Raw genomic sequence first — 54,960 nt, 5'->3', positions numbered from 1 at the left:
CCACCTGGTAGTGCTCGACCCGGCCGTCCTTGATCTCGCCGCGTACCTGGGTGATCTCGAACCAGTCGAGATTGTGCAACGTTTCAGAGGCTCTTGCGACGCCCCTGCGGATGGCGTCGTCGACGCCCTCATGTGAGGTTCCCACGATTTCGGTGACCCGATAGACGTTGTTCGACATCTTATGTCCCCTTTCGTTCCTACCACGGTGCCCCACCGGGGCCGGAGGCGCGAGAGGTCGGGGAGCGTAATGTTCCGTGAACGGACCTTGACCAAAGTATTGGTCCATACCAAAATCCAGCCACACCCGTGCGAGCACAGCCCGCAGTCCCCCACACCGGGTCCTGAATTTTGTCGCGCCGTTTCGCAGAAGGTGAACCTGGTGAAGAACCGCATACTCGTCGGAGCCGTCGCGCTCGTTTCCACCTTTGCGCTGGGCGGATGCGGAATCCTCTCGGGGACGGAGGCATCCGGCAGCAAGAAGGTCACGATCTGGCTGATGAAGGACAGCGTTTCCGACGATTTCCTGAAGCGCTTCACGGAGGAGTACCAGAAGGATCACCCTTCCGTGGAACTGGAGTTCAAGTTCCAGAGCTGGAGCGGAATCGGGCCGAAGGTCACCGCGGCCCTCAGGGGCAAGGACGCCCCGGACGTCATCGAGGTCGGGAACACCCAGGTCGCCCAGTACGCGGAGAGCGGCGGTCTGCGCGACCTCACCCTGGAGTCCGTACGGGACCTCGGCAGCGAGGACTGGCTCCCCGGCCTCGCCGAGCCGGGCAGCATCGACGGAATCCAGTACGGAATCCCCTGGTACGCGGCCAATCGAGTGGTGATCTACAACAAGGAACTCTTCGAGCGGGCCGGAATAAAGAACCCGCCGAAGACCCGGGACGAGTGGATCGAGGGCAGCGAACGGCTCAACCGCGGCGGAAATCAGGGAATCTACCTCGCAGGCCAGAACTGGTACGTCCTCGCCGGATTCATCTGGGACGAGGGGGGTGAACTCGCCGACGAACGGGGCGGGAACTGGGCCGGCGCCCTGGACAGCCCCGAAGCGCTGCGGGGGATGGCCTTCTACAAGGAACTCCAGGCGCTCGGCGACGGACCCAGGAACGCGGACGAGGAAAAGCCCCCGCAGGCCGACGTGTTCGCCGAGGGAAATGTCGCACAGATCATTTCGGTACCCGGAACCGTCGCCCAGATCGAGAAGAAGAACCCCGAACTCAAGGGAAAACTGGGCTACTTCCCGATCCCGGGCAAGACCGCGAAGGAGCCCGGCTCCGTCTTCATCGGCGGGTCCGACCTGATCGTGCCGGACAACGCCGACCAGCGGTCCGCGGGCATCGAGGTGGTCAAGGCGCTGGCGGGCCGCAAGTGGCAGGAAGAGCTTGCCAGGACCATGAGCTACGTCCCCAACAAGCCCGAACTCGCCCGTGTCATCCTGGGCCAGGAGGGCACCGCAGCCATGGCCGAGGGCGCCACGCGGGGACGTGCCACCCCCAACTCCCCGCAGTGGGCGGACGTCGAGGCCGACAACCCGATCAAGCCGTACATGACGGCCGTGCTGGAGGGCGGCGACCCGGCGCGGGAGGCCAGGACCGCATCGGAGAAGATCACCTCCAGGCTCGCGGGCGGCTGACCGCACGGGGCGCCGCGCGGCAGCCGGCCGCAGGGCGGCCCGGACCGCTTCCGGACACCCCCGGGATTCAGACTTCGCACATCCCGGCGCTCCATGGCGGTCATGTCGAATCCAGCCGGTCACGGAAGAAGTAGGGGTGCCGGGCCTTCGCCGCAGTGCGACGGCCCGGCGGCCGCCCTTGCCGATCCGTCCCCGGAGACCGTCATGAACGCGCTGCCCCTCACCCCGCTCCCCACCGCCCCCACCGTTCCCGCGCAGCCCGTCGCCCCCACTCCCACCACCGCCCCCGCCCCCGCTCCGGCCCCGCCCCGGTACCGGGTGTCCCTCGCGACCGGCCAGGAGGAGGTCCGGGCCGCCCAACGGCTGCGCCACCTGGTCTTCGCCGGTGAGTTCGGCGCCAGGCTGGAAGGGCCCGAACCCGGCCTGGACAGCGACGAGTTCGACGCCCACTGCGACCACCTGCTGGTACGGGAGGAAGCCACCGGCGAGGTCGTCGCCACCTACCGCCTGCTGCCGCCCGACCGGGCCCGGACCGCCGGACGCCTCTACGCGGAGGGCGAGTTCGACCTCGGCCGGCTCGCCCCGATCCGCGACGACCTGGTCGAGGTCGGCCGGTCCTGCGTCCACCCGGCCCACCGCGACGGCGCCGTCATCGCGCTGATCTGGGCCGGCCTCGCCCGCTACATGGAACGCACCGGCCACAACTGGCTGGCGGGCTGCTGCTCCATACCCCTCTCCGACGGGGGAGCGACGGCGGCCGGGGCCTGGGAGACCGTACGGACCAAGTACCTGGCCCCCGAGGACCACTGGGTCACCCCCCACCGCCTCTGGCGGCCCACCGGCACGGAGGGCCCCGTGCGCACCGGGCTCGCCACGCTCCCCCCGCTGCTCCGCGGCTACCTGCGCCTGGGCGCCCAGGTGTGCGGGGCACCCGCCCACGACCCCGACTTCGACGTCGCCGACCTGTACGTGCTGCTGTCGCTGCGCCGCACCGACCCGCGCTACCTGCGTCACTTCCTCGCCCTCGCCCCGCTGCGATGAACCCCTGGCTGCCCGCCGCGCCCTGCACCCCGGGCGACTGCGCCACCCACCACGGCCGCACCCGCGGTCGCCCGGCCGCCGCGGGCCTGCTGCTCGCCGGGGGCGCCGTCGTCCTGGCCGGGGCACTCGCCGCCCCCTTCGTCCTGATGCTCGGCCCGGCCCGGCGGCAGTGGCTGATCCGGCACTGGGCGTACGGCGTCGTGCGCGCCTTCGGGGTACGTGTACGGGTCACCGGCCCGCCGGACCCCACCGGCACGGCCCCCGACGCCCCGGCACACCCCACCGACACGTCCCCGGGCCCGTCACCTCTCACCGCGACGTCCCCGGGTCCGTCACGACCCACCGACACGGCCCCGGGCCCGTCACGCCCGGCCGCCGGGCGGCCCCGCCCACCGGGGCCGCCCGGCGCGGCAGCCGCCCCTCCGGGCACGCTCGTCGTCGCCAACCACATCTCCTGGCTGGACGTCCCGCTCGTCGCGGCGGTGCTGCCCGGCCGGATGCTGGCCAAGCGCGAGATACGGGACTGGCCGCTGCTCGGTCCGCTCGCCGCCCTCGGCGGCACGCTCTTCGTGGAACGCGACCGGCTGCGCGCCCTGCCCACGACCGTGCGCGACATCGCGGAGGCCCTGCGCGGCGGGTCGCGGGTGGTCGTCTTCCCGGAGGGCACCACGTGGTGCGGGCACGGACCGGGCGGCCGGTTCTCGCCCGCCGCCTTCCAGGCGGCGATCGACGCCGGGGCCGCGGTCCGCCCGGTGCGCATCGCCTACCGCACCGCACCGGCCGGGAGCACCGGCCGGCCCCCGGCGGGCGGCCACCCGGCCGGCCACCGGGGCGCGGCCCCGCCGGAACACACCGGCGCGGCCGCCTTCGTCGGCGACGACCCGCTCGCCGCCTCGCTGTGGCGGGTGGTGACGGCGGCCGGCCTGACCGCCGAGATCAGCGTCCTGCCGCCGATCCCGACGGACGGCCCGGCCGACCGCCGCGCCCTGGCCCGACTCGCCCGGAGCCTGTCGGGCGGGCCCTGACCGGGCGGAGGCGAGGTCACCCGGCGGGCTCCCGGACCACCGTCGACGACGAGAGCGCGAACCGGCCCCCCGAATCCGTCCACCACCGGTCCAGGCGCAGACCGGCCGCGGCGAGTTCCGTCCGGACCCCCTCCCGGCGGAACTTGGCCGACACCTCCGTGCGCAGTTCCTCACCCGCCTCGAAGGACACCACCAGATCCAGCTCCGGGATCTTCACGCTGTGCGCCTCCCGGGCCCGCAGCCGCATCTCGATCCACTCCCGCTCCGGATCCCAGCGCGCCACATGGTCGAAACCGGCCGGATCGAAGTCCGCGCCCAGCTCGCGGTTCACGACCCGCAGCACGTTCCGGTTGAACTCCGCCGTCACCCCCGCCGCGTCGTCGTACGCGGCGACCAGCACCTCCTCGTCCTTCACCAGGTCCGTGCCGAGCAGCAGCGTGTCACCGGGGGAGAGCAGCGACCGCACCGACCGCAGGAACACCGCGCGCTCCTCGGGAAGCAGGTTGCCGATCGTGCCGCCCAGGAACGCGACCAGCCGCGGTCCCGGAGTGCCCGGCAGCGCGAGACCTCCCGTGAAGTCCGCGACCAGGGCGTGCACGGACAGGTCGGGCCGCTCGGTGAGCAGCGCCCCGGCGGCGCCGCGCAGCGCGCTCTCGCTCACGTCGACCGGTACGTAACTGTGCAGTGCGGGCAGTGCGTCCAGCAGGTGCCGGGTCTTCTCCGACGAGCCGGACCCCAGCTCGATCAGGGTCCGCGCCCCGGACGCCCCGGCGATCTCCCCGGAGCGGTCGACCAGGATCTCGCGTTCGGCACGGGTCGGGTAGTACTCCGGGAGCCGGGTGATCTCCTCGAACAGTTCACTGCCGCGCGCGTCGTAGAACCACTTGGGCGGCAGGGTCTTCGGACACCGGGTCAGACCGTGCAGGACATCGGCGCGCAGCGCCGCGTCCGTCGCGTCCACCGGCAGGGTACGGGTCAGCAGGAAGGGACTCACGCAAGGGGCTCCTTGAGCGGGGTCAGCAGGACATCGGTACGGGTCGCCGTCAGCAGGGTCCGGTCGGCCACGGTGTGCCAGCGCGGATCGTCGTCGTACGGCTCCGAGGCCACGACCGTGCGCGGGCCGGGCCCGGAGAGGTACGACAGGGTGTCGCCCCAGGCCGTCGCCACGATCGTGGTGCCGTCGGTGACCAGCAGGTTCAGCCGGGACTCCGGTGCCGCGGCGGCCACGTCGAGCACCGTGTCGGCGACGGCCTGCGGCAGGTCGTCGCCATCGGCCAGGCGGTGCTGCACCAGGGCCCAGACCAGGGCCGAGTCGCAACGGGCGGCGAGGGCGAGCAGTTCGGCCGGCGGCAGCGCGGCGGCGAGCGGGGCCACCGAGAGCGGCCAGCCCCGCACCGCGCCGTTGTGACTGAACAGCAGCCGCCCGGCGGCGAACGGCGCGGCCGCGGCCTCACCGTCGTCGCCCGCCTCGGTGGCGTCCCGGACGGCGGCGAGCAGCGCCGTGCTGCGCACCACCCTGGCCAGGTCGGCGAACGTACGGTCGCCCCAGACCGGCCCCGTCCGCCGGTAGCGGCCCGGCACCGGATCGCCCTCCGCGTACCAGCCGACGCCGAAACCGTCCGCGTTGACGGTCCCGTACCGCTGACGGCGCGGCGCCCAGGACTGGCGCACGAGCGAGTGAGGCGGCTCGGCCAGCAGTTCCCCCAGGGCCGCCGAAGGCCCCAGGTAAGCGATGTGACGGCACATCAGGCATCCCTCGCGGTACGGAAGCCGGAGAAGATCTGGCGCCGCACCGGCAGGTCCCAGTTGCGGAACGTCCCCCGGCACGCCACCGGGTCCACGGCGAACGAACCGCCGCGCAGCACCTTGTGGGCCGGGCCGAAGAACACCTCGGAGTACTCGCGGTACGGGAACGCCGCGAAACCGGGGTGGGGCAGGAAGTCGCTCGACGTCCACTCCCACACGTCACCGATCAGCTGCCCCACACCGAGCGGCGACCGGCCCGCGGCGTACGCCCCCGCGGGGGCGGGCCGCAGATGGCGCTGCCCCAGGTTCGCCCGCTCGGGGGTCGGGTCCTCGTCCCCCCAGGGATAGCGCCGCGAACGCCCCGACACCGGATCGTGGCGCGCCGCCTTCTCCCACTCCGCCTCCGAGGGCAGCCGGCGCCCCGCCCAGCGGGCGAACGCGTCCGCCTCGTACCAGCTGACATGGAGCACCGGCTCGTCCCGGGGCACCACCTCGGTGACGCCGAAACGGCGGCGCAGCCACTGCCCGGCGTCCCGGTGCCAGAACAGCGGGGCCGCCAGTTCGTGCTCACGGACCATCGCCCACCCCTCCGGCGCCCACCAGCGACGCTCGGTGTAGCCGCCGTCCTCGACGAACTCCCGGTACGCGCCGCAGGTGACCGGTGCCGTGTCGATGAAGAAGCCCGGCACCTCCCGCACGTGCGCCGGCCGTTCGTTGTCCAGCGCCCACGGCTCGGTGGATGTGCCCATGGTGAACGGACCGCCCGGGACCAGGACCTCCGCCGCGAGATCCGCGGCGTCGGTGGGCGCGGGCGGGACCGGGGCGGTCAGCACGGCGGGCCCGGACCGCAGCTGATGGGTGATCAGCATCGTCTCGTCGTGCTGCTGTTCGTGCTGGGCGATCATGCCGAAGGCGAAGCCGGACCGCACCAGCGGCCGGGCGTCGTCCAGTTCGGCCCCGTCGAGCACGTCCAGCGCCCGGCCGCGCACCTCGGCGGCGTACGAGCGGGCCTCGACGGGGGCCAGCAACGGCAGCGACGGACGCGTCGCCCGGGGATGCTCGAAGGCGTCGTACAGTCCGTCGATCTCCGGGCGCATCGCGCTCTGCCCGGCCACCCCGCGCAGCAGCCACAACTCCTCCTGGTTGCCGATGTGCGCGAGGTCCCAGACCAACGGGGACATCAACGGCGAGTGCTGGGCGGTCAGTTCGCGGTCGTCCACGCTGTCGGTGAGCAACGCGGTGCGTTTCCGCGCGGTGAGCAGCGCGGCGAGGGCGCGTTCCCGGAGCGGTTCGGGGTCCGTCCCGTGCGGAGCGGACCCGGTGGGTGCGGTGGATTCGGTCATGAACGCAGTCCCTCGGAACAGTGGCCCGGCCAACCGGGCGAGCCCGGCGCGAGCAGTTCGGGAAGGTCGTCGGCCGGACATCGGCCCCGTGCGGTGAACCGGTCGTGGAACCCGGTCACCGTCTTCAGCACGTCCTTCGTGACCCCCAGCCGGGGCAGCGCCTCCAGCGCGATCCCGAAGCAGGCGGTGGCCGCCGCCCGCAGCGCGGGATCGGCCAGACCGCTGCGGGCGGCGGCCGTCCAGAGCGGATTGCACGGCGCGGGTCGCGTCCCGGCCGTCCCGGCCAGCGGCTCCACGACGCGGTACACCGCCTCGGCGGCCTCCGGGTCGTCGAACAGGGCGGTGGTGACGGCGAGCGGCACCAGCCACCCGTCCGCACCGTGCTGCGCGTCGATCATGCGGAGCTCCAGGTGCCCGCGCGGGCGCACCGGCGGGAAGAGCGTGCTGATGTGGTAGTCGAGATCGGCGCGCACCGGTGGTCTCGGCGCGCCGGTGCGGATCCAGTCGCGGAACGTCAGCCCGTCCGGCACGGCCCAGGGGCCCGTGTCGTCCCGGATGCACATCACCGGCGTGTCCAGGACGTGTGCGGCCCAGGCGTCGCGCGGCGGCAGCAGGCCGGGCGGCGCCAGGGGGCGCCAGGGATCGAGAGCGGCCCAGAGCGACTGCCGGGCGGACCGCCACGGCGTCGGGCGGCCGAGCCGGTAGGGCGAGTTCGCGAACACCGCCACCAGGACCGCGCCCAGCAGGTGGGAGAGCCGCCAGCGCCGTTCGAGGCCGAGCGGCCCCGGTTCCTCCGTCCCGGCGTCCAGACAGACCTGGACGGACGCGCTGGTGCACATCATGGCGCGGCCGGCCGGCCCCGACCGGTCGAAAGCGGCCTCCATGGCGTCGTAACGGGGCTCGCGCAGCAGCCGGCGCGGGGAGTGCCACGGGTCGACGCCCAGACCCACCGTGGCGAGGCCCGCCCGGTCCAGGGCGTCACGCACCGCGGCGAGATCGGCGGTGGTGGCGTCGATGCACGCCATCAGGGAATCGGCGGGGAGCGAACTGAGTTCCAGCTGGCCGCCGGGTTCGAAGGTGAGCGCCGCGTTCAGGGGCAGGGCCCGCAGTGCGGCGGCCGCCGCGTCGAGACGGTCGGGGGAGACGGGGACGCGGGGTCGATCACGGTCGTGAATGAGCCATTCGAGTTCGACACCGACCCTGCGGGGCGGGCCCGTCTTGAAGCAGATGCAACGCAGTAAATCCTCCGCCTCGCCCTCACCGAGGGGCGGGGACTGGCCGGGTGGGCCGTGTTCTCCGGGCGTGTCGGACGACATGCCGGGGCCTCCTTTCCGAGTGCCTCCGTACCACCCAAACCCCTGCGGATGGATCGCACAAGGGCGCCCCCGCGCGCCGGAAAACCGGTTGCGCCCGCATCGCGGCGGCGACGAGCATGCCCCGTATGCACCACATGGGGGAGTACCGATGAGCGCCCGCCTGCGCGGCATCGCGCGTGAGACCGAGGCCATCGTCCGGGCCGGCCGCTACCGCACCGGGGACGGGCGGGAGGTGAGCATCGAACGGGCGCTGACCGCCGCGCTCTCGGGAACCAGGCTGTACGGACCGGAGCCGGTGCCGGTCGCGGCACTCGACTCCGACCGCACACCCGTCGTCGAGGTCACCGACGAGAGCAGCCTGCGGGCGGCCCACCGGATGACCACCGGGGGCCCCGGCAAGGTGGCCGTCCTGAACTACGCCTCCGCCCGCAACCCCGGCGGCGGTTACCTCAACGGCGCACAGGCCCAGGAGGAGGCCCTGTGCCGCGGTTCCGCCCTGTACGCCACCCTGCTGCGCGCCCCCGACTACTACGCCCACCACCGCGCCGAACGCAGCGCCTTCTACACCGACCGGGTGATCCACTCACCCGGCGTACCAGTGTTCCGCGACGACCGGGGCGCACTGCTCGACACCCCGTACACGGTCGGTTTCCTCACCTCACCGGCGCCCAACGCCGGAGTCATCCGCAGCAGCGCCCCCGGGGAGGCCCACCGCATCCCCGCCGCGCTCGCCTCCCGGGCCGAGCGGGTGCTGGAGGTGGCGGCGGTGCGGGGGTACCGCAGGCTGGTGCTGGGGGCCTGGGGCTGCGGAGTGTTCCGCAACGACCCGGCGGAGGTGGCCGGTGCGTTCCGGGCACTGCTCCTGGACGGCGGCAGGTTCGCCGGGCACTTCGAACAGATCGTCTTCGGCATCCTCGACCGGAACCCCGGATCCGCCACCCGGGCCGCCTTCGACCGGACGTTCGGCGACCGGCTCCGACAGTAGACCGGCCCCGGCCATGGACCGGTCGGGCGACGGACCGGTCCCGATGGCGGATCAGCTCCAGCCGTAGCGCTCCCGCAGCCGCCCGGCGACCAGATCGAACCTGTTCCGGTCCAGCGCGCACGCCTCCCGCCGCATCCCGTCCTCGTGCACCCGCAGGACCCGGTCCAGATCGGCCCACGACGGGCGGCCCGAGCCGTCCCACGGCCCGGCCCCCAGCGCCACCCACTCGTGGTCCCGGTCGTGCTGCTTGCTGGACAGCTGCACGGCGAGCAGGGTGCCCGCCTCCTCCCGGGCCACCACCAGGACCGGACGGTCCTTGCCGCGCCCGTCACCCTCCTCGAACGGAACCCAGGTCCAGACGATCTCGCCGGGGTCGGGGTCGCCGTCCCGGTCGGGGGCGTACGAGGTGCGGACCGGGCCCACGTCGAGCGGATCGGCCTCACGGGTGGCGGCCGGGCCGGTGCGGCCGGGGAAGTCGTCCGGATGGGTGACGCGGTCGTCACGGTGCTGGATGGTCATCCCCACACCGTAGGACCTGCGCGGCCCGTCGCGGGGAAAGCGGCCGGTGGGCCGGGTCGCGCGCCGGACGGCGGCCACCGGGCGCGCGGCACCCCGGCCCGGCGCCGACGGGCCGACCGTACGCCCGCCGCGCGGGTCTGGAAGACTGCCCGACGCCATGAGCCAGTTACCGAACCAACCCGCCCCACGCCCCGTTCCCACCAGCGCCGACGTCGCACGGCTCGCCGGTGTCTCCCGGGCCACCGTGTCGTACGTGCTGAACAACAACGCGACCGTACGGATCAGCGAATCCACCCGCCGCCGGGTCAGGGAGGCGGCCACCGACCTGGGCTACGTGCCGCACGCCGCCGCCCGCAGCCTGCGCGCGGGACACACCCGCATGGTGCTGCTGCCCACCGCGAACTTCCCGGCCGGCCGACTCCAGCACCGGTTCTTCCACGAACTGGAATCCGGGCTGCGCCGCCTCGACTACACCGTGGTCCAGTACAGCAGCACCGGACTCGCCCCCGAGGACGTGCCCCGGGCCTGGGCCGAACTCCGCCCCGTCGCCGTCATCGCCCCCAGCACCATCGCCCTCACCCCGCAGGGCATATCCGTGCTCGGCCGCTCCGGGGCCCGTGCCGTGATCACCCTCGGCCCGCAGTCGGTACCGGGCGCCCACGCGCTGGTCATGGACCAGCGGAGGGTCGGCAACTGCGCGGTCGGACACCTGCTGGAGCGCGGCCGGCGGCGCATCGGCGTGGTCATGCCGGAGGAACCGGGCCTCGCCCCGTTCTCCGAACCCCGGCTGGCCGGAGCCCGGCAGGCCGCCCGGGGCGGCGGCGCCCGGATCGAGCCGCTGCCGCTGCGGTACGACGAGGAATCGGCCGCCCGGCTCGCGACCCGCTGGCACGCCCTGGACCTGGACGCCGTGTTCGCCTACAACGACGAGTACGCGATGCTCCTGATGCGCGCCCTGCAGGACGCGGGCGTCGACGTGCCGGGCGAGGCCGCCGTGGTCGGCGCCGACGACCTGATGCTGGGCAGACTGCTGCGGCCCCGCCTCAGCACCGTACGCCTGGAACTGGCCACGGCACAGCCGCTGGCGGACCTCGTCGACCGGCTGGTGCGACAGCCCGGCGGAACCCCCGAGCACCACGACCTGCTGCGCGCCGGGGCGATCCACCGCGATTCCAGCTGAACCGCCGGAACGACCGGTCCGCGGTCCGCGGCACCGCCGCGACGTGCGGGCCGCGCACCACATGCCTAGCGTCATGACCATGAGTCATCCGCAGAGCTACGAGATCCTGCTCGTCCCCGGAATCGCCGGGGAGAGCGACGACGACGCCGAGCCGGGCGGTCCGGTCCGCTCGGCGATCGTCTCGGCCACCGGCGAGACGGGCGCGTCGGGCTACCCGCGGTACGCGGGCGAGGGCATCGTGGCGGACATCGACCCCGCCACGCACTCGGTCGAGGCCCTGCTCGTCGACGGCGCCGAACTGGCCTACGGGCTCTCGGCGCGGATCGGGGAGAAGAACGCCGAAACGGGCGCCGACGCCTGAACCGGCCGGACCGCCGGCGCCCGGACCGCCCCGGGCCCGGCCGTCGGTCCCGGACACGGCAAGGGTCCGGCCCGTCGCGAACCGCCGACCGGCCGGACCCCGCCAGGGGTGCGCGAAACCCGCTACTTCCCCTTCTGCTGCTCCTCGATGGACTTGCGGACCTCGTCCATGTCCAGCTTCCGGGCCTGCCCGATCACGTCCTCCAGCGCCGCCGGGGGCAGCGCCCCGGGCTGGGCGAACACCGCCACGTTCTCCCGGACGATCATCAGCGTGGGAATGGACGTGATCTCGAAGGCCGCCGCCAGCTCCTGCTGCGCCTCCGTGTCGACCTTGGCGAAGACCAGGTCGTCATGGCGTTCCGACGCAGCGTCGTAGACCGGCGCGAACTGCCGGCACGGGCCGCACCAGGAAGCCCAGAAGTCGATCAGGACGAAGTCGTTCCCACTGACGACCTGGTCGAAGTTTTCCTTGGTGAGCTCGATGGTGCTCATACTCCGCTACCTCTTCCTGTGCCCGTTCGGACCTGTCCGGCACAACGGTGCCCGTCCATGCGCTATTCCACCTGCCCGTGTGGCCACCGCCCACACCCACCAGCAGACTGTCCCCATGACTGATCCCTCCCTGAACGCCGAGTACGACGTCGTGGTGATCGGAGCCGGTCCGGTCGGCGAGAACGTCGCCGACCGGACCCGTGCCGCCGGACTGAGCACGGCGGTCGTCGAGTCGGAACTCGTCGGCGGCGAATGCTCCTACTGGGCCTGCATGCCCAGCAAGGCGCTGCTGCGCCCCGTCGTCGCCCGCGCCGACGCCCGCCGCGTCCCGGGCCTCGCCGACTCCGTGCGAGGGCCGCTCGACACGGCGGCGGTGCTCGCCCACCGCGACGCGTACGCCTCGAACTGGAAGGACGACGGACAGGTCGCCTGGCTGGAGGGCATCGGCGCGGACCTCCACCGGGGACGGGGCCGGCTCACCGGCGAGCGGACGGTCTCCGTCACCGCCCCCGACGGCACGGAACACCGGCTCACCGCCCGGCACGCCGTCGCCGTCTGCACCGGCAGCCGGGCCGTCGTCCCCGGCCTGCCCGGCATCGACGGCGCCCGCCCCTGGACCAGCAGGGAGGCGACGAGCGCCAAGAAGGTGCCCGGCCGTCTCGTGATCGTCGGCGGCGGCGTGGTCGGGGTGGAGATGGCCACCGTCTGGCAGGCCCTCGGCGCCCGGGTGACGATGCTGGTCCGCGGCACCGGAATCCTGCCGAGGATGGAGCCCTTCGCGGGCGAACTGGTCGCCCGGGCCCTGACGGAGGCGGGCGCCGACATCCGCACCGGGGTCTCGGCGACCTCCGTGCGGCGCGCGGTGCCGGACGGCCCGGTCCTGGTGGAACTCGACGACGGCACGAGCGTCGAGGCCGACGAGATCCTCTTCGCCACCGGCCGCGCCCCGCGCACCGACGACCTCGGCCTGGAGACTGTGGGCCTGGAGCCCGGCTCCTGGCTCACCGTCGACGACAGCTGCCGCGTCGACGGCAGCACCTGGCTCTACGCCGTCGGTGACGTCAACCACCGGGCGCTCCTCACCCACCAGGGCAAGTACCAGGCACGCGTCGCGGGTGCCGCGATCGCCGCCCGTGCCACCGGGGCCCCGCCGCTGGAGACCGGCCCCTGGGGCGCCCACGCCGCGACCGCCGACCACGCGGCCGTCCCCCAGGTCGTCTTCACCGACCCGGAGGCCGCCTCGGTCGGCCTCACCCTCGCCGAGGCCGAACGGGCCGGCCACCGGGTCCGCGCCGTCGACCAGGACCTCGCCGCGGTGGCGGGGGCGGGCCTGTACGCGGAGGGCTACCGGGGCCGCGCCCGCATGGTGGTGGACCTCGACCGGGAGATCCTGCTCGGCGTCACCTTCGTCGGGCCGGGCATCGGCGAACTGCTGCACTCGGCGACGGTCGCGGTCGCCGGCGAGGTCCCCGTCGCCCGGCTGTGGCACACGGTCCCGGCCTACCCGACGATCAGCGAGGTGTGGCTGCGGCTGCTGGAGGCGTACCGGGGCTGAGCGCGAACGGGCGGGACGGGGTGGCCACCGGAGCCGCGCACCGGGCCGGGCGGCAGCGGTGGCACCCCGTCCGACCTGGTGTGCGGTAGATCATGATGACTGGTGGCCACGCCGCTTCCTACGATGCGTGACGGATGCACCTATCGCCGCGAGCACCCGCCCGACCCGAGGAGACGAATTCCGTGAGCACCAGTGACGCCGGGCCCGAGAGCTACTACGAGCGGACGGGCGCGGGCCGTTACCGGCCCACGGTCCACGCGGGTGGTGCGTGGAGCACCGACGAACAGCACTTCAGCCCGCTCGCGGGGCTCGTCGCGCACGAGATCGAACAGCACCTCGCCGAGCGTCCCGGGAACCTGGAGCTTTCGAGGATCAGTTACGACATCCTCGGCCGCATCGCCCTCGACGAGTGCGAGATCACCGTGGAGACCGTCCGCCCCGGCCGGACCATCGAGCTCCTGGAGGCGACCGTGGTCATCGGCGACCGCCCGGTCGTCCGCGCCCGCGCCTGGCTGCTGTCCTCCCAGGACACCTCGTCCGTGGCCGACAGCCCCCACGAGCGGCTCCCCGCGCCGGAGGAGCTCACCCCCTGGGCGATGGACGAGGAGTGGAACGGCGGCTACGTCTCCTCCATCGACGTCCGCCGGCTGCCCCCGTCCCGCAGGGGCCGCACGGCGGCCTGGATCTCCTCGCGCCTCGACCTGGTGGCGGGCGAACCGAGCAGCGCCCTGGCCTCGTACGTCGCGCTCGTGGACACCGCGAACGGCATCGCCGTGCAGCAGGACCCCGAGAAGTGGGTGTTCCCCAACCTCGACCTGACGATCCATCTGCACCGCAGGCCGCGGGGCCCCTGGACCGGACTGGACACCACCGTCACCTTCGGCCCGACGGGACAGGGGCGCACCAGCAGCGTCCTCCACGACGTCGACGGGCCCGTCGGCCACGCCGAACAGATCCTCACCGTCCGCCCGGCGGCGCACGGCTGAGTCACCGCACGGACGGGGCGGCATCCGTACCGGGGGCGAGGACGGCCGCGAGCAGCGACTTCGTGTACGGATGCCGCGGCGCGTCGAACACCTCCTCGGCCGTGCCCTCCTCCACCACCTCCGCGTCCTTCATCACCAGCACCCGGTGACTCATCCGCCGGACCACCGCCAGATCGTGCGAGACGAACAGCAGGGCCGTTCCCAGGCGCTGCCTCAGGTCGTCCAGCAGGTCGAGGATCTGCGCCTGCACCGACGCGTCGAGCGCCGAGACCGGTTCGTCGCACACCAGGACGGCGGGGGACGGGGCGAGGGCGCGGGCGATGGCGACCCGCTGGCGCTGGCCGCCGGAGAGCTGGTCGGGGCGGCGGCGCAGATGCTCGGGGCCGAGCCCCACCAGGCCCAGGAGTTCGAGTGTGCGGGCGGCCCGGTCCTCGTGCCGCGGGATGCCCTCCGCGATGATCCGGGACACCGTGAACCGCGGGTCGAACGCGCTGTACGGGTCCTGCTGGATCAGCTGGATACGGCTGCGGCGCGGCCGGCGGAACCGTTCGGGCAGCTCCGACCAGGGCTCCCCGCCCAGCCGCACCCGGCCGGAGCGGGGCCGCAGCAGACCGGTCGCCAGCCGGGCCACGGTGCTCTTGCCGGAGCCCGACTCGCCGACCAGCCCCACCGTCTCGCCCGCGCGCAGCACGAAGGACACGTCGCGGACCGCCGTGCGGGCCCCGTACGCCAGCGACACCGAGTCCACCTCCAGCACGGTTTCGGTCCGCAGCGGCTCCCGTGCCGGGGCACGCAGCACCGACGCCTCCAACAGGGCCCGGGTGTACGGGTGCCGGGGCGTGGCGAGCAGTTCGGACGTCGGCCCCGTCTCCACGACCGAACCCTCCCGCAGCACCGCCGTGCGGTCCGCGATCCGGGCCACCACCCCGAGGTCGTGACTGATCAGCAGCAGCCCGGTCCCCTCCTCCTTCGCCCCGGCCAGCAGATCGAGGATCTGCGCCTGCACGGTCACGTCCAGCGCGGTGGTCGGCTCGTCCGCGATCAGCAGCTCCGGACCGGCGGCCAGCGCCGAGGCGATCAGCGCCCGCTGGCGCAGACCGCCGGAGAGCTCGTGCGGATACTGCGCAGCCCGCGCCTGAGGGTCGGGAACGCCCACCCGGCGCAGCAGCTCGACGACGCGCGCGCCGATCAGCGACCGGTCCACCGTGCGGTGCAGCCGCATCGGCTCCGCGACCTCGGCCCCGATCCGGCGCAACGGATCCAGCGACACCAGCGCGTCCTGCGCGACCAGCCCGACGACCCGGCCCCGCACACCGCGCCAGTCGCGCGCCCGGAACCCCGTGGCGTCCCGCCCGGCCACCCGCAGCGTCCGCGCACTCGTCCGTGCCCCGGCCCCGGCGAGCCCGAGCAGGGCGCGCGCCACCGTGCTCTTGCCCGAGCCCGACTCCCCGACCAGGGCCAGGCACTCACCGGCGGCGACGGAGAACCCGACGTCCCGCACGGCGTGCACCACGCCCCTGCCCGCACCGTCGGCTCCGGGTCCGAAACGCACCCGGAGTCCCTCGACGGCCAGCAACTCGCTCATGCCCCGCCCCCCTTCGGCCCGCCGGGGCGCAGCGAACGCCCCAGCACCGTCACCGACAGCACCACCACGACGATCGCCAGCCCGGGAAAGGTGGCCGTCCACCACGCCGTCGCCAGGAACTCCCGGCCGTCCGACAGCATCGACCCCCACTCCGCGGCGGGCGGCGGCGTGCCCAGGCCCAGGAAGCTGAGCGCCGAACCGGAGATCACCGCCGTACCGGTGCCGATGGTGGCCAGGACCAGCAGCGGCCCCGTCACATTGGGCAGCACGTGCCGCAGCACGATCACCGGCCGCCGCACCCCCAGCACCTTCGCCGCCTCCGCGAAGTCCGAACCGGCCACCAGCAGCGCCTGGCCCCGCACCAGCCGCGCGTACGTCGGCACGGCCGCGATCCCGATCGCCACCAGCACGTTCGCCGTGCCCGAGCCGACGACCGTCACCACCAGCAGGGCCAGCAGCAGTTCGGGGAAGGCCAGCAGCACGTCCAGGCCCCGCATCAGCACCCGGTCGGCCGAGCGCGGGCCGGTCGCCGCCACCAGCCCCACGACGAGCCCGGCCAGCACCCCGAGCGCCGTCGCGCCGAGCCCGATCGTCAGCGACGGGCGCGCCCCGTACACCACCCGGGACAGCACGTCGCGACCCAGCTCGTCCGTCCCGAACGGGTGCGCCCCGCCGGGCGGCCGGAACGCCGCGACCACATCCGTGTCGTTCGGCGGGTGCGGGGCGATCAGCCCGGGGAAGAACACCGCCACCGCCAGCAGCGCCAGCACCGCGGCGGCCACCGCCGGAACCACGCGCCGCCCCTCCCACCGGGCCGCAGGCCCGCCCCGGATCCGCGCGACCGCGCTCATACGCCCGCCCCTTCCGTGCGCAGCCGGGGATCGATCACCAGATAGGCGAGGTCCACCAGCAGATTCACCACGACGAACGCCGCCGCGGACAACAGCACCAGCGCGGTCACCACGGGCACGTCCTTCGCCGTCACCGCGGTCACCAGCACCCGGCCCAGCCCCGGCCGGGCGAACACCGTCTCGGTGAGCACCGCACCGCCCAGCAGGCTGCCGACGATCCAGCCGGACAGCGTGGCCACCGGCAGTGCCGCGTGCCGCAGGGTGTGCCGCAGCAGCACCGTCCGCTCGCTCGCGCCCCGGGCCCGCGCCGTCAGCGCGAACGGCCTGGCGAGCGCCTCGTCGAGCTCCTGCCGCACGACCCGGGCCAGCACCCCGCCGATCGGCAGGGCGAGGGTCAGCGCGGGCAGGATCAGCGCCGCCGGCCCCTGGTCGCCCGCGGCGGGCAGCAGCCGGAAGCGGTACGACAGGAACGTGAGCGCCAGGATGCCGAGCCAGTACGACGGCACGGACACGGCCAGCAGCTCCAGCCCGGAGACCACCGCGCGGGCGACCCGGCCGCGGCCCGCGGTCGCGACGGCCGCCACGAACGCGATGAGCAGCGCCGGCACGGTCGCCGCCAGCGCCAGTTCCACCGTCGGCCCGATCTGACCCGCCAGCACGTCGCCGACCGGCAGGCCCAGTTGGTACGACCGGCCCAGGTCCCCGGTCAGCAGACCGGCCAGCTGCCGCAGGTACTGCACCGGCAACGGTTCGTCGAGCCCGTAGTCGGCCCGGATCCGCTCGCGCAGCTCGGGCGTCGCGGCCGTCGAGGGACCGAGCACGGTGTCCACCACATCGCCCGGAACCAGGTGCAGCACCAGGAACGACACGGTGGCCGCACCCCACAGCACCACCAACCCGGCACCGAACCGGCGCGCCACGGGCAGTGCCCATCGATGGATCGCTGACATCAGCCGGCGTCCACCCACGCGCCCTGGAACAGCGGCCACGCCGAGGCGTCGAACGTCACGTCGTGCGCCCGGCCGCGGATGCCCAGCTGGCGCGTGCCGACGAACGCGGGCAGCGCGTACCCCTGGGCCACGACCCGTTGCTGCACCTTCGCGTACAGCGCCCAGCGCTCCTCGCGCGAGGCGGTCGCCGCCGCCGCGTCCAGCCAGCCGTCGATGCGCGGGTCGTGCAGCCGGGAGCCGTTCGCCCCGCCGTCGGCGAGCCGGCTCCTCGAATGGAAGACCGTGCGCAGCAGATCCGGGTCCGAGCCGCCCCAGGAGAAGGCGATGACGTCGTAGTCGCCCCGGTTGCGCACCGGGGTGTAACCGCCCGCGTCCAGCGGCTTCAGGACCAGGTCCATCCCCACCTCCTTCAGGGCGTCCTGGACCGCGGTGTCGAACGTGCGCCGCTCGGGCTTGGTGTACGCCGGGACGTACAGCAGTGTCAGCCGGAACCTCCTGCCGTCCTTGGTCCGGTACCCGTCGGAGTCCCGGCCGGTCCAGCCGAGCCCGTCGAGCAGCGCCCCGGCCTTGTCCGGGTCGTGCTTCCAGGTGTTCTCGACGGCCGGGGAGTAGCCGGGCGTGGACGGGCTGAGCGGGCCCCAGGCCCGCCGGTACTGCCCGGAGAAGACCGCCTTCGTGATCGCCTCCGTGTCGACGGCGTGCAGCACGGCGAGCCGGGCGTCGCGCCGGTCGAACGGGGCGCGCCCGGTGTTGAGGAAGTACGAGTAGACGACGCCGGGCGAGTCGTGGCCGCTGATCGTCAGGCCCGGCTGCGACTTCAGCGAGGCGATCCGGTTGGCGGGCAGGGCGTCGGCGACGTCGGTCCGGCCGGAGGTCACCGCGCCGACCCGGGTCGCGTTCTCGGGCAGGAAGGTGACGACCAGCCGTTCCAGATGGGCGGGGCCCTGGTTCCGGGACGACGCCGGGGCCCAGTCGTAGTCCTCGTTGCGGGCGAGGACGAGCCGCTGGCCCTTGACCCGGGACACGAAGGTGAACGGGCCCGTGCCGACCGACGCCGGTCCGCCCGCGGCCAGTTCGCCGGGGTGGTCGCGCAGCGCCTTCGGGGAGTGGAAGCCCAGGTAGGTCGTCGAGACGGCGTGCAGGAACGAGGCGTACGGCTTCTTCAGCCGGACCGTCACCGTGTGCTTGTCCACCACGTCCGTGCGCTCGTACGGGCCGATGAGCGTGGCGGCGTACTGGGATTTGGTGGCCGGGGCGACGACGCGGTCGAAGTTCGCCCGCACGGCCGCCGCGTCGAAGGGGGTGCCGTCGGTGAACCGGACGTCGTCGCGGAGCCGGAAGGTGTAGGCGCGGCCGTCGTCCGACACCTCCCACTCCTTCGCCAGCCACGGTTCGAACCCGCCGTCCTCGCGCTGCGCCACCAGGGAGTCGAAGACATTGCGCATCAGCACCCCCACGATGTCGGCCGGGGACACGTGCGGGTCGAAGTTGTCGGGCTCGACGTCGGTGGCGAAGGTGAGCGTCCCGCCGTCGCGCGGGGTGCCGCCCGTGCCCGGGGCGGAGTCGGCCGCGACGCCGGAGGAGCAGGCGGTGAGACCGGCGGCGGTCAGGGCACCGGCGGACAGCAGGAGGAAGGACCGGCGGGTGGGCACGGCAGGGCTCCGTTCGGGGAAGGGACAAGGGATACGGGAAGGGCGGGGAGAAGGGGTGCGGGAGGTCAGCGGGGGCGCGGCACGGCACGCCAGGCCCGCACCGTGATGCGGTAGACCTCGCCGTGCGCGGCGGTCCGCGCGGCGGCCGCCCGGCCCACCGCGTCGAAGAACTCCGCCTGCCGGTCGTCGGGGAGCAGCCGGCTGAAGTACGTGCCGAACGTGGAGGCGTGGAAGTCCCGGTACTGCCGGTCCCCGGCGGCGCGCACCGGCACCGTCCGCTCCTGCGTCTCCTCGATCGTGAAGTGCCGCTCCAGCAGGGCCCGTACGTCGGGTTCCGACCGGGCCCGCACCCCCATCGGCACCACCCCGGACAGCTCGGCGGGGGCGCCGAGAAGCCGCAGGGCGTCGACCGCCACGACGTCCTCGCCGCCGAGCCCCGCCCGGTCGGTCACCGGGTGATGGGTCGTCAGGACGAAGGCGCCGCCGGGCGTGAGATGGGCCGCGATCCAGGCGAAGGCCCGTTCCTCGTCGGGGTGCAGCCAGTGCAGCACGGACGTCATGAACGCCACGTCGAACCGGTCGTCCAGGGCCGGCAGGCCCAACAGGTCCCCGGTGAGCAGCTCGGCCCGCCCCGCCAGCCGCACCCCGGCCTCGCGGACCCGGTGGCCGGAGCCGTCGACCCCCACCGCCCGTGCCGTGTCCGGCCAGCGGTCCAGCGCCGCCTCCAGCAGCGCGCCCGTCCCGCAGCCCAGGTCGAGCACGGTGCGCGGGGTGCCGGGCACGAGGCCGAGCACCCACGCGTGGTCCTGGGCCTGCCGGATGCGGCTGACGTCGTCGTACCCGGACAGGGTGCGGGCGCGGTCGAGTATGTCGTCGGTCATGTCGGTGTGCGGTCCCTTCACAACGGGGCGTCGATCAGCGCCGAGATGCGCTCGCGCACCTCTGACAGGTCGTGGTTGCGGTAGAGGTTGATGCGGTTGCGCGCCAGGTCGCCGCGGTGCACGTACTCGTACAGGTCCTGCCGTTGCCCGAAGCTGTCGGCCGTCAGGTCCCAGGCGAGCCGGAACAGCCGGGACTTGTGCTCGGCGTCGATGTCCTTGCCGCGCATGTAGCGGTCCAGGAACGGCCGCAGCTCGGGCGAACGCAGATCGTTCTCGGTGGGCTGCATGAGGATTCCGGACTGGCCGATGCCACGCACGATGCCCACCGCGCGCCCGGCGACCTGCGCCGCCCACACCGCCGCCGCCGGGGTCGGCCCGGGAGCCAGCAGCCCGCTGTCCGTGCGGTGCGCGGTGGCCTCCCCGGCGTCCAGGAAGTGGTCGAGGACCTGGGCGTAGCCGGCGAGTTCCCCCAGGTCCTCCTGGATGTTGCGGAACCCGTCTACACCGATCGACTCCGCGAGCAGCGAACCGACGCCGAGCAGGGTGCGCAGCCGCTCGCGGTAGCGGACCTGGCCGATGTACTGGCTCCAGGCGTTGATCCGGCCGAGCCCCTCACGGGCCAGATCCCCGTCGCCGAGCAGGAACACCCGGTCCCACGGCACGGTCACGTCGTCGAAGAACAGCATCGCGTCCTGCTCGTCGTACCGCCGTGCGAACGGGTGGGCGTGCCCGTGCGGTTCGGTGCCGAACGGTTCGCGGCACAGGATGCGCAGCCCCGGTGCGTTCAGCGGCAGCGCGAACCACAGCACGAACTCCTCGGCGCCGCGCCGGGCGAACGAGGCCGACAGGTAGACCAGCACCTCGTGCGCGAACGGCGCCAGCGTGGTCAGCTGTTTGGCGCCGCGGACCACGATGCCGTCGGCGTCCTCGCGCAGCACCCGCAGCGCGTGGTCCGGATGGTCGACCGGACTGGCCGAGCGGTCGATCTGCGGATCGCCCAGCGCGTGCGTCAGCAGAAGGTCGCGGGAGGAGGCGAAGCGGTGGTACGCCTGCGCGTTGGCGCCGAAGCCGGGCCGGTTGGTCTCCAGCCGGTGCCGGAAGTCCAGCAGGCCGACGGCGACGGAGGCCATGAAGGCGGGGGAGCGGCCGTGCTGGCCCCAGGACTCCCGCATCCACACCTCGGCGCTGTCCCGCGCCGCCCGCAACTCCTCGGCGGTGCGCGGCGGATGGTACCCGCGGCCGATCCGCAGACCGGATTCCGGGTCCTCGACGGTGAGGAGGTCGCGGTGCGCCGGGTCGTGCTGGAGGTCGAGCAGCCGGGAGATCTCGGCGACCGGAGCGGCGAACGCCGGATGCCCGGCCACGTTCTTGATCTCCTCGCCGTCCAGCCACACACTGCGCCCGTCGTCGAGACCGGCCCGGAAACGCGCGCCGTCGAGCACGCCCAGCGGTTCGACGGCCGAGGTGAGAGAGGAAGTCATGGTGAGGTCCCTTGCTGGTGCGAGACGGAGGACTGGTGCGGGACGGAGGCTTGGCGGGGGACTGGGGCCTGGTGGGGGACGGGGACCCGGTGGGGGAGAAGGGGCTGCTGCGCGGCGGGGCCGAGACCGTGGTAGCGGCCGGCGTGGTGCACGAGCGGCGGGCCGCTGCCGCTCTGCACCCCGACCACCTGGCCGATGAGCAGGGAGTGGTCCCCTCCGGGCACCACGGTGACGAGCCGGCAGTCGAACCAGCTCAGGCAGTCGTCGAGGACGGGCGCGCCGGTGTGCTCCCGCACCAGGCCGGCCGGCGGCGGCTGCGCCCGGTCGCGTTCGGGCCGTGCGTAGTGATCGGCGACCTCCTGCTGGTCGTGGCGCAGGACGTTGACCGACAGCACGCCGGAGGCGCGCGCCGCCCACACCAGCGGGCTGTGCCTGCCGATGGCCACGGAGATCAGCAGCGGATCGAGCGAGAGCGAGGCGAAGGCGGAGACGGTCTTGGCGGGGGTGCCGTCCCGGTAGCGGGTGGCCACCACCGTCACCCCGGTGGGAAAGGTCCGGGCGGCGGCGAGGTACTCCGCCGTCGTCGGTCCGCTCCGGCCGGTCGTTGTGCTCATCGCACCCTCACCCGGTAGGTGTCGAGCCAGCGGTCCACGGCCAGCAGGTGGTCGAGCCCGCCGGTGGGGTGGGGCGCGGCGCGCGGCCCCGGCAGCGGGGTGCCCGCGGCCAGGTGCCGCTTCACCGCCTCCCGGTCCACCAGGTCGAACACCGGACCGTTCCGGCGCACCAGATCCTCGGCCAGCGCCCGGAGCGCCCGCCCGTAACCGGGCGCGGAACTGGCCGGGTAGCCGCTCTTGGGCCGGTGCAGCACGCTCGCCGGCAGCAGATCGCCGACCGCCCGCCGCAGCAGCCCCTTGGGCACCCCGCCGGTGTTCTTCTGCGACCAGGGCACGTTCCACAGGTACTCGACGAGCCGGTGGTCCGCGAACGGCACCCGCACCTCCAGGCTCGCCGCCATGCTCATCCGGTCCTTGCGGTCCAGCAGGGCGGGCAGCCAGCGGGTCAGCGCCAGGTGGGAGATCTGCCGGGCCCGTCGCTCCGGCCCCGACTCGCCCGCCGGGTGCGGCACTTCGGCGAGCGCGTCGGCGAACCGCTGGGCGGCGTACTCCCGGGGCCGCACCCACTCGGCGGCCTCCGGCCGCAACAGGTCCGCCGGCGACGGCCGGCCGCTCAGCCACGGGAAGGTGTCGAGCGGACGGTCGTGGTGGAAGTAGGGGTAGCCGCCGAACACCTCGTCGGCGACCTCCCCCGACAGGGCGACCGTGACGTGCTGCCGCACCCCCTTGAACAGCAGGTACAGCGACACGTCAGGCTCGCCCCAGCCGGGCCGGTCACGGGCCCGGAGCCCGACGGAGCGGTGCGCGAGCAGTTCGCCGCCCGGCACCGTCACCGCCGTGTGCACGGTGGCGAGCCGGTCGGAGAGCTCCGCGATGTACGGGGCGTCGCTGTCCCGGTTCCAGTCGCCCAGGCGTTCGGGCTGCTCGTTTGGCGGGAAGTCCACCGAGAACGTCGCGAGCTTGCCGCCGTCGGCGTCCGCCGCCGCCAGCGCGGTCAGTGTGGAGGAGTCCAGTCCGCCGGAGAGCAGCAGCCCGAGCGGTACGTCGCTGACCAGTTGCCGCCGCACGGTGTCGGTCAGGATCTCCCGCACCCGGGCGGCGGTGGTGTCCAGGTCGTCGGTGTGCGGCCGGGTCTCCAGGGACCAGTACGCCCGCTCGTCCACCCCGTTCGGACCGAACCGCACGGTGTGCCCGGGACGCACGGTGTACAGCCCCCGGAAGGGGGTCCGGCCCGGCGTCGGCGCGGACGGGACCGCGAACAGCTCGGCCAGCGACTCCGCGTCCGCCTCGGCCTCGAAGAGCGGATTGGCCAGGACGGCCTTGGGCTCCGAACCGAACAGCAGATGGCGGTCGCCGCCCGCCCAGTACAGCGGTTTCACACCGAGCCGGTCGCGCACCAGCAGCAGCTCCCGCCGGGGCACGTCCCAGACGGCGTACGCGAACATCCCGTTCAGCCGGGGCACCGCGGCCTCGCCCCACTGGAGGTGGGCCCGCAGCACCACCTCGGTGTCCGAGCAGGTGCGGAAGCGGTGCCCCAACGAGGTCAGTTCGGCGCGCAGTTCGCGGAAGTTGTAGACCTCGCCGCTGTAGGTGATGACGGCCAGCACCCGGCCGTCGCCGTCGCGCGCCTCCATCGGCTGCGCGCCGCCCTCGACGTCGATGACGGCGAGTCTGCGGTGGCCGAACGCGGCGTGCTCGGAGAGCCACACGTCACCCGCGTCGGGTCCGCGCGGCACCATGGTGTCGGTCATGGCCCGCACGACCTCGCCCTCGGTCCGCAGATCGCGGTCCCGGTCGACCCAGCCGGCTATGCCGCACATTGCGCCTCCCAGATGCAACCGGGGCCGTCGGGGCCCTCGGTGAGTTCATGACGTGGTGCGTAGCCCTTGGCGGCGATGTTGGCGCCGGTGGCGTGCACGCAGTACTCGCAGGGCGAGGCGAGCGTGATGCGCACGCCACGGGCGCGCGCCTGCTCGCGGTAGTCCCAGATGGCACAGTGCGAGATCTCCAGCACGGCGCGTTCGGCGCCGTCCTCGACGACGCGGTAGCGCGATCCGTACGACTCGGCCTGGCGGGCCACCCGGAGGACCGGGTCCAGCGCGCCGCGGCCGTGACCGGGCTCGACGTAGCGGTGGACCTCGGCACCGGCCCGTGCCCAGGCGGCGAGTTCGCCGTGCCCGTAGCGGGACACCAGGAACCGTTCCATGAGGGCCTGGGCGCGGAAGAAGACGCGCTGCCAGTCCTCGGCGAGGTCCGCCCCGGTGCGGGCACCGGAATCCGGACCGGCGTCGGTGCCCCGGCCCGGCAGATCGGCGAAGACCTCCGAACGCACCGCGATCCAGCCGTCGATGTCCTGGCCGCCGCGGGTCTCGGTGAGGTACCGCGTCAGGCCGGCCTCGGCCTCGAAGAGGCGCTGCCGCCACAGTGCGGCGCGCTCCGACGGGCTCATGTCGGTGGAGTACTTCTGCTTCATCAGCAGCTCTTTCGACCGGAGAAGAAGATTTCAGGAAGAATGAATTCGAAATTCCTGACGCAGAATAGGAATGAGAGTTCGATGCCGTCAATGTCAATTCTTGAGGCGGTGCACCGGTCATCCTGTGACCGTGAATAACAGCATCCGCAATGAATTCCCGAACGGACCGGCCGCGATTAGCCTGGCCCGATGGCGCTGTTCGAGGGATTCGATTCGCTGACCGTCACCGGGGCCGACGGCGGCCCCGTGCACGTCCGCAGAGGGGGCGAGGGCCCGCCGCTGCTCCTGCTGCACGGATTTCCGCAGACGCACGCGATGTGGCACGCGGTCGCACCGCTGCTCGCCACGGAGTTCACCGTCGTGGCCACGGACCTGCGGGGGTACGGGGAGAGCCGGCGGCACGTCCGGACCGGCGACGCCCCGCCCCCGTACGACAAACGCGCCCTGGCCGGCGACCTGGTGCGGGTGATGGACGCGCTGGGCTTCGGCCGCTTCGCCGTGGCGGGCCACGACCGGGGCGCCCGGTGCGCCTACCGGCTGGCCCTGGACCATCCGGCACGCGTCACCCGGCTGGCCGTGCTCGACATCGTGCCCACGGCGGACGCGCTGGACGCCGTGGACGCGCGGGGCGCCCGGCAGCTGTGGCGCTGGTTCCTCATGGCCCAGCCGCACCCGGTCGCGGAACGCCTGATCGCGGGCGACCCCGAGACGTTCCTCTTCGGGGCGCACGCCGGGCTGTTCGCCCCCGAGGCGCTCGCCGCCTACCGGAAGGCCGCCGACGACCCGGCCGTCGTGCACGCGATGTGCGAGGACTACCGGGCGATGTTCGGCCCCGACCTGGAGCACGACCGGGAGGACCGGCGGGCGGGGCGGCGGATCGAGGCCCCGGTGCTCGCCCTGTGGGGCGGACGGTCGCACACCGAACGGCACCACGACGTGCTCGCGGTGTGGCGGCGGTGGGCCGGTGACGTACGGGGGCGGGCGCTGGACTGCGGGCACTTCCTGCCCGAGGAGGCGCCCGCCGAGACCTACGCGGAGCTGCGCTCCTTCTTCGCCGAGACCGAGACCGAGGCCGAGGCCGCGGCCGGGGCCGGATGACCGGAGCCCGCCCGGCACCGCCCGATGCGGACGACCTCCGCACCCGTGTCACGGCCCTCCCGCACCAGCCGGGACACCAGCTCGCGGTCGCCGGGACCGACCGGGGCCTGCACCACGATCAGCGCCTCCGGGTCGTCCACCGGCCGGAACGCCGAGAACTGCAGGTCGAGCCCGCCGTGCCGGGGCAGCAGCATCGAGACCCGGCGGGCCGTCAGATCACCGACGCCCTGGCACTCCCACCACTGCGCCAGCTCCGGGAAGTCCGCGCGCAGGATCGCGTAGATCTCCCGGGTGCGGGGGTCGCTCGTGGCGAGCCGCGCCGTCTGGCCCCGGAAGTGCGCGAGCACGGCACGGGCCAGCGGCTCCCAGTCCAGCAGTGTCGAACGGAACGCGGGGCTGCCCGCCACGCACCACATGAGATTGCGGCGCCCGGCCGGGATGCCGGCCGGGTCGGACCACACGGCGGCGTACGCCTCGTTCCACGCGGTGATGTCGAAACGCGAGTCCAGCAGCACCGCCGGACTGTTCTCCCAGGTGTCCAGCAGGCCCTGCAGACGGGCCGCCACCTCGTCGTGCCCCGCCCCGTCCACCGCGGGCGGCAGCAGCCCGGACAGGGCCAGGACGTGGCGGTACGACACGGCGTCGAGCCCCAGCGTCCGCGCCACCGCCTCCAGCACCTTCCGGGAGGGGATCACCCGGCCCTGCTCCAGCCAGGTGTACCAGGCGAGCCCGACGCCCGACAGCGCCGCGACCTCCTCGCGGCGCAGCCCGGGAGTCCGGCGCCGGCCGGTGTCGGGCAGCCCGACGTCCTGCGGGGAGCGTCTTTCGCGATGGGCGCGCAGGAACGCCCCGAGCTCCTTGGAATTGGCGAATCTGCTGCTCTCGCCGATTTCTTCCTCGGTTTTCCTGGATGTGTGTGCGGACTTCTGCACGGAGAATTCCCTTCCGGATCGACGGATGAAGGCGGATGATCACCGGGAGTGCTGCGGAACACCCCTACATCGTCTGCACCGTCCGTACCCACCGGAATTCTTCGACCCGTCGCCCGGCTTCATGCCGCCCCCCGATCCTCCGCGATCCTGCGGGTTTCACGGGTCAGCTTAACCAAGTTCCGGCCACCGCTGTCCGATTTCTCGTCAGTTGTCCTTCAGGCGAGATGTTCCGTTAAGAAATCCGCAACAGAGTCGGCGGCCGCCACCGCCTTCGGCAGCCGGTCCACGAACAGCTGCCAGCAGTGCGTCGCCCCCTCCCACAACTCCACCCGGCAGCGACCGCCCGCGGCCGTCATCCGTGCGCCGAACCGCCGCGCGTCGTCCACCAGCACCTCCTCCCGGGCCGCCTGGAGCAGCACGGGCGGCAGGGCGGCCAGCGCCGCCCCGTCGGCGAACAGCGGCGACGCGGCGGGGCCGCGGGCGTCGGCCCCCGCGAGATAGAGGGCGGCGGAACGGCGCAGCGAGGGCCGGTCGAGCACCGGATCGCTGTCCGCGCACCGCTCGAACGCCCCCGATTCCAGGGTGAGATCGAGCCACGGGGACAGTCCCACCGCGGCGGCGGGCATCGGCAGTCCGGCCCGCTGCGCCTCCAGGAGCACGGCGAGCGCCAGCCCCCCGCCGGCCGACTCGCCCACCAGGGCGATCCGATCGGCGGGAACGCCGTCCCGCAGCAGGTCCGTGTACGCGCCGAGACCGTCCTCGACGGCCGCCGGGAACGGATGCCGGGGCGCCAACCGGTAGGCGGGCACGAACACTTCGGCACCTGTGCGGCGTGCGAGATGCGTGGCGAGCGGGCGGCTCGGCCCGGGGGAACCGGACCGGTAGCCGCCCCCGTGCAGTTGCAGCACCACGCGGCGGTCGTCCCCTTCGGCGGCCCCGACGCGCAACACCGGCCGCCCGCCCAGGAGCTGATCCATCGTCATGCCCGCAGTTCCGCGAGCAGTCCGGGCAGTGCGGCGGGGTCCCCGTACAGCTCTGGCGTCGGCGCGACGTACAGCAGCAGGGTCGTCACCCCCGGGTGCAGGAAGCCGCGGATCCGCTCGCGCAGCGCGGCCGGTTCGCCGTGCAGCCACAGGGCGTCGACGAGTCGGTCCGGCAGTGCGGCGGACGCCCCGTACCGGTCGCCCGCGAGATGGGCCTCGTGCGAGGCCTTGAGCAGGTCCCCGCGTCCGAGCCACTCGTGGAACGCGTGGTAGGGCTTCTGGTTGAGGATCCAGCCGAGGAAGCCGCGCCCCGCGTTCCTCGCGTACGTCGTGTCGCGCGTCGGGCAGACGAAGAGCTTCACCACCGTCTCCTTGGGCGGCGGCGGGGTGCCGTCCGAGCCGTCCACACCCCCCTGCGCCCGCCCGGCCGCGATCACCCGGGGCACGTCCTCGGCGGTGAGGAGGTTGACGACCGCGCCGTCCCCGTCCCCGTACGCCACCCCGAGCATCCGCGGCCGCAACGCGCCGACCAGCACCTTCGGTGGCCTGGCCGGGGTGAAGCCGAGGCTGAAACCGGGCGCCGAGAGCGTTTCGTACGCGTCGCCCACCGGCTCCCCGTGCAGGGCCCGCCTCAGAAACCGGACGGTGTCCCTGACCCGGGCGAGCGGCCGGTCGTGCGTCATCCCGTTGAGCGCCGTCGTATGGGCGGGCACGGACGCGCCGACACCCAACAGGACCTCGCTCTCGGTGAGTTGGGAGAGCGTCGCCGCGGTCTGCGCGAGGATGCCGGGGCCGCGGGTGAAGACCGGCACCACTCCCGTGCCGAGCCGGAGCGCCGGCTGCCAGGCCGCCGCGGCGGCGAGCGGGGTGAAGGCGTCGATGCCTCCGCCCTCCCCGGTCCACACATCGGTGAACCCCAGGTCGGGAAGCGCCTCGACGGTGCGCCGGTGATCGGCCAGGGCACGGGTGGGCAGGGGCAGGTTGACGCCCCAGCGGACATCGTTCATGGAAGTACGGACTCCTGTTCGTCGCGGAGGTCGGACCGTCGGGCGCCGCCCCGGCCGGGGCCGGACTCCGTGGGATCGGGTACTCGGGGGCCGGGCACCGGCCGGGGCTCCGGCGTCCGGCCGCGCAGCCGCCGCAGCGGCCGTTCGACCAGGTAGTGGCTGAGCGCGGCGCATCCGACGGACAGCACCACGGCGACCGGGAACAGCACCACGAAGTCCGCCGACCCGGCCCGCTCGCCGGTGATCCGGAGCCAGCCCTCCACCACGACCATGTGCCACAGGAACAGCCCGTACGAGATCTGCCCGAGCCAGGCGGGCACCGGATGGGCCAGCAGCCGGGCGGGCGTCCCCGGACCGGGCCGGGCGGGTCCCAGGGCCAGCGGCGCCACCAGCGCCACCGCGATCACCAGGTAGAGCAGGTGTTCCAGCAGCGCCTCGGCCACCGTCGGATAGCGCAGCGTCGACCCGGTGAGCGGCGTCGACACCAGGACGTACGCCCCGAGGGCCACGCCCCAGCACAGCCACGGCCGGCGGACGGGAGCGGGCGGCTCGACGGTCCGGGAGGCGATCACCGCCAGCGCCATGCCCGCCGCGAAGTACCCGGCGTACTCGGGCAGCCACAGCTGGGCCGGCGGATAGGGCCCGGCGGACGGCACATGGGTGAGCACCACCGACAGCAGGGTCACCGCCTCCACCGCACCGAGGACACCCAGCACCGCGCCCGCCCCGCCCCGGCGCAGCAACGGATGGAGCGCCGCGGCCAGCAGGGGGAGCACGGCGTAGAACGACACCTCGGTCGCCAGGCTCCAGGTCTGCGGTATCCCGGCCGGGATCGGGTCGGAGCCGTAGACGTGGAGCAACAGGAACGTCCGCAGCGCCGGCCAGGCCGCCCCGAGCGTGTCACGGCCGAACCACACGAGCGAGACCAGCGCCACCAGCCAGTAGGCGGGCAGGATGCGCACCGCCCGGTGGCGGAGATAACGGCCGGTGGAGGGACGCGGTCCGCCGTCGCGTGCGGCGTCCGCGAACGGGCGGTAGAGCAGCAGCCCGGACAGCACGAAGAAGATCGGCACCCCCACGGTGAAGCGGGAGACGACCGGACCGAGCGGCCCGGCCTCGCCGATGCCGAGCCAGCTGGACGCGACCTGGCCGGTGTAGATCCCCACATGCAGGGCGATCACCAGCAGCGCGGCCACGGCGCGCAGACCGTCGAGCGGCAGCGCCCGGCGGCGCCCGGTGTCAGGCACGCCCATCGGTCACCGCCCCCTTCCGGGCGGAAGCCCCCTCGGCGGAGCCCTCGCGCCCGGACCCGGCACGCGAGGCCCCCTCGGGCGCGGCCCCCTGCGGCGTCACGGACTCCCCGGCCCCCGGCGCCGCAGGACCTTCCGGCGCCGCGGACTCCTCCCGTGCCGCGGATTCCCCGGACTCCGGCGCCCCGGCCGGGCGGAGCCGGCCCACCAGCGGCAGCGCGGCCAGCCCGGCCAGCACCGCGAGACCACCGCCGACCACCGCGGTACCGGTGTCCGCGTGAGCGAAGGCGCCCGCGGCCGCGACACCGACCGCCGTGCCCGCGTACAGCGTCGCGCTGTTCCAGGAACTGGACGTCGCCCCCAGATCCGGCCGCGACGACACCAGCAGCGTCTGCACGAGCGTCCCGAAGGCGCCGCTCGCGAAGAACCACACCAGCACCGCCGCGTACGCCAGGAGCGAGGTCGCCCCGAGCGCGGCCAGCACCGCGGCCCCGCCCAGCAGCAGGCACCACACCGGAATCCACACCGCGTCGCCGGAGCCGCGCTCCCGCGCCCGGTCCCCGATCCGGCCCGCGGCCAGCGAACCCAGCGCGCTGCCGGCCCCGACCAGGATGCCCAGCAGCCCCAACTCGTTGACGGAGAGCCCGAACCGGTCGTGGAGCGCCGAACCGAGGAAGGTGTACGCCCCGAGGTTCGCGGCCTGCAGCAGGAAGACGACGATCAGGGTGTGCCGCAGCACGCCGTCGCGCCAGACGGAGAACACCGCGGTGAACCGCAGCGGAGCCGCCCCGCCCGCCTCGTCCTCCGGCCGGTTCCCGATCTGGGCGAGCAGCAGGGGGGCCGAGGCCGCGGTCAGCGCGGTGAGCGCCCAGAACGAGGCCCGCCAGCCGCCCCATCCGGCCAGGAAACTGCCCGCCGGGACGCCCAGCACCTGCCCGGCGGAGAAGAGCGCCATGCCGAGCCCGACGGCCCGGCCGCGCACCGGGGCCGGGGCCGTCTCCGCGATGTGGGCCCAGATCGACGGCCCGGCCAGCGCCGCGCCCAGGGCACCCACCACCCGGGCGACGACGAGTACCGTCAGGTTCCCGGCGACCGCCGCGAGCGCGTTGCCCAGCAGGAACAGCAGCGTGCCCGCGAGGATGGTGGGGCGCCGGCCGAAGCGGTCGGACACCGCCCCGAGGAACGGCGCGGTCAGGGCGTACACCAGGGTGTACGCGGTGACGGTGCTCGCCGCGGCGGCCACGGAGACCCCGACCGAATCGGCGATGGTCGGCAGCAGCGGCGAGACCAGGAACGTCTCGGTGCCGATCAGGAACAGCAGCAGATACACGCCCGTGTACGCCGCCCACGGCACCCGGGCGGGTGGTGACTGCGCGGGCGGTGCCGCCTCGGCGGCGGACGGTGTGGTCTCGGGCACGGCATTCCTCTCGCCGGACGGCGTCTGACGAGGCGATCGTTCCGGTACGGGCGCGGGGCAACCAGATCCCGAATCATGCTGGTACTGGCACACACAGGCTGCGGCGCAGCGCGGCCAGGAAGCGCCCGGCGAGGACCGGATGGCCGGCCGGCCCCGGATGCAGCCGGTCCAGCCCCTCCGGTTCCAGCAGCAGCCCGGCCTCGCGCGGGCCGAAGACGTCGAGCCCGTCGATGTGGTGGAGGGCGGTGTCGCCGTGCTGCCGGAGGAGCTCCACGGCCTGCCGGACCCGGATGCGGCAGTCCTGGACGGTCAGCCCGGAAGGCCCGGGGACCGTCTCGCGGTCCGGTGCGATGATCGTCGACATCAGCGCGAAGGGCGTCGTCGGATGCCGTTCGCGGACCGTGGCCACGAAACCGATCAGGGCGGAGGTGAAGGCGTCCGGGCTGTGGCTCCCGAGCGCCTGGACGTTGATGCCGACGCACGCCGTGAGCAGCTCGGCCGGCAGGTCGCGCATGAGCCGGGCCGACATCGGCTGGAGGCAGCACGCCGCGCCCAGCGCGATGGACGTCAGATCGAGCCCGGCCCGTCGGGCGACGAGCGCCGGCCAGGCCCTGGCGGGCGAACGGGCGCCCCTGCCCTGCGATATGGAGCTGCCGTAGTGCACCCAGCGCGGGCCCCCGCGCTCGTCGCGCTCGACGGCCGCCGTCCGGTCGACGACCAGGGCGCGCAGCCGGAACTGGTGGTACGGGGGGAGCCAGAGCTCGACGGTGCCCATCCGTTCCGGCAGCCCGGACACCAGGAACCCGGCGTCCTCGCCGTCGCACCTGAGCTCGACGGTGGTGAAGATCCGGCCGTCCCGCACCACGTCCAGCCGGGGCCGTTCCCGGGGGCCGTTGAGCCGGGGCGCGGGGTCGGCCAGATAGCGGCAGCCGATCTCCCGGCTGTCGGTCCGCAGGGTGACGCGCACCCCGGCGGGCATGGCGGCCCGCCCGATCCCGCCCTCCGGCAGATGGAGCCGCGCCTCCTCGTACGGCACCCGCCAGGGCGCGACCCAGCCCGGTCCGTGCTGCAACGACACCGCACCGCGAAAGCGCAGTACGGGATCGTCCCCGGCCACGACACGTTTCGCCGACAATTCCCGCCACCTCCCGAGTCGCCCGCCATCCTCGGCGTGCGGGGGCGACCGCAACCAGTCGTTGCGGATGCTGTGACCAGGACTCACCGGCAGGAATCGTGCGGGGCGGACGCGCCGGGACCGGGGACCGCCTCGGCCCCCGGTCCGGGCACGCGGGTCAGACCGGTGGCCGGAGGTCGCCGGTGGTGACCCGGACGTGGTCGACGACGAGCTGTTGCGGGAAGGAGGTGCTGCCGTCGGGGTCGCCCGGCCAGTAGCCGCCGACCGCGAGGTTGAGGATCAGGAAGAAGGGCTTGTCGAACACCCAGGCGTTGCCCTGGAGATCGGCGGGCGTACGGCGCTGGTAGACGTTGCCGTCCACCGACCAGGTCACCGAACCGGGCGCCCAGTCCACCGCGAAGGTGTGGAAGTCGTCGGCGAACGCCTGGCCGCCGGGCAGGGTGTACGCGGCGCCGATCCCGCCGGAGCCGGAGTAGCCGGGACCGTGCAACGTGCCGTGCACGGTGGACGGTTCGAAGCCGACGTTCTCCATGACGTCGATCTCGCCCGAGTTCGGCCAGCCGACCTGCCCGATGTCGTCGCCCAGCATCCAGAACGCGGGCCACATGCCCTGGCCGCGCGGCACCTTCATCCTCGCCTCGACGTGCCCGTACGTCTGGGTGAACCGGCCGGCCGTGTTCAGCCGCGCCGAGGTGTACTCGCACGTCCCGTACCAGCACTGGTGGTTGCCGGGGTTCTCCCGGCGCGCGGTGATGACCAGGTGGCCCTGGCCGTCGAGTGCAGCGTTGCTGTTCCCGGCCGTGTAGTACTGCCGTTCGTGGTTGTTGACGTTGTCGCCGGTCTCGATCTGCCACCTGCCGCCGTCGACGGCGGAGCCCGCGGGGCCGTCGAACTCGTCGGCGAACGTCGTCGCCGCGGCTCCGGCCGGTGGCCGGGGCAGTGGCGTCCCCGACGCGAGACCGGCGGACGCCGGGATCAGGGCGAGCACGGAGAGCGCGGCCACCAGGAGGCGGCGGGCGCGGTGGGGGGAGTGCGAGGGAGAGGTCATGGGGGTCCTTCCCGTGCGGAACACATGATTGTCATGCGTATGACAATCATGTGTCGTGGGGGTGCGGGGGAGAGGTGCCTGGGTCTGCTCTCGATTTAAGAAGTGAACCAAGTGGGTGTCAATACTTTGGTACGGACCACACTTCTTGCATCCATCACCGGGGTCCGGGCGGACCGTTCTCTCGTCGTTCCGCGGCGCGACCGATGAGTTTTCGGCTCCCGGCCGGTCCAAGCTCGTGACACCCAGGAAAGGACACCGTCATGTCGGAGCTTCTCGTCGACTTCATCACTTCCCTCGACGGCTACGCATCGGGAGAGGGATGGCCCGGGTTCTGGGGCCTCGAGGGCCCGGAGTACCTCGCATGGCTCGGCGAGCAGCCCGAGGCCACTTACCTGATGGGGGCTAACACCTACCGCCTGATGTCGGGCTTTGCCGCGGGCGAGGTCCCGGGTGGCCAGGACGAGTTCAGGCCCGAGGAGGAGGCGTCCGTCGACGAGCTCACGCAAGCCTCCAAGGTGGTGTTCTCCTCCTCTCTCCAGGAGCCGCTGACGTGGGCCAACTCCAGGCTCGTCCGCGACGACGCCGTCGAGGCGGTCCGCGCCATGAAGTCGAGCGGCTCGGGGCTCCTCAGCACGATCGGCAGCCTCGGTCTGTGCCGGTCCCTGCTGCGTGCCGGACTCGTCGACCGCTTCCGGGTCGTGATGTTCCCGGTGATCACCGGGGCCACGGGTGAGGAACGCATCTACGACGGCTATCCGGACGTCGCCCTGGAGATGATCGGGCACCGAACCTTCGACGGCCGCATCCAACTGGTCGAGTACGAGCCCCGCGTGCTCGACCACCCGCCGCTCGGCGCCCCTGCGTGACGACGCCCCGTCCGCCGGTCCGGACGGCCGATGGGTCGACTGAAGCGCTCGGTCGCGGCGCACGCGCGGAGGGCGCCCCGACAGGCATCCTGTCGGGGCGCCCTCGCGGATTCGCCCCCGTGGCCGTCTCCCGGCCGGGGTCAGTTCCCCGTGCCGAGGTCGAGGTCACCGGTGAACGCGGCGGCCATCCGCAGGTGACCGGTCGCCTCGGCGCTCCGCCCCTGGCGTTCGAGCGTGCGGCCGAGCATCAGCCGCGCGTAGTGCTCCACCGGGTCCCGCTCCAGGACCGCCCGCAGCTCCGTCTCGGCCTTGCCGAGCCGCGCCGAGTGGTAGTACGTCCGGGCCAGCAGCAGACGCGGCGCGACCTGCTCCGGCACCTCCGCGACGAGCCCCTCCAGGATCCGGGCGGCGGTCATGTACTCCTTCGCCCCGAAGAACATCTGGGCACGGTCCCAGCGCTCGGCGGCCGTACCGAACTCGTAGTAGGTGTCGCTCATCGGATCTCCTCCCTCATGGGCTCGACGGCCTGTCCGCAGCCCTGGTGCCCGTGCCCGCGCACGGTCGCCGGATCATCCCGGGGCGCTCCGCACCCTGCCCCGGACTGCCCGGTTCCCGGTGCGGATGCCCGCTCGGTCATCCCGCAGTCGTCGGAACACCCCCTAGTGGTTGAATATTCCACTAAGTGGTCGGCGTGGGGAGCCGGGGCCCCGGGCCCGCACGGGAATAGGTTGAGCGCCATGAGCAATCTCGATCGCCAGGCCGCACTCTCCGTCTGCGGAGGACGGGGCTTCGTCGTCGCCGAGCCCGTACGTGAGCTCCTCAGCCCCCGCCACGTCCGGCTGGGGGAGTCCACCGAGGTCCGCAGGCTGCTCCCCAACCTGGGCCGCCGGATGGTCGGGGCCTGGGCCTTCGTCGACCACTACGGCCCCGACGACATCGCCGACGAACCCGGGATGCAGGTGCCGCCCCACCCCCACATGGGCCTGCAGACGGTCAGCTGGCTGCACGACGGCGAGGTCCTGCACCGGGACAGCCTCGGCAGCCTCCGGACGATCCGCCCGCGCGAACTCGGCCTGATGACCTCGGGCCGGGCCATCAGCCACTCCGAGGAGAGCCCGAGGCCCCACGCGAGGTTTCTGCACGGGGCCCAGCTCTGGGTGGCGCTCCCCGAGGCCCACCGCCACGTCGAACCCCACTTCCAGCACCACACCGACCTGCCGACCGTCACCGCCCCCGGCCTCACCGTCACACTGATCCTGGGCGAACTCGACGGGGCCGCCTCGCCCGGCACCGTCTACACCCCGATCGTCGGCGCCGACATGGCCCTGACCGCCGGAGCCGGGGCGCGGCTGCCGATCGACCCGGACTTCGAGTACGCGGTGCTCTCGATGTCCGGCCGGGCGGAGGTCGACGGCGTGCCGGTACTGCCCGGCTCCATGCTCTACCTCGGCTGCGGCCGCACCGAACTTCCCCTGCGCGCGGACACCGACGCGGGTCTCATGCTCCTGGGCGGCGAGCCCTTCGAGGAGGAGATCGTCATGTGGTGGAACTTCATCGGCCGGTCCCAGGAGGACATCGCGCAGGCTCGTGCGGACTGGGCGACGGGGGACCGGTTCGGCGCCGTTCACGGGTACGACGGTCCCCCGCTGCCTGCCCCCGAACTGCCCGCGACCCCCCTGAAGCCGCGGGGACGAGTGCGCTGATCCGCGCATTTGGTCTCGGGGGCGCAGCAGGCGGCAGAGGGACGGCGAGAGCGGCACGGGGCCGAAGGGGATGCGGCCCCTGCTGCTGCTGCTGCTGACGGCGGCGGTGAAGCACCTGCGCGTGGACGGCTCCGACGTCCGCGATGAGGACGTGGCCCGCCTCTCGCCGTTCGTGGTGAGCGGATCTCATCCGCCGGGCCTGCCCGTGACCGCTCCCGACGCGGCGGCCACGATCAGGTCGGCACGGTGACGATTGCGTCGGCGGCTGCGGCGCGGTGTCGGGAATGGCCCGGATCACGGCGGCGTCGGAACGGCGGTCAGTCCGCCGGCACCACCGGTGCAGGAACAACCGGTGATGCCGGACCGTGCTCGAGATCCGTTGGCCGGGCGTCAGTAAGGGCTCCGGCCGGCAGGCCACTGGTAGCCCTCCGGCAGCTCGGTTCCGTTGCTGTCGATGACCGTGTAGTCGACGATCACCTTCGCGGGATCGCCGCTTTCGAAGATCCAGACGACCAGACGGTGCTTGACCGCAACCACCGTGAACTGGGGATCCGACACCTCATCAGCCGGCACAACGGTGAACTCGTCACCGGGTTTCAACCAGAAGACGTCACAGTACGGTTCGATGAAGAGGCAGAGGAAGTCCTCGCCGCCATTCTGCACGGGGAGCCTGTTCACTGACGCCGTCCCGGTGGCCGCTGCGGTAGAGGAACACCAGGATGGCGACCGGCAACCAAGCCCCCAGGGCCGACGGGTACCCACGGAGTGAAGAGCCTCATGGTGTGACACGTGTGAGCGGCCTTCGTGGTGACCGTCGAGCCGGGTGCACCTCGTACGGGCCGGCGGTGGGCGGTGAGCCATGAGAAGGTGCGCTCGACCGCCCACTTCCGGTGTACGCGCCAAGTGCTCAGGTGTGTACGGGTGAACGTGCCCACTCGGACGGCAGGGGCGAACCCCGGGCTCCCCGCCTGCGGTCGTGGACGTCGGCGTCGCGTCACGATCGGGAGCCGGCTTCCACAGGAAAGAGGGCGTCGAGCCGCGGTGTCCCGATCCGCACCGTCGCTTCTGCGGTGCGGACCTCTTCCTCGGGCTTCGCCCATGTCTCCTGGACGGTATCCAGGGCCTCGTGGAACGCCTCCAGGCAGTCGTTCCCCCGGCCCGTCAGCTCGTCGAACACCTCCTGGGCCACGTAGTCGAGCTCCTCCCATTCCGGCCACTCATCGTCACACCACTCGCGCGGATGCCGTCCCGCCAGGGCCCGCACCTCGGCGACGTCGGCGAGGACATCCGGATCGGCAAGCACCGCCCTGTACGTCCCTCGCCCCTGGGCCACCAGCCAGAGCGCGAAGTAGTCGAAGCCGTCGTCGGAGCACAAACCACTCTCGATCCGGCGCACCGCCCGCCACAGTGCGTCCGTGGCGACTACCTCGCACGCGGCCTCCAGACATGCCTGGAACTCCACTGATTCCGCGGCCGGCCGGCATCGCAACTTCCCGCGCAGCCACTCCAGCCGTTCGTGCCGGTCACCGGGGCGACGGCCCAGCTCATCCATGAGCGCCCAGAAGGTCTTCTCGTCCATACCGCCCAGGATCGCAACCACCACTGACACACCCGGGAGCCCGTGCGAGAGCAGCAGCAGCCTGCCGGGCCCGGGAAACGGCCTGTCGCACTCCACGAACTGCGCACGCTCACCCGTACCTGCACGAGCACATTCAGGTGTACGCCGACACCGGGTGCCGACAGGGACCGCATCGGCCGTGCGCACGGACGGTGATGCCGTCCAGCCCGGCACGGGCCTCGGCAAGCGCTTCGAACATCGGGGAGACCTGGGCGGGGGCGCTGTCGCGCACCTCGGCCCCGATCTCCTCGGGACCGTGGGGAAGCCGCGTCCCGGCCGGCTGGTCGCGGAAGACATCGGAGAGCGAATCCAACTCGGTCCCGGACAGGCCGAGTTCCTTCATGGCCGCGACCGCGGGATCGGTCCCGGCCCCGACCCGTATCCCGCCCAGATGCATCTCGTGACCGGCGTACACCCGGGAATGCGTGTTGAGCACGCCCCGGAGCGGCGTCGACCCCGACCGCACGGTCGAGATGACGAGGACCGGTGATTTCACGAGTCCGTCCACGATGAACTCCTTGGCGACCAGGTCGGGTGAGCAGGGCTGCGCGGGGACGTTACGGGGGAGGGAGGGCCCACCGCTGGACCCGGCCTGTACCCGGAACTGCCTCTTCCGTCACGGGGCGTCCCCCGGAACGCGCCCGGAGGTTCGCATGGCGGAAACAGCGTGACCGGAATGAGTCGTCACAAGATGCGACGCACTGTCGTTCACTGCTCGGAAGCGGTGCGACGGACGAGAGGTGCCCACGGTGCGGCGACTCCTGCGATACCTGCTGCTCGTGGCGGGGGCCGGACCGGCGGTTCTCGTCATGGCGGCCGTGCACGATGCCGCAGCCCTGCCGTTCGCCGCCGCCGTGTACGCCGATGTCGTCGTCGGCCTGGGCTGGCTCGTCGCTGCGGTCCTGCTCCTCCGCCGCCGCGACACCGCGGGCGCGCCCGCTGGCGACGCCTCCGGACCCCGCCACCACCGGGCCGTGCGCTGCTCCACCGACGGCGAACCCCTCGCCCGCTCCCACCGGGGCACCCGGCACCGCCACTGATCCGGCCAAACTCCCTGCACACCCGGCTCCGGTCTCCGGCGCTCTGCGAGCATGACCGGCGACGACCCCTGCCGAGGAGCCCCGTGTGACCAAGGTGACCACGTTTCACATCAGTTCGGCCGTCATGACGCATCCCGTGCGCCTCGCCCAGGCCCAGGACCTCGCCGCCCGGTTGCGGCTCGACGGCCTCGCCCTCGACCCCGATCCGCAAGGGCCGCCCTCCGCACTGCGCACCGCCCTGGTCGCCTGGGCGGCCGCAGCCCCCGGGGCCAGTCACCACCTCGTCGTCCAGGACGACGTCGACGCCCCCGCCGAACTCCTGGAGATCGTCGCCGACGCCGCCACCCGGTTCCCCGACGAGGCGCTGGTCTTCTACACCAACTGGCACGCCCGCAACGGCGCCGCCGCCCGGCTCGCCGCCCTCGCCGGTGCCGGCTGGGTGCGGGCCGTGCCCGACGAGTTCACGCCGTCCCTGGGCGTCTGCCTGCCGGCCGACACCGCCGCAGCCTTCCGCGAGTACGCCCGCGACAGCGCCGAACGCCACGACGACGAACTGTTCTCCGTCTTCTTCCGCGGCCGGGGCCGGATGGGCCTGCTCGCCGTGCCGAACATCGTCGAGCACATCGGCACGAGCAGCATCAACGGCCACGCGGCCCAGGGCATCCGCCTCGCCGCCTGCCCCACCTCCGCCGCCGACGCCGCCCCCCTGCTGGCCCGGGGCCGCGTCCTGGAGGAGCCGGGCTGGATCCCGTACATGCGGTACGGCGAGGGCTACATCCGGCTCGTCGGGCAGGAAAACGGCGCCGACGGCGGGCGCGGACACCACCGCTGGCGCGACGCCCTGCCCGAGACCGGCCTCACGCAGGACGTGATCGATGCCGCGCGGGCCGCGCACCTGCCCGAGGACCTCGCGGCGGAGGTGGCCCGCACCTTCGGCGGAGAGTTCGCACAGGAGCTGTGGATCCACTGCCTGCTGCTCGGCCGGCAGGCGGCCCGGGCGGCCCGCGGGCTGGGACCGCTGCCGGACGGCGTGCCCGCGGACGCGCTCGACCGGCTGCGGAACTCCGCCGTCGCCACCGCGGGCCCCGCCGGACTCCCGCCCGAACGCCGCCCCGAGGCGGGTGCGGACGAGGTCCGTGCGATGACCGCGTTCGCGTGGACCGCCGTCCGCGCGGGGGAGGGGCTCGGCTGAGGGACGCGCCGGACGACTCGTGGGCCGGGCCCGGCGCCGAGTGCCGGGTCCGGCTAAGAGGCCCGGCCGTCCCCGGCCCGGTGCGTGATCCACACCCCCGGCTCCCAGTACGCGGCCAGGTCCCGCGCCCGGTCGACCCGGAGCGTCGCGAGACCGCCGGGGAAGACGTACTCCCCGTCCTCCGGGAAGGCGAGCCCCGTCCAGCTCTCCCACTCGGCGACCGTCCCCGTGATCCGCGAGGAACGCGCGGACGCCGCCGCGAGGGTGCCGCCCGCACCCACCTGGGTCCGGATCCACGGGTCGAACGGGGCGCCGTCGTCCCGGGTCCATGCCGCGTACCGTTCGATCGGCACCAGCGGATACCGCTCCTTCCAGGTGGGACGCACCGGCACCAGGACCGTCGCGAGCCCGGCGCGCCGCGCCGTGTCCGCCATCGCGTCGAGCAGCACCTTGGACAGCCCCCGGCCCTGATGGTCCTCGGCCACCTCGATGCCCAGCGCGCACAGCGCGTCCGGGGCGCGCCCGGCGTCGCGGTCCGCGAAGGCCCGCGCGATCGAGTCGTCCAGCCCCGGGCCGAGGTCCGCCGCGGTGCCGTCCCAGGTACGGGGCAGCGAGCGGCCGGCACCGGCGATCACGTCGTGCTCGTCGTCGTACAGGAGGAACTGGAACTCCGGGAAGTCGTCGAACAACCGGTTCCAGTAGTCCCCGTTGATGTCCCCGTGCAGGTTGTACTCGGGCACCACACCGGCGAACCGCTCGGGGATGCGGTCCCACAGCTCGGGCCGCTCCGAATGACGTACCAGGACCAGGCTCACGGGGCCTCCCGGCCGGACGGGACCTCGACGTCCCAGACGACGACGATCGGGAGGCCGTCCCAGGCGGCGTGGGCCGCGTCCGCGATGAACTCCTCGTAACCACCGGGCGCCAGACGCCCGTTGAACAACGGCTCGTGGCAGCCGCGCACCCGCAGCCCCGCCCGGCCGAACGCCTCCAGGTAACGGCTCGGCAGATGGACGTGGTTGCGGACGAAGGCGAGTTCCTCGGCGCCGTGCACGAAGAGGCACTGGCCCTGGAGCGCGATCACGAACGGGTGCAGGTCCGTGACCACGATCCGGCCGCCCGGCCGCACCACCCGGGCCAGCTCCGCCACGCCGGGAACGAGATCCGGAAGATGCGTCATGGCCAGCGAACAGACGGCGAGATCCACGGAGTCGTCGTCGAGCGGCAGCCGGTCCAGGTGCCCCGCGCGGAACTCGGCCTCCGGGGTGTGCTCGCGGGCCTTCGCGATCATCTGCGGCGACTGGTCGACGCCGATGACCCGGTGCCCGCGAGCGGCCAGCGCCCGGGTCTGCCGGCCGGTGCCGCAGGCGGCGTCGAGCGCCACCCCCGGTTCGAGACCGTCGAGGATCGCGTGGACGACCGGCTCCTCCACCTCGATGTACGAGCTGGGCAGCGAGTCGTACACCGCCGACCAGGACGCGTAGCCCGCGGCCGGGTCGAGCTCGCTGACCAGGGCCCCGCCGTCCGGAAGCTTCTCCTCGTCGAGGGCGAAGCGGCGGATGTCGGCCACCCTTTCCCGGAGGAACGCCTCGTCACCGTCCACGGCGTGGCGCAGCAGCGCGAGCCCCTCGATCCCCAGCACCAGTTCCCGTACACGGAATTCACCGCGGAATTCATCGCTCATGCGAGCCCCTCACCGATCGACGGACGGCCGTGCCCTTTTCCGGACTCCGCCCTACCCAACAGTCGTGGCGGAAAGTCCCGGCCCACCCGCCGTGTCCGAAAACAGGGTATCGAATGGCCGGTTGATGGTGCCGTTGTCGTCGGTGCGGCGGCTGCCTAGCATGAGCGGCATGATTGAGGGATATCTCGGACGTGAAAGTGTCACCGTCGGCGGGGAAGTGACGTTCCATCTCTCCACCGACGCCCCCCGGTTCCGGCTCCGTTTCTACCGGCTCGGCGAGGAACTCATACCCGTCGGGGAATCCGGTGAGTATCCGGGCGGCCTGCACACCCCGCCCGGTCACCCCGACGAATTACCCGGACGCGCGTCGCCCGCCGACGACTGGAACTGGCCGCCGCTCACCCTGCCCGTACCGGGGGACTGGGAGCCGGGAATCCATCTGGTCGAATTCGTCGAATGCGGCCCGGACCGCCCCGACGACCCCCCGCTCCTCGACGCGGAGCACATCGAGGGGCACGCCCGGGAGTTCTTCGTCGTGCGCCCCCGCGTCCCCGGCAGCCGCTCCCGCATCCTCTACAAGAAGTCCACCTTCACCCGGCACGCCTACAACCGCTCCGACCGGCCCGGTCTGGAACGCGCCGTCAGCCTCTACGACCACCCCGTCCACCGGGCCGGGGACGGCGACGAACCACGAGGTCACAAGGTCAGCCTCCACCGCCCCGGGGGCGTGATCGACCTCGCCTACTGGGACGCGCCCTTCATCGCCTGGCTGGAACGCCACGGCTACCCCGTCGAGTACTGCACCGACCTCGACCTGCACGAGGACCCTGGCCTGCTCGCCCCCTACGACCTGCTCCTCAGCGTCGGCCACGACGAGTACTGGAGCGCCGCGATGCGCACCCACGCGGAGCGGTTCGTGGCCGACGGCGGGAACATCGCTTTTCTCAGCGCCAACACCTGCTGGTGGCGGGTCCACCCGACGGACGGGAACACCGCTTTCGTCTCCGACACCGATCACCACGTCGGCGACGAATACCCCCACCTGCCCGCCACCGACCAGTGGTGGGCACCCGAACCCGACGGAGTCGGAAATCCCGAGAACACGCTCACCGGAGTGAGTTTCCGGAACGGCGGAATGTGGCCCGCCACCGAATGGCCCGGCGACCGCCCCCGCGTCGGATACACCGTGCAGCACGCAGACCACTGGATCTATGAGGGAACCGGATTGCGCGACGGATCCGACGGGGGAACGGCGGACCGGCTGGGGGCAGGCACTCCCCTCATCGGATACGAATGCGACGGTGCCGCGTTCTCCTGCGACGCGGACGGAATCGCCCGCGCCACCGGTGAGGACGGAACGCCGAAATCATTCCTCATTCTCGGAATTCACGTCCTCGAACCGGTGCACGAGGATTTCCATCACTTCAAATGGGGCCACTGGAACGGCCCCGTGCGCGAACCGACCATCAGCAGCCCCCGGGCCGCCACCATGGGCCTGCACACCGCAGGCGGCGGCACCGTCTTCACCGCCGGCACCACCGACTGGCCCGTGGTCTGCGGACACGAGCAGGACCCGGCCGTCGTCCGCGTCACCCGCAACCTCCTCGACCGGCTCCGCCACCGGGGTCCGCGGCCCGGACCAGGTCGCCCAGACCGGTGATCCGCACCACCCCCTCCGGCAGGGGCGGCGCGACACCCTCCACCGCCCGGTCGGGCCGCCACAGGTGCGCCGCCCGCATCCCCGCCGCCAGCGGACCGAGCACGTCGGGCACCCACATGTCCCCGACGAACAGCACCCGGTCCGCCGGCAGCGCGCACCGCTCGACCAGCGTGCGGTAGATCAGCGGATGCGGCTTGCGGGCCCCCGCCCGCGCGGAGCCCACCACCACGTCCACGGCCCCGCCGATCCCCACCGCCTCGACGCAGTCCTCCAGGTTCCAGAACCAGTTGGAGCACACCCCGATCAGCAGGCCCCGCTCCCGCAGCCGCGCGAGCACCCCGGGCACATCCGGATAGAGCTCCAGCCGGACCGCCTTCATCGCCCGGTCGAGCTCGGCGACCAGACCGCCGAGCTCGGCCTCCGGCACGCCGCAGGCCCGCGCCCGGCGCCGCAGCCGGTCGCGTTCCCACGTCACGTACGCCGTCTCGTCGACCGAGTGCGCCGCGTGCTCCTCGCCCTCGCCGGGGCCCACCGACCACTGGTCGCCCCAGAGATCGCCCTGCGCCGCCAGGCCCCGGCGGGCGAAGATGCCGCGATGGTCCGGCGGCAACGGCTCCACCATCCGCACGAGCGTCCCGTAGAAGTCGAGGACGACCGCACGGGTCCCGTCCGTCACCACCACGGGATCCGCCTAGAACCGGCCGTACCGGTGCGGGAAGTAGTCCTCCAGGGTGCCGTCCCGCTCGATGTCGACGGTCGCGCAGTGCAGCCCGCCGCCGAACGGCCCGACCGCCCGGAACGGCACCGGCACGATCTCGAACCCGTACGAGGACAACTGTTCGGCGAGCCGCACCTCCTTCTCCTCCACGCACAGGGTGTTCTCGTCGAGGTTCAGCATGTTCCCGGCGAGCCACGGACTGCAGAAGGACAGCTTCGGCGGGTGGTCCCAGCTGGCCGGCTGCACGGCCTCCACGATCTCCCAGTCGTTGAGCTTGAAGAACTCCATCAGCTCGGCGTCCGCGAGCCGCTCCCCGCAGTGCAGCACCAGGCCGGGCCGCAGCGGCACCCAGGTCGCGTCGATGTGCAGCGGATGGGTGTTGGTCGAGGTCACCGCGTGCACCCGGTGGTCGGGGAAGTGGCGGCGCAGCCACTCGTAGCCGCTCCTGTTGGTGACGAACGACAGCTGAACGAAGAGGTCCTTGCCGAACCGTGCCACGTCCGCCGCGTCGAAGAGCGGCTCCGCCTCGGTGAGCACCAGGTCGTAGTCACGGACCCGGGCCAACTGCTCCTCGGTCGACAGGTCGTTGTACGTGTCCCAGAACCCGGTCTTGTACGAGGCGTCCGTGAGCCGCGGCTTGGGCGCGGCCTCCCAGCGCATCCGGTCGTCGGAGTCGAAGAGGTTCTGCAGCACCGGCCGGTAGCACAGGTACTCGAACCAGCGGCTGCGGTACGACATGGTCGCTTCGAGGACCTCGTTGCCGACCGTGAGCAGCAGGTCCCGGGGCGGCATGCAGCCGAACATCGAGTCGTGCGCCCACTCCGGGGTGGACACCTCCCGGGTGAAGTCGATCGGGGTGGGACGGTCCACACGGATGCCGCGCCGCCGAAGCATCTCCGAGAAGTCGTCGAGCTGCTGATCGGCCTCGGCCACCATGTCCGCGGGCATGGGGCCGTACGTCCCCAACGGGAAGCCGTCGTCGGGATAGTCGCGGCGCACCGCGTGCTCGGGGGCCTGCACCACGGTGCCCTCCGCGCGGCCGACGATCACATGCCTCAGCGGGTCCCACCCGTTCCAGGCGTTGACCCGTACGGGGCGCTCGGAGCCGGCGGGGGCGGAGGCGTCGGACGCGGGGGTGCTCTGCTCGGTCACGTACAAGCCCTTCGATCGGGGTCGTGGAGTGCCGCAGGGGCCCAAACTGCGGGCACCATGCCGTCACCGTCAAGAGCGGACCGGCTACCCACCGTGCCAATCGCGTCAATGTGGCCCGAGTACGACCCCGTCCCTTTCGTCACCCGGCGGCATCGACGCAGCGCAACGGGCGAACGCTGGGCCCTTCGTGGGAAGCACACCGCCGTCTTCCGGCCGAAACTCCGTGTCGTGGCGGAGAGCCGTGATCCGCGGGGTAGTGAGAAGACCGTCACCGAAGCCCGTACGTCTTGACGAATCCCGCACGGAGGAACCCATGACACTGCGTCTGCCCCGCCGATCCGGGATTCTGGGAGCCCTGTTGCTGCTCGCGGTGGCGGGGTGCGGTTCGGGAGACGGGGACGGACGGGCGGACGGCGACCTGACGGTGTGGCTGACCGTGGACGCCCGCGAGAGCTGGCCCGAGATGGTCTCCGCCGCCAACGCCAGGTTCGCGAAGCAGCACCCGGGCGTGAAGGTCGACGTCCAGTACCAGCAGTGGACGACGAAGAACCAGAAGCTCGACGCCGTCCTCGCGGGCCGGAACGTGCCCGACGTCGTCGAGATGGGCAACAGCGAAACCACCAACTACCTCGTCAACGGCGCCTTCGCACCACTGGACCCGAAGAGCTTCGACCGCTCGGACCAGTGGCTGCCCGCCCTCGCCGACGCCTGTCGCCTCGACGGCGAGACCTACTGCGTGCCGTACTACGCGGGAGCGCGCGTCGGCGTCTACCGCACCGACTACTTCAAGGAAACCGGCATCGCCCGCGCCCCGCGCACCTACCCCGAGCTGATCTCCGCCCTCGACCGGCTCAAGAAGAAGTACGGCGCCGAGGACCCCGGCTTCTCGGCCTTCTACATGCCCGGCCGCTACTGGTCCGCGGCCATGGGCTTCGTCAAGGACGCGGGCGGCGAGATGGCGGTGGAGAAGAACGGCCGCTGGCAGGGCGCCCTCTCCTCGCCGAAGTCCGTCGCCGGACTCACCACCTGGAAGAAGCTCCTGGACGACTACTACGTCGGCGACCGGGCGAAGGACAACGGCGACCAGCCGGGCGTCGTCGGACAGGGCAAGGTCGGCGTCTTCTACGGCAACACCTGGGAGGCCCAGGCCGCCGCCGACCCCCGCTCCGGGGGCGACCCGGCGCTCAAGGACAAGTTCGCCACCTTCGCCTTCCCCGGCCCCTCCGGACAGCTGCTCCCGCCGTTCCTCGGCGGCTCCACCCTGGCCGTGCCCGCCAAGTCGCGGAACCAGAAACTGGCCGCCGACTGGATCCGCATCTTCACTGACAGCGAGTCGCAGCAGAAGCTGATCGACGCCAACACCCTCCCGAACAACACCGTGCAACTCGCCGACGTCGCGGCAGGGGGCATAAACGGTCCTGCGGCCCAGGCCGCCGCGCGCGGCTGGGTCACCCCGCTCGCCCCCGGCTGGACCTCGGTGGAGAAGTCCAACGTCCTGCCCGAGATGCTGGAACGTATCGCCACCGGAAAGGCGTCCGTGCGGGACGCCGCACGCGAGGCGGACCGCAGGATCGACGCAGTGATCAATGAGCGCTGATCCGGCCGGCCGAAGGCCACGCCCCCATCTGCCCTACCTGCTGATCGCCCCGGCTCTCCTCGCCCTCGTCGTGGTCCTGGCCTATCCGCTGGTCGACATGGTGACCCTGGCCTTCCAGGACATGACCCGCAAGGAACTGTTCAGCGGCGAGTCACCGCCCTGGGCCGGCCTCGCGCAGTTCCGGACGATCCTCGGCGACGGGTTCTTCTGGACGGTGGTGGCCCGCACGGCCCTGTTCACCGCCGTCTGCGTCACCCTCACCATGCTGCTCGGCCTGCTGATCGCCCTGCTGATGCGGCGGACCTCGCCATGGGTGCGGGCGGTCCTCGCCGGTGTGCTCGTCGCCGTGTGGGCGATGCCGGTGATGGTCGCCGCGGCCATCTTCCGCTGGCTCTTCGACGCGGACTACGGCCTGGTCAACTGGCTCCTCACGACACTGCCCGGCATCGACCTCACCCGCCACAACTGGTTCACCGACCCCTGGCAGGGCTTCGCCGTGATCACCGCGGTCGTCGTCTGGGGCGCGCTGCCGTTCGTCGCCGTCAGCCTGCACGCGGCACTCGCCCAGATCCCGCAGGAACTGGAGGAGTCCGCCCTCATCGACGGCGCCCGCCCGTTCCAGGTCTTCCGGTACGTCACCTTCCCCTCGATCAAACCCCTCTTCGTGATGGTCACCACCCTGATGGCGATCTGGGACTTCGGCGTCTTCAACCAGATCTGGCTGATGCGCGGCGGCCAGCCGGAACGCGAGTACTACCTGCTCGGCGTCTACTCCTTCATCGAGTCGTTCGCCGTCAACCGCTACAGCACCGGAGCCGCGATCGCCCTGGTCACCGTCGTCCTGCTGCTCGCCGGTGCCGTCGTGTACCTGCGGCAGATGCTGAGACTGGGGGAGGCCGAATGAGCCAGGTGCGCAAGGGACGCGGGACGGGGGCCGGACGGCGCTCCCGACGACGGTACGACCTCCTCGGCCTCCTCGTGGCCGCCGTCATAGGCTTCCCCGTCTACTGGATGGTCCTCACCGCGTTCCGGCCCGCGACCGAGATCCTCAGCCTGCCGCCCGAGTTCTGGCCGAGCAGCCCCACCCTCGACAACTTCGCCCGCGCGATGGGCACGGAGACCTTCTGGCCCAACGTCCGCTCCAGCGCCGTCATCGGCCTGGGCACCGTCCTGGTCTCCCTCCTGGTCGGCACCCTCGCCGCGTTCGCCCTGGCCCGCTTCCGCTTCGCCGGCCGCAAGGCGTTCGTCGTGGTCGTCCTCACCGTCCAGATGATCCCGCTCGCCGCCCTCGTCATCCCCGTCTACCTGCTGCTCAACGACGCCGGCCTCACCGACAGCCTCGGCGGCGTGATCCTCGTCTACCTCGTCTTCACCCTGCCGTTCACCGTGTGGATGCTGCGCGGCTTCATCTCCGCGATCCCGGTGGAACTCGAGGAGGCGGCGATGGTCGACGGCTGCGGCCGGCTCGGCGCCTTCGTCCGGGTCGTCCTGCCGCTGCTCGCCCCCGGCCTCGTCGCCACCTCCGTCTTCGCGATGGTGCAGGCGTGGAACGAGTACGTCCTCGTCTACGTCCTGCTGTCCACCCCGGAGAAGCAGACCCTCAGCATCTGGCTGGTCTCCTTCCAGACCAGCTTCGGCACCGACTACGGCGGACTGATGGCGGGCGCCACACTCACCGCCCTGCCCGTCGTCGTCTTCTTCCTGGCCGTCCAGCGCAAGATCGCCGCGGGGCTGGCCACCGGAGCGGTCAAGGGCTGAGCGACGCCCGGCCGGGACCGGTACGACCCGCCGACGACACCCCGTACATCCCGCAGAGGAGAGCCCCGTGACGCACGACCGCCTCGACCTCGTCTCCAAGCTGTACCAGCCCACCGGCTGGCCCCGGATCCTCCGGGCCGCGGCCGGCGAACCCTCCAGCGCCCCGCTCGTCGTGGACCTCGACCCGACCACCTTCTGCGACCTGGCCTGCCCCGAGTGCATCAGCGGAAAGCTCCTCAACCAGGGGCGCTTCACCCCCGAACGGCTCGCCGCCCTCGCCGAGGAACTCGTCGCCATGTCCGTACGGGCGGTGGTCCTCATAGGCGGCGGGGAACCCCTCGCCCACCGGGGCACCCGCAAGGTCTTACGCATCCTCGGCGAAGCGGGCCTGGCCGTCGGGGTCGTCACCAACGGCACGATGATCAGGCAGAACCTTGCCGAGCTCGCCCAGTACGCCACCTGGGTCCGGGTCTCCGTCGACGCCGGCACCGCCGACACGTACGGCCTGTTCCGGCCCGACCGCAAGGGCCGCAGCGTCTTCGACAAGGTCATCGAGAACATGCGGCTGCTCGCCGCCGAGAAGACCGGAGCGCTCGGCTACTCCTTCCTCGTGATGTCACGCCGGGAACCCGGCGGAGAGACCGTCACCAACCACCACGAGGTGCTGCGCGCCGCCGAACTCGCCCACGACATCGGCTGCGACTACTTCGAGACCAAGGCCATGTTCGACGACGACCACCACATCGTGCAGGTACCCGGCGAGATGCTGGAATCCGTCGACCGCCAGCTCGCCGAGGCCGCCCGGCTGGAGAGCGAGAGCTTCCAGCTCGTCAACTCCTCCACCCTCACCTCGCTGCGCGGCCACGTCGGCCCCGTCCAGCCCAAGGAGTACGACCGCTGCCGGGTCGCCGAACTCCGCACCCTCATCACCCCATCCGGGGTGTACGTGTGCTCCTACCACCGGGGCAACCCGCTCGCGCGGATCGGCGACGCCGTCACCGACGACCTCGCCGACATCTGGCAGGACGCGGACCGCCGGGGAATCGTCGACCCGAGCCGGGACTGCCGGTTCCACTGCGCCCGCCACCGCTCCAACCTGGAGCTGGAACGCATCGCCCGCGGAACCGGCGAGCCCCCGCTCACCCAGGACTACGACCCCTTCATCTGACCCCCCGCCACAGGCACCGGCCCACGCCGGGTGCCCGGGGCCGCCGCGGTGGGCACGACCCGGGCACCCGGATGGGAGACCCCCAGCGCCCGCACGAGGCGCTCCACCGTCCCCGCCACCTCGTCCACCGGGCAGACACCGACCAGCGCACCGCCCCCGCCGGCCCCGCTGAGCTTCAGCGGCAGGCCGGCGGAACGCAGCGCGACCGCCCGCAACTCCTCCAGCAGCGGCGTCGACATCCCCTGGTGGTCCCGCATGGCGGCATGGGCATCGGACATCGCGGCCCCGAGCGCCGCCAGGTCCCGGCCGCGCAACGCCTCCCACACCCGGCCCGACGCCTCGTCGGCCGCGGACCGGTAGGCGGCCAGCGCGGGATCACCGGACGCGAGCTGCGCCCGCACGTCCCGGATGTGGTGCCCGGTGTCCTTGCGGGTGCCGGAATCCACGACGACCACCCGCCAGCCCTCGGGGAACTCCATCCGGTCCCGCACGGACGGCAGCCCCTGCTCGCGGCCGTCGAGGAGCAGCGCACCGCCCTCGACGACCGCGAGATGGTCCATGCCGCCACCGTTGAAGACGGCGAACTCGAACTCGTACGCCCACTGCGTGATCGTGGCGTCGGAGAGCCGCCGCCCGGGGAGGGCGGCGTCCGCGAACGCCCGGAACAGCGCCACGATCCGGGCCGTGGACGAGGACAGACCGCTCGCCGAGGGCGCCCGGCTGCGCACCACGACGGCGGGCGGGCGCGGGCCGAGCCCGGCCAGCCGCGCGCGCAGGAACGCCCACACCTCCCGCTGCCAGCCGTCCTCGGCCCCGTCCTCGGCCCCGCCGTCGGACGCGGCGGCGGGACGGACCTCCACGGTCGTCATCAGACCGAGCGCGAGGCTCACCGAGCGGCCCCCGCCGAGCCAGTCCAGGTCCTCACCGGACAGACAGGCCCGGCAGGGCACCACCGCGCGTATCGGGTACATGGCGTTCACCTTGCCTGGAACCTTCCTTCCGAGAGGAACCTCTCGTACATGGACAGCACCACGGCCGTCGGCGGGTGCAGCGGCCGGGGCGCGGCGTCCAGCGGCCGGAACAGGGCCCGGCGCACCTCGTCGGCACCGGGCGACAGCGCCCCGGACCAGCGCCGGGCGACGAAGCAGAGCGCGAAGCAGTGCGTCACGTCCCCGTTCGGGTACGTCAGGGTGTGCACCCGGGGATCGGAGAGCGTCCCGAACGCCACCAGGTCGTCCCGCTCCACCCGCAGGCCGGTCTCCTCGGCGACCTCGCGGACGGCGGCGTCGGCGAAGTCGCCGTCCTCCTCGCAGGCACCGGCCGGCAGCTCCCAGACCCCGTTGTCCGCGCGCTGCTGGAACAGCCCGCGGCCCTCGGCGTCGATCAGGAGCACCTGAGCGCCGGGCACCAGCAGCTTCCGGGAGCCGACCTGCCGGCGCAACGACCAGATGTAGGAACCGGTGTGACTCATCGTGCACTCATCGCCTTCGTCGCCGTCCGTGCGCCCCCGGGGGCCCGTCGGTGCGCAGCGTGTCACGTCCCTTCCGGTCGTCCGTACTCCTCCGCCAGCCAGCGTGGCGTGGCGTCCGGCGTCGCCAGCAGCCACCGCACGTACCGGTCCACGCCCTCCCGGACCTCGATGCCGGCCCGCCAGCGCAGGAGTTCGCGGGAGCGCTCGACACAGGCGTAGCCGCCGAGCGGGTCCCCCTCGGGGCGCGGGGTGACGATCCGCCGCGAGCCGGGGAAGTACGGGGCGATCAGATCGGCCACCTCGCGGACCGAGGTGGGCCGGCCCGTGCCGACGTTCACGGTCCGCCCGGCCATCTGCTCCTCGATCAGGGCGAGCGCGGTGGCCGCGGCGACGTCGTCCACATGGATGAGGTCGCGGACCTGGTCACCGCCGCCGTTGAGTCGCATGGGCCGGCCGAGGCGGGCCTGGAGCGAGAGCCAGGGCACCATCCAGGAGTGGCTGCCCGGTTTGGGGATCTGCGGCTCGCCGTACACGGAGAAGTAGCGCACCACCGCGTACTCGGTGCCGCTGGAGGCACCGAGCATCAGCCGCGTCTGGTGCTCCGCCCACAGCTTGGAGTTGGCGTACACGGACACCGGGAAGAGCGGCTGGTCCTCGTGGAAGACCTGCGGACCCTCGGTGTCGGACGCGCCGTCGCCGTACACGGAGGCGGAGGAGACCAGCACGAGCCGGCGCACCGGGAACCGGGCGGCCTGCTCCAGGACGACCTGGGTGCCCTCCACATTGGCGCGGAAGGCGATGTCGGGGCGCCGGGTGCAGGCGGCGACGTCCGCGAAGGCGGCCGCGTGGACCACGAAGTCGGCGTCGCGCAGCAGCCCGCCGACGGTCTCGGCGTCGCGGACGTCGCCGACGACCAGCCGGGCGCCGCTGCGGGCCACGCCGAAGGTCTCGTGGCCGGACCCGGGATAGGCGTCCATGCGGTCCAGGACGGTGACGACGGCTCCGGCACTCCGCAGCAGAGCGACCAGCCGGCTGCCGACGAGACCGCCGCCGCCGGTCACGACGACACGGGCGTCGCGGAGCTTTTCGAGCCGGGAACGAACGGTCTCCTCGGTGCCCACGACGGCAGCGGTCGAGTGGGGTAACCCGGGCATGGAAGCCTCTTTTCGGCGTGTCGGGAGAGGTGCACGCGCTTCACGGGACCGGCGTGCCAGGCAAGCATCCATGGGCCGTACCCGGCCTGCCAGAGGGCGATTTCGGCACTCTTGCGGCCCGTCGGAGGGGCCCGTACTGTCCGGATCCGGCTTGCGCCCGGCCCGCCGGGCGAATACGGAGAGAGGGAGGACGCATGACGCGTCAACGGCTCAGCGCGGTGGTCATGACCCATCCCAGACGCCGTGCGGCAGCCGAGGAAATGGCCCTGAACGCGCCGTCCGGCCTGTTGCGGGTGGTCATGGATCCCGACCCCACGGGCACCCCGTCGGTACTGCGCACCGCACTCGCCGCATGGTCGGAGATCGAGGACGGGGCCACACATCAACTGGTGGTCCAGGACGACATGGTGTTGTCCGAATCCTTCTACGACCGGGTCCGGTGCGCGATCGAGGAGTTTCCCGACGCGGCACTGGCCCTGTTCGCCCTCTGGGACTCCCGCAACGGGGCGGCCGTGCGGTTCGGGGCGATGGCCGGCGCCCGCTGGGTCGACGCCGTCAACGAGTACTTCCCGTGCGTGGCGATCGTGCTGCCGCGCCGGGTCGCCGAGGGCTTCGTCACGTACGGCAGGCAACGCCTCGGCGGTTGGCCCGACGACATTCTGATGCACCGTTACTTACGTGACAACAGTGTTCCGCGCCATGTCGCCGTGCCCAACCTCGTCGAGCACGACGACCGCGGCTCCATCTCCGGCAACGCCTTCCGCGGCCCGCGCCGTTCGGTCTGCTTCCTGCCGGAGGACCGGCCGGGGGAGGAGGGCCGGCTCCTCACCGGACCGACGGTGCTGCCGTTCTTCAAGCACGGCGTCGCACAGTGCGCGGTACGGGTCCCGGGCCCCGGCCCGCAACGCTGGCTGCACCTCGACGCGGAGCAGTACCTCCGGGGCGCCGGGCTCCCCGCCGCGCTGCTGCGCCCGCCCGGCACCGGCGCGACCGGGGCGGACGCACGGGGAACCTGGCTGACGGCCCTGGCCATGGGATTCGAGGCGGGCCGCACCGGACTCGCCGTACCGCCCACGGCATCGGAGGCGTATGCGGAGGCGGTCGCGACGATCGGCCCCGGCGGCATCAGCAACGCCGGTACGGAGGAGCTGATCGCACGACGCCGCGAGCCCCTGGCCGAGGTGGCGCACCGGGCGCTGCGGGCCGGACGCGAAGCCGCCGCCGAACACCGCACGCACCGCCCGCGACGACCGGACGGTCCTGTCTGGCACGGGGCGGCGACCCCCCTCGGGGAACACCTCGTACGCAGGCTGGCCGACCGGTCGGGGCTCCCCGCCGCCGTGATCGACCTGACCCGGCTCCACCGCGCCGAACCGGAGGTGACGGTCCGTCCGCACGGCGACCCCGTCCCGTACGTGCTGGGCGTGGGGGAGGTCTACGGTCCGGGCTGCTCGCGCCACACCCTCATCGGCCGGATGGTGTGGGACGCGCTGCGCAGCCGCCCCGTGACGGTCGTGGGCGACCCGGACGCCCCGGTGCATCCCGTGTACGTCAACGACCTCGCCGACGCGATCGAGACGGTCCTGCGCGACCGGCCGGAGAACCACGACCTCGTGGTCGCGGCCGAGAAGCCGTGCACGACGGCCGAGCTGGCCCGCGCCGTGCACGAGGCCGTGCGGCCCGTGCCGGTGCGCACGGCACCGGACGGCGACCCGGGCCGGCACACCCCGGCCGACATCGCACGGCCGCCCGGCTGGACACCCGCGACGGGCCTGGCGCGCGGGCTGCACTCCTTCGCCCAGTGGCTCGCCTACGAGGGGGTCCTGCTCGAATCGGACCGGCTGGCCGACTGACCGGCCGCCGGGCGGTGCGGAGCACGGACCGTCGACGCCCGGTGCTCCGCACAGCCCCGCGGCCGGTGTTGCTAGGGTCCCGGCATGGTGCGTCTGAAGATCGAGATATCCGTTCCGGAGAGCCATGTGGAGAAGGTGATCGACGCCCTCCACGAAGCCGGTGCGGGACAGGTGGGGGAGTACGCCAGGTGCGCCAGCACCTGGCGCGTCACCGGCACCTGGCTGCCGCTGCCCGGTTCGCAGCCCTACGACGGCGAGGTCGGCGCGGTGCAACGGGGCGCGGAGTACCGGGTCGAGTCGGTCTGCCACGAGGACCGGGCCCGCGCCGTCCTGCAGGCGGTGCGCCGGGTCCACCCCTACGAGGAACCGGTCATCAACTTCCTGCCGCTGTACGAACCTCCGGCCGGCTGAGGCCCCGCCGCCGGCGCACCGGCCGTCCGCCGGGGACCGCGACCGGCGGCACCGGGCGCACCTTCCCCTGCCGCCGCGCGCGTGCCTTTTCCGTCAGCCGTCGATCGTCACCGTCAGCGGTCGTCGCCGAGTTCCTGGTGCATCTGGGGCTGGTCGTCCTGGTCGTGCGTCACCGCGTAGTGCTCCATCTCGCGGAACGCGCTCGACGCGACACCGAGGATCTCCTTGTAGGGGTTGACCCCGGTGGCCTTCTCCGCCGCGCCCCCGAAGAGGCCGCCTCCCAGACCGCTGACGACCTCGTGACCGGCGGCCAGGGGTTTGGCGGCGAGGTCGAGGACGCTTTTGGGCAGGCCGGCCATGTCGGCGTACTTGTC

At 72.9% G+C, this 54,960-nt stretch carries 55 protein-coding genes and 1 pseudogene (2 of these 56 running past the window's edge); 21 read left to right on the top strand and 35 right to left on the bottom strand.

What is annotated here, in order from left to right; genetic code table 11:
- A protein-coding gene (locus ABZZ04_RS25010) for a dodecin (RefSeq protein ID WP_148837488.1) crosses the window boundary here: on the bottom strand, positions 1-178 show its 5' portion. The gene continues 38 nt to the left of window position 1, outside the view; the window shows 178 of its 216 coding nt (coding positions 1-178); its start codon is at positions 176-178; the stop codon falls past the left edge of the window.
- 201 nt (positions 179-379) lie between these two features.
- On the opposite strand from ABZZ04_RS25010, the gene ABZZ04_RS25005 reads away from it, so the two are divergent.
- From ABZZ04_RS25005 to ABZZ04_RS24995, 3 genes and pseudogenes are all read left to right on the top strand, one after another.
- Entirely contained in the window at positions 380-1,636 is a 1,257-nt protein-coding gene (locus ABZZ04_RS25005; protein ID WP_356934439.1) for an extracellular solute-binding protein, read from the top strand.
- Between the two features lie 204 nt (positions 1,637-1,840).
- Positions 1,841-2,677 carry a GNAT family N-acyltransferase gene (locus ABZZ04_RS25000; RefSeq protein ID WP_356934438.1) on the top strand — a complete coding sequence of 279 codons (837 nt, stop codon included), beginning with the start codon at positions 1,841-1,843 and terminating at the stop codon, positions 2,675-2,677.
- A pseudogene (locus tag ABZZ04_RS24995) lies at positions 2,674-3,699 on the top strand (lysophospholipid acyltransferase family protein); the annotation flags it as partial. The gene ABZZ04_RS25000 and the pseudogene ABZZ04_RS24995, both read left to right, overlap by 4 nt.
- 19 nt (positions 3,700-3,718) lie before the next feature.
- Here ABZZ04_RS24995 and egtD read toward each other — a convergent pair.
- The 4 genes from egtD to egtA are packed head-to-tail and all read right to left on the bottom strand — an operon-like array spanning position 3,719 to position 8,107.
- Positions 3,719-4,696, bottom strand: a complete 978-nt coding sequence (gene egtD / locus ABZZ04_RS24990; protein WP_356934437.1) for an L-histidine N(alpha)-methyltransferase — start codon at positions 4,694-4,696, stop codon at positions 3,719-3,721.
- The gene (gene egtC, locus ABZZ04_RS24985; RefSeq protein ID WP_356934436.1) at positions 4,693-5,448 is read right to left on the bottom strand and encodes an ergothioneine biosynthesis protein EgtC; all 756 of its coding nucleotides are present in this window, start codon (positions 5,446-5,448) and stop codon (positions 4,693-4,695) included. The genes egtD and egtC overlap by 4 nt, the downstream gene beginning before the upstream one ends.
- On the bottom strand, positions 5,448-6,791 hold the full coding sequence (gene egtB, locus ABZZ04_RS24980; RefSeq protein WP_356934435.1) for an ergothioneine biosynthesis protein EgtB: 1,344 nt from the start codon (positions 6,789-6,791) through the stop codon (positions 5,448-5,450). Before egtB ends, egtC begins: the two co-directional genes overlap by 1 nt.
- Positions 6,788-8,107, bottom strand: coding sequence for an ergothioneine biosynthesis glutamate--cysteine ligase EgtA (egtA, locus tag ABZZ04_RS24975; protein ID WP_356934434.1), 1,320 nt, complete (start codon positions 8,105-8,107; stop codon positions 6,788-6,790). Before egtA ends, egtB begins: the two co-directional genes overlap by 4 nt.
- Before the next feature lie 148 nt (positions 8,108-8,255).
- On the opposite strand from egtA, the gene ABZZ04_RS24970 reads away from it, so the two are divergent.
- Positions 8,256-9,092 carry a TIGR02452 family protein gene (locus ABZZ04_RS24970; protein ID WP_356934433.1) on the top strand — a complete coding sequence of 279 codons (837 nt, stop codon included), beginning with the start codon at positions 8,256-8,258 and terminating at the stop codon, positions 9,090-9,092.
- A gap of 51 nt (positions 9,093-9,143) precedes the next feature.
- Here the strand turns inward: ABZZ04_RS24970 and ABZZ04_RS24965 are convergent, their stop codons facing one another.
- Positions 9,144-9,611, bottom strand: a complete 468-nt coding sequence (locus tag ABZZ04_RS24965) for a type II toxin-antitoxin system PemK/MazF family toxin (protein WP_356934432.1) — start codon at positions 9,609-9,611, stop codon at positions 9,144-9,146.
- A gap of 157 nt (positions 9,612-9,768) precedes the next feature.
- Here ABZZ04_RS24965 and ABZZ04_RS24960 point away from each other — a divergent pair, with 157 nt between their 5' ends.
- Both ABZZ04_RS24960 and ABZZ04_RS24955 read left to right on the top strand, forming a co-directional pair.
- Positions 9,769-10,791 carry a LacI family DNA-binding transcriptional regulator gene (locus ABZZ04_RS24960; RefSeq protein WP_356934431.1) on the top strand — a complete coding sequence of 341 codons (1,023 nt, stop codon included), beginning with the start codon at positions 9,769-9,771 and terminating at the stop codon, positions 10,789-10,791.
- A gap of 79 nt (positions 10,792-10,870) precedes the next feature.
- The gene (locus ABZZ04_RS24955; RefSeq protein WP_356934430.1) at positions 10,871-11,152 is read left to right on the top strand and encodes a hypothetical protein; all 282 of its coding nucleotides are present in this window, start codon (positions 10,871-10,873) and stop codon (positions 11,150-11,152) included.
- A gap of 122 nt (positions 11,153-11,274) precedes the next feature.
- Here ABZZ04_RS24955 and trxA read toward each other — a convergent pair whose 3' ends face one another.
- Positions 11,275-11,643, bottom strand: coding sequence for a thioredoxin (trxA, locus tag ABZZ04_RS24950; RefSeq protein ID WP_356934429.1), 369 nt, complete (start codon positions 11,641-11,643; stop codon positions 11,275-11,277).
- A 115-nt stretch (positions 11,644-11,758) separates the two neighbouring features.
- Between trxA and ABZZ04_RS24945 the strand changes: the two genes are divergently transcribed.
- Positions 11,759-13,198: an NAD(P)/FAD-dependent oxidoreductase gene (locus ABZZ04_RS24945; RefSeq protein ID WP_356934428.1), complete on the top strand. Its 1,440-nt coding sequence runs from the start codon at positions 11,759-11,761 to the stop codon at positions 13,196-13,198.
- Positions 13,199-13,380: 182 nt separating this feature from the next.
- The gene (locus ABZZ04_RS24940; protein ID WP_356934427.1) at positions 13,381-14,184 is read left to right on the top strand and encodes a thioesterase family protein; all 804 of its coding nucleotides are present in this window, start codon (positions 13,381-13,383) and stop codon (positions 14,182-14,184) included.
- Position 14,185: 1 nt separating this feature from the next.
- Here ABZZ04_RS24940 and ABZZ04_RS24935 read toward each other — a convergent pair whose 3' ends face one another.
- From ABZZ04_RS24935 to ABZZ04_RS24895, 9 genes are all read right to left on the bottom strand, one after another.
- On the bottom strand, positions 14,186-15,769 hold the full coding sequence (locus ABZZ04_RS24935; RefSeq protein WP_356934426.1) for an ABC transporter ATP-binding protein: 1,584 nt from the start codon (positions 15,767-15,769) through the stop codon (positions 14,186-14,188).
- Complete coding sequence (locus tag ABZZ04_RS24930; protein ID WP_356934425.1) at positions 15,766-16,620, bottom strand: ABC transporter permease; 855 nt, start codon at positions 16,618-16,620, stop codon at positions 15,766-15,768. Before ABZZ04_RS24930 ends, ABZZ04_RS24935 begins: the two co-directional genes overlap by 4 nt.
- Positions 16,617-17,570, bottom strand: a complete 954-nt coding sequence (locus ABZZ04_RS24925) for an ABC transporter permease (RefSeq protein WP_356934424.1) — start codon at positions 17,568-17,570, stop codon at positions 16,617-16,619. The genes ABZZ04_RS24930 and ABZZ04_RS24925 overlap by 4 nt, the downstream gene beginning before the upstream one ends.
- Entirely contained in the window at positions 17,570-19,222 is a 1,653-nt protein-coding gene (locus ABZZ04_RS24920; protein ID WP_356934423.1) for an ABC transporter substrate-binding protein, read from the bottom strand. The genes ABZZ04_RS24925 and ABZZ04_RS24920 overlap by 1 nt, the downstream gene beginning before the upstream one ends.
- A gap of 65 nt (positions 19,223-19,287) precedes the next feature.
- On the bottom strand, positions 19,288-20,103 hold the full coding sequence (locus ABZZ04_RS24915) for a class I SAM-dependent methyltransferase (RefSeq protein ID WP_356934422.1): 816 nt from the start codon (positions 20,101-20,103) through the stop codon (positions 19,288-19,290).
- 17 nt (positions 20,104-20,120) lie between these two features.
- Positions 20,121-21,584, bottom strand: a complete 1,464-nt coding sequence (locus ABZZ04_RS24910; protein WP_356934421.1) for a 4-hydroxyphenylacetate 3-hydroxylase N-terminal domain-containing protein — start codon at positions 21,582-21,584, stop codon at positions 20,121-20,123.
- Positions 21,581-22,198 (bottom strand): flavin reductase family protein, encoded by a 618-nt coding sequence (locus tag ABZZ04_RS24905; protein ID WP_356934420.1) that lies wholly within the window; start codon positions 22,196-22,198, stop codon positions 21,581-21,583. Before ABZZ04_RS24905 ends, ABZZ04_RS24910 begins: the two co-directional genes overlap by 4 nt.
- Complete coding sequence (gene asnB, locus ABZZ04_RS24900) at positions 22,195-24,018, bottom strand: asparagine synthase (glutamine-hydrolyzing) (protein ID WP_356934419.1); 1,824 nt, start codon at positions 24,016-24,018, stop codon at positions 22,195-22,197. Before asnB ends, ABZZ04_RS24905 begins: the two co-directional genes overlap by 4 nt.
- Positions 24,006-24,671: a hypothetical protein gene (locus ABZZ04_RS24895; RefSeq protein ID WP_356934418.1), complete on the bottom strand. Its 666-nt coding sequence runs from the start codon at positions 24,669-24,671 to the stop codon at positions 24,006-24,008. The genes asnB and ABZZ04_RS24895 overlap by 13 nt, the downstream gene beginning before the upstream one ends.
- Before the next feature lie 189 nt (positions 24,672-24,860).
- Between ABZZ04_RS24895 and ABZZ04_RS24890 the strand changes: the two genes are divergently transcribed.
- The gene (locus ABZZ04_RS24890) at positions 24,861-25,769 is read left to right on the top strand and encodes an alpha/beta hydrolase (protein ID WP_356934417.1); all 909 of its coding nucleotides are present in this window, start codon (positions 24,861-24,863) and stop codon (positions 25,767-25,769) included.
- On the opposite strand, the gene ABZZ04_RS24885 is transcribed toward ABZZ04_RS24890, so the two are convergent.
- The 7 genes from ABZZ04_RS24885 to ABZZ04_RS24855 form a co-directional block, all read right to left on the bottom strand.
- Positions 25,700-26,701 carry a helix-turn-helix transcriptional regulator gene (locus ABZZ04_RS24885; protein ID WP_356934416.1) on the bottom strand — a complete coding sequence of 334 codons (1,002 nt, stop codon included), beginning with the start codon at positions 26,699-26,701 and terminating at the stop codon, positions 25,700-25,702. The two genes, ABZZ04_RS24890 and ABZZ04_RS24885, sit on opposite strands and share 70 nt — an antisense overlap.
- Positions 26,702-26,916: 215 nt before the next feature.
- Positions 26,917-27,684 carry an alpha/beta hydrolase gene (locus tag ABZZ04_RS24880; protein ID WP_356934415.1) on the bottom strand — a complete coding sequence of 256 codons (768 nt, stop codon included), beginning with the start codon at positions 27,682-27,684 and terminating at the stop codon, positions 26,917-26,919.
- Positions 27,681-28,691: an LLM class F420-dependent oxidoreductase gene (locus tag ABZZ04_RS24875; RefSeq protein ID WP_356934414.1), complete on the bottom strand. Its 1,011-nt coding sequence runs from the start codon at positions 28,689-28,691 to the stop codon at positions 27,681-27,683. The genes ABZZ04_RS24880 and ABZZ04_RS24875 overlap by 4 nt, the downstream gene beginning before the upstream one ends.
- Positions 28,688-29,944, bottom strand: a complete 1,257-nt coding sequence (locus tag ABZZ04_RS24870; RefSeq protein ID WP_356934413.1) for an acyltransferase — start codon at positions 29,942-29,944, stop codon at positions 28,688-28,690. The genes ABZZ04_RS24875 and ABZZ04_RS24870 overlap by 4 nt, the downstream gene beginning before the upstream one ends.
- On the bottom strand, positions 29,931-31,358 hold the full coding sequence (locus ABZZ04_RS24865; protein WP_356934412.1) for an MFS transporter: 1,428 nt from the start codon (positions 31,356-31,358) through the stop codon (positions 29,931-29,933). The genes ABZZ04_RS24870 and ABZZ04_RS24865 overlap by 14 nt, the downstream gene beginning before the upstream one ends.
- A 73-nt stretch (positions 31,359-31,431) precedes the next feature.
- A complete protein-coding gene (locus ABZZ04_RS24860; RefSeq protein ID WP_356934411.1) occupies positions 31,432-32,493 on the bottom strand; it encodes a GDSL-type esterase/lipase family protein in 1,062 nt (353 codons plus the stop codon).
- A gap of 157 nt (positions 32,494-32,650) precedes the next feature.
- A complete protein-coding gene (locus ABZZ04_RS24855; RefSeq protein WP_356934410.1) occupies positions 32,651-33,541 on the bottom strand; it encodes a glycoside hydrolase family 16 protein in 891 nt (296 codons plus the stop codon).
- Positions 33,542-33,801: 260 nt separating this feature from the next.
- Here ABZZ04_RS24855 and ABZZ04_RS24850 point away from each other — a divergent pair, with 260 nt between their 5' ends.
- Complete coding sequence (locus ABZZ04_RS24850) at positions 33,802-34,407, top strand: dihydrofolate reductase family protein (protein ID WP_356934409.1); 606 nt, start codon at positions 33,802-33,804, stop codon at positions 34,405-34,407.
- 140 nt (positions 34,408-34,547) lie between these two features.
- On the opposite strand, the gene ABZZ04_RS24845 is transcribed toward ABZZ04_RS24850, so the two are convergent.
- Positions 34,548-34,904: a tetratricopeptide repeat protein gene (locus ABZZ04_RS24845; protein WP_356934408.1), complete on the bottom strand. Its 357-nt coding sequence runs from the start codon at positions 34,902-34,904 to the stop codon at positions 34,548-34,550.
- A 240-nt stretch (positions 34,905-35,144) separates the two neighbouring features.
- Between ABZZ04_RS24845 and ABZZ04_RS24840 the strand changes: the two genes are divergently transcribed.
- Both ABZZ04_RS24840 and ABZZ04_RS24835 read left to right on the top strand, forming a co-directional pair.
- Positions 35,145-36,110: a pirin family protein gene (locus tag ABZZ04_RS24840; RefSeq protein WP_356934407.1), complete on the top strand. Its 966-nt coding sequence runs from the start codon at positions 35,145-35,147 to the stop codon at positions 36,108-36,110.
- Between the two features lie 70 nt (positions 36,111-36,180).
- Positions 36,181-36,360 carry a hypothetical protein gene (locus ABZZ04_RS24835; RefSeq protein WP_356934406.1) on the top strand — a complete coding sequence of 60 codons (180 nt, stop codon included), beginning with the start codon at positions 36,181-36,183 and terminating at the stop codon, positions 36,358-36,360.
- A gap of 140 nt (positions 36,361-36,500) precedes the next feature.
- On the opposite strand, the gene ABZZ04_RS24830 is transcribed toward ABZZ04_RS24835, so the two are convergent.
- From ABZZ04_RS24830 to ABZZ04_RS24820, 3 genes are all read right to left on the bottom strand, one after another.
- Positions 36,501-36,773, bottom strand: a complete 273-nt coding sequence (locus tag ABZZ04_RS24830; protein WP_356934405.1) for a hypothetical protein — start codon at positions 36,771-36,773, stop codon at positions 36,501-36,503.
- 331 nt (positions 36,774-37,104) lie between these two features.
- Positions 37,105-37,689: a DUF4240 domain-containing protein gene (locus ABZZ04_RS24825; RefSeq protein WP_356934404.1), complete on the bottom strand. Its 585-nt coding sequence runs from the start codon at positions 37,687-37,689 to the stop codon at positions 37,105-37,107.
- Positions 37,690-37,822: 133 nt separating this feature from the next.
- Positions 37,823-38,236 (bottom strand): hypothetical protein, encoded by a 414-nt coding sequence (locus tag ABZZ04_RS24820; protein ID WP_356934403.1) that lies wholly within the window; start codon positions 38,234-38,236, stop codon positions 37,823-37,825.
- A gap of 241 nt (positions 38,237-38,477) precedes the next feature.
- Here ABZZ04_RS24820 and ABZZ04_RS24815 point away from each other — a divergent pair, with 241 nt between their 5' ends.
- On the top strand, positions 38,478-38,768 hold the full coding sequence (locus ABZZ04_RS24815; RefSeq protein ID WP_356934402.1) for a hypothetical protein: 291 nt from the start codon (positions 38,478-38,480) through the stop codon (positions 38,766-38,768).
- 85 nt (positions 38,769-38,853) lie between these two features.
- Positions 38,854-39,960 (top strand): hypothetical protein, encoded by a 1,107-nt coding sequence (locus ABZZ04_RS24810; protein WP_356934401.1) that lies wholly within the window; start codon positions 38,854-38,856, stop codon positions 39,958-39,960.
- Between the two features lie 53 nt (positions 39,961-40,013).
- Here the strand turns inward: ABZZ04_RS24810 and ABZZ04_RS24805 are convergent, their stop codons facing one another.
- Entirely contained in the window at positions 40,014-40,775 is a 762-nt protein-coding gene (locus ABZZ04_RS24805; protein ID WP_356934400.1) for a GNAT family N-acetyltransferase, read from the bottom strand.
- Positions 40,772-41,644, bottom strand: a complete 873-nt coding sequence (locus ABZZ04_RS24800) for a class I SAM-dependent methyltransferase (protein ID WP_356934399.1) — start codon at positions 41,642-41,644, stop codon at positions 40,772-40,774. The genes ABZZ04_RS24805 and ABZZ04_RS24800 overlap by 4 nt, the downstream gene beginning before the upstream one ends.
- Positions 41,645-41,813: 169 nt before the next feature.
- On the opposite strand from ABZZ04_RS24800, the gene ABZZ04_RS24795 reads away from it, so the two are divergent.
- Positions 41,814-43,304, top strand: coding sequence for a N,N-dimethylformamidase beta subunit family domain-containing protein (locus tag ABZZ04_RS24795; protein WP_356934398.1), 1,491 nt, complete (start codon positions 41,814-41,816; stop codon positions 43,302-43,304).
- On the opposite strand, the gene ABZZ04_RS24790 is transcribed toward ABZZ04_RS24795, so the two are convergent.
- Positions 43,234-43,986: an HAD family hydrolase gene (locus tag ABZZ04_RS24790; protein WP_356934397.1), complete on the bottom strand. Its 753-nt coding sequence runs from the start codon at positions 43,984-43,986 to the stop codon at positions 43,234-43,236. The two genes, ABZZ04_RS24795 and ABZZ04_RS24790, sit on opposite strands and share 71 nt — an antisense overlap.
- 9 nt (positions 43,987-43,995) lie before the next feature.
- On the bottom strand, positions 43,996-45,174 hold the full coding sequence (locus ABZZ04_RS24785) for a serine/threonine protein kinase (RefSeq protein ID WP_356934396.1): 1,179 nt from the start codon (positions 45,172-45,174) through the stop codon (positions 43,996-43,998).
- 313 nt (positions 45,175-45,487) lie between these two features.
- Here ABZZ04_RS24785 and ABZZ04_RS24780 point away from each other — a divergent pair, with 313 nt between their 5' ends.
- The 4 genes from ABZZ04_RS24780 to ABZZ04_RS24765 all read left to right on the top strand — a co-directional run bounded on the left by ABZZ04_RS24780 (position 45,488) and on the right by ABZZ04_RS24765 (position 49,697).
- A complete protein-coding gene (locus ABZZ04_RS24780; RefSeq protein ID WP_356934395.1) occupies positions 45,488-46,771 on the top strand; it encodes an extracellular solute-binding protein in 1,284 nt (427 codons plus the stop codon).
- Positions 46,761-47,675, top strand: coding sequence for a sugar ABC transporter permease (locus ABZZ04_RS24775; RefSeq protein WP_356934394.1), 915 nt, complete (start codon positions 46,761-46,763; stop codon positions 47,673-47,675). Before ABZZ04_RS24780 ends, ABZZ04_RS24775 begins: the two co-directional genes overlap by 11 nt.
- Positions 47,672-48,529: a carbohydrate ABC transporter permease gene (locus ABZZ04_RS24770; RefSeq protein ID WP_356934393.1), complete on the top strand. Its 858-nt coding sequence runs from the start codon at positions 47,672-47,674 to the stop codon at positions 48,527-48,529. The genes ABZZ04_RS24775 and ABZZ04_RS24770 overlap by 4 nt, the downstream gene beginning before the upstream one ends.
- A 67-nt stretch (positions 48,530-48,596) precedes the next feature.
- A complete protein-coding gene (locus tag ABZZ04_RS24765; protein ID WP_356934392.1) occupies positions 48,597-49,697 on the top strand; it encodes a radical SAM protein in 1,101 nt (366 codons plus the stop codon).
- On the opposite strand, the gene ABZZ04_RS24760 is transcribed toward ABZZ04_RS24765, so the two are convergent.
- The 3 genes from ABZZ04_RS24760 to ABZZ04_RS24750 all read right to left on the bottom strand — a co-directional run bounded on the left by ABZZ04_RS24760 (position 49,679) and on the right by ABZZ04_RS24750 (position 52,322).
- Positions 49,679-50,668 (bottom strand): galactokinase, encoded by a 990-nt coding sequence (locus ABZZ04_RS24760; RefSeq protein ID WP_356934391.1) that lies wholly within the window; start codon positions 50,666-50,668, stop codon positions 49,679-49,681. The two genes, ABZZ04_RS24765 and ABZZ04_RS24760, sit on opposite strands and share 19 nt — an antisense overlap.
- 5 nt (positions 50,669-50,673) lie before the next feature.
- Entirely contained in the window at positions 50,674-51,168 is a 495-nt protein-coding gene (locus ABZZ04_RS24755; RefSeq protein ID WP_356934390.1) for an NUDIX domain-containing protein, read from the bottom strand.
- Positions 51,169-51,230: 62 nt separating this feature from the next.
- A complete protein-coding gene (locus ABZZ04_RS24750; RefSeq protein ID WP_356934389.1) occupies positions 51,231-52,322 on the bottom strand; it encodes an NAD(P)-dependent oxidoreductase in 1,092 nt (363 codons plus the stop codon).
- A gap of 194 nt (positions 52,323-52,516) precedes the next feature.
- Between ABZZ04_RS24750 and ABZZ04_RS24745 the strand changes: the two genes are divergently transcribed.
- The gene (locus ABZZ04_RS24745; RefSeq protein WP_356934388.1) at positions 52,517-54,175 is read left to right on the top strand and encodes a hypothetical protein; all 1,659 of its coding nucleotides are present in this window, start codon (positions 52,517-52,519) and stop codon (positions 54,173-54,175) included.
- Between the two features lie 84 nt (positions 54,176-54,259).
- Positions 54,260-54,586, top strand: a complete 327-nt coding sequence (locus ABZZ04_RS24740) for a hypothetical protein (RefSeq protein ID WP_356934387.1) — start codon at positions 54,260-54,262, stop codon at positions 54,584-54,586.
- A 113-nt stretch (positions 54,587-54,699) separates the two neighbouring features.
- Here ABZZ04_RS24740 and ABZZ04_RS24735 read toward each other — a convergent pair whose 3' ends face one another.
- Positions 54,700-54,960: the final stretch of an oxygenase MpaB family protein gene (locus ABZZ04_RS24735; RefSeq protein WP_356934386.1), read on the bottom strand. It continues 894 nt past the right edge of the window; the window shows 261 of its 1,155 coding nt (coding positions 895-1,155); its start codon lies off the right edge, out of view; its stop codon occupies positions 54,700-54,702.

It is taken from the genome of Streptomyces sp. NPDC006435, from assembly GCF_040612315.1.
Taxonomy (GTDB): domain Bacteria; phylum Actinomycetota; class Actinomycetes; order Streptomycetales; family Streptomycetaceae; genus Streptomyces.
The sequence above is the reverse complement of the archived record's forward strand: the minus strand, read 5'-3'. Positions and strand labels throughout refer to the sequence as shown.

Bases quoted from the DNA above. Each gene is read 5' to 3' on its own strand.
- ABZZ04_RS25000 (WP_356934438.1), top strand. From the start codon at position 1,841: ATGAACGCGCTGCCCCTCACCCCGCTCCCCACCGCCCCCACCGTTCCC.
- egtC (WP_356934436.1), bottom strand. From the start codon at position 5,448: ATGTGCCGTCACATCGCTTACCTGGGGCCTTCGGCGGCCCTGGGGGAA.
- egtB (WP_356934435.1), bottom strand. From the start codon at position 6,791: ATGACCGAATCCACCGCACCCACCGGGTCCGCTCCGCACGGGACGGAC.
- egtA (WP_356934434.1), bottom strand. From the start codon at position 8,107: ATGTCGTCCGACACGCCCGGAGAACACGGCCCACCCGGCCAGTCCCCG.
- ABZZ04_RS24970 (WP_356934433.1), top strand. From the start codon at position 8,256: ATGAGCGCCCGCCTGCGCGGCATCGCGCGTGAGACCGAGGCCATCGTC.
- ABZZ04_RS24965 (WP_356934432.1), bottom strand. From the start codon at position 9,611: ATGACCATCCAGCACCGTGACGACCGCGTCACCCATCCGGACGACTTC.
- ABZZ04_RS24960 (WP_356934431.1), top strand. From the start codon at position 9,769: ATGAGCCAGTTACCGAACCAACCCGCCCCACGCCCCGTTCCCACCAGC.
- ABZZ04_RS24955 (WP_356934430.1), top strand. From the start codon at position 10,871: ATGAGTCATCCGCAGAGCTACGAGATCCTGCTCGTCCCCGGAATCGCC.
- trxA (WP_356934429.1), bottom strand. From the start codon at position 11,643: ATGAGCACCATCGAGCTCACCAAGGAAAACTTCGACCAGGTCGTCAGT.
- ABZZ04_RS24945 (WP_356934428.1), top strand. From the start codon at position 11,759: ATGACTGATCCCTCCCTGAACGCCGAGTACGACGTCGTGGTGATCGGA.
- ABZZ04_RS24935 (WP_356934426.1), bottom strand. From the start codon at position 15,769: ATGAGCGAGTTGCTGGCCGTCGAGGGACTCCGGGTGCGTTTCGGACCC.
- ABZZ04_RS24930 (WP_356934425.1), bottom strand. From the start codon at position 16,620: ATGAGCGCGGTCGCGCGGATCCGGGGCGGGCCTGCGGCCCGGTGGGAG.
- ABZZ04_RS24925 (WP_356934424.1), bottom strand. From the start codon at position 17,570: ATGTCAGCGATCCATCGATGGGCACTGCCCGTGGCGCGCCGGTTCGGT.
- ABZZ04_RS24915 (WP_356934422.1), bottom strand. From the start codon at position 20,103: ATGACCGACGACATACTCGACCGCGCCCGCACCCTGTCCGGGTACGAC.
- ABZZ04_RS24910 (WP_356934421.1), bottom strand. From the start codon at position 21,584: ATGACTTCCTCTCTCACCTCGGCCGTCGAACCGCTGGGCGTGCTCGAC.
- ABZZ04_RS24905 (WP_356934420.1), bottom strand. From the start codon at position 22,198: ATGAGCACAACGACCGGCCGGAGCGGACCGACGACGGCGGAGTACCTC.
- asnB (WP_356934419.1), bottom strand. From the start codon at position 24,018: ATGTGCGGCATAGCCGGCTGGGTCGACCGGGACCGCGATCTGCGGACC.
- ABZZ04_RS24895 (WP_356934418.1), bottom strand. From the start codon at position 24,671: ATGAAGCAGAAGTACTCCACCGACATGAGCCCGTCGGAGCGCGCCGCA.
- ABZZ04_RS24890 (WP_356934417.1), top strand. From the start codon at position 24,861: ATGGCGCTGTTCGAGGGATTCGATTCGCTGACCGTCACCGGGGCCGAC.
- ABZZ04_RS24880 (WP_356934415.1), bottom strand. From the start codon at position 27,684: ATGACGATGGATCAGCTCCTGGGCGGGCGGCCGGTGTTGCGCGTCGGG.
- ABZZ04_RS24875 (WP_356934414.1), bottom strand. From the start codon at position 28,691: ATGAACGATGTCCGCTGGGGCGTCAACCTGCCCCTGCCCACCCGTGCC.
- ABZZ04_RS24870 (WP_356934413.1), bottom strand. From the start codon at position 29,944: ATGGGCGTGCCTGACACCGGGCGCCGCCGGGCGCTGCCGCTCGACGGT.
- ABZZ04_RS24855 (WP_356934410.1), bottom strand. From the start codon at position 33,541: ATGACCTCTCCCTCGCACTCCCCCCACCGCGCCCGCCGCCTCCTGGTG.
- ABZZ04_RS24850 (WP_356934409.1), top strand. From the start codon at position 33,802: ATGTCGGAGCTTCTCGTCGACTTCATCACTTCCCTCGACGGCTACGCA.
- ABZZ04_RS24845 (WP_356934408.1), bottom strand. From the start codon at position 34,904: ATGAGCGACACCTACTACGAGTTCGGTACGGCCGCCGAGCGCTGGGAC.
- ABZZ04_RS24840 (WP_356934407.1), top strand. From the start codon at position 35,145: ATGAGCAATCTCGATCGCCAGGCCGCACTCTCCGTCTGCGGAGGACGG.
- ABZZ04_RS24835 (WP_356934406.1), top strand. From the start codon at position 36,181: ATGCGGCCCCTGCTGCTGCTGCTGCTGACGGCGGCGGTGAAGCACCTG.
- ABZZ04_RS24825 (WP_356934404.1), bottom strand. From the start codon at position 37,689: ATGGACGAGAAGACCTTCTGGGCGCTCATGGATGAGCTGGGCCGTCGC.
- ABZZ04_RS24800 (WP_356934399.1), bottom strand. From the start codon at position 41,644: ATGAGCGATGAATTCCGCGGTGAATTCCGTGTACGGGAACTGGTGCTG.
- ABZZ04_RS24795 (WP_356934398.1), top strand. From the start codon at position 41,814: ATGATTGAGGGATATCTCGGACGTGAAAGTGTCACCGTCGGCGGGGAA.
- ABZZ04_RS24780 (WP_356934395.1), top strand. From the start codon at position 45,488: ATGACACTGCGTCTGCCCCGCCGATCCGGGATTCTGGGAGCCCTGTTG.
- ABZZ04_RS24775 (WP_356934394.1), top strand. From the start codon at position 46,761: ATGAGCGCTGATCCGGCCGGCCGAAGGCCACGCCCCCATCTGCCCTAC.
- ABZZ04_RS24770 (WP_356934393.1), top strand. From the start codon at position 47,672: ATGAGCCAGGTGCGCAAGGGACGCGGGACGGGGGCCGGACGGCGCTCC.
- ABZZ04_RS24760 (WP_356934391.1), bottom strand. From the start codon at position 50,668: ATGTACCCGATACGCGCGGTGGTGCCCTGCCGGGCCTGTCTGTCCGGT.
- ABZZ04_RS24755 (WP_356934390.1), bottom strand. From the start codon at position 51,168: ATGAGTCACACCGGTTCCTACATCTGGTCGTTGCGCCGGCAGGTCGGC.
- ABZZ04_RS24750 (WP_356934389.1), bottom strand. From the start codon at position 52,322: ATGCCCGGGTTACCCCACTCGACCGCTGCCGTCGTGGGCACCGAGGAG.
- ABZZ04_RS24745 (WP_356934388.1), top strand. From the start codon at position 52,517: ATGACGCGTCAACGGCTCAGCGCGGTGGTCATGACCCATCCCAGACGC.
- ABZZ04_RS24740 (WP_356934387.1), top strand. From the start codon at position 54,260: ATGGTGCGTCTGAAGATCGAGATATCCGTTCCGGAGAGCCATGTGGAG.